The sequence below is a fragment of the Actinoplanes sp. NPDC004185 genome (genome assembly GCF_053603475.1).
Genome location: NZ_JBSGFR010000022.1, coordinates 56,571 through 111,402, shown reverse-complemented (window position 1 = coordinate 111,402; position 54,832 = coordinate 56,571). Strand labels below are relative to the sequence as shown.

Below are 54,832 nucleotides of genomic sequence, written 5' to 3'. Positions count from 1 at the left end.
GAGGAGATACGTCGCAACGGTGACGATGAGGGCAACACCGAATGTGGCGATGGCCGCGTTCAAGGGGCGCACCTGCAGTGATTCTTCCAGCTCACGGAGCTACTGGCCGGAGTTCGATGATTCAGCGAGGCACAGTAATCGCCGGGGTCCTGCGCTGGTTGATGCAACGATCGGATCCCGTGGTCGAAAGGGCTGTAGTGGTGGGTGAGTCCTGGTGGGGTGAGCTCGACGTCGCGCTGAACGAGTCCGACGTGGTGGGTGTGCAGCAGCGATCAGGAAACATCGTGCTGCTGCTCCATGTCCTCTTGGCGCCTGAGCGCGGGCCGGTTGATCCGGACACCCGCCGCATGCTCGTCCTATCCGAGCCGTCGAGGGCGCGGGTTCTGCTCCGTCGCGACCGCATCGGGACAGACGCCTATGGGCCGGCCGTGCCCCTGCCCGATCTGGAAGCGGTGGATGAGTTCCTGGCCTCGTTGTCCTGGTCCGGCGCCATGTATGGCTGGCGGTTCCTGGACGAGCCCGAGTTGACCGACGACTGGCCGGCGCTCGTGAGCCTGGACCTCGGACTGGCGTCGACGCCGGCGCGGCACAGCCTGTACTGGTTCAATGAGTGCGGCCGCGAGGAGGACGGCGACCAGGTGGCCTACTGCAGCGAGGGCGTCGTGGAGTTCGAACGGCTTCGGGTGCTGCGTGCCGATGGGACTCCGGTCGCGCTGGAGGATTTCGTCGCCGACGGCAAGCGCTGGTGGTCGGGTCTGCACAACGGCGATCCTCGGGTTGCGCCTGAGGCGCAGACGGCGCAGGCCGAACGCCCGTCGTGGCGGCCACTCCACTGAGGTGGTGCTCAGGCTCCCAGTTGCTTCTTGATGCTCTGGGCGTCGAGGAGATACCACATGCGCTCGAAGCGGCCGTCACGGAAGTGGTAGAAGGCGTACTCGGTGAACGTGATGTCGCGGCCGGTGGGCTGAAGTCCCAGCCACTCCTTCACGGGGGTGCCGGTGTCGGTCAGCCGGGCCGCCACCCGGCCGTCCTCGATGATCAGGTCCTCGAGGTGGTAGACGAGGTTCTGCACCGAATCCATCGCCTCCTGCAAAGCGGCGACGTACTCGTCGCGGGAGACGGACTCGCCGTTGAAGACGATGGTGTCGTGAGCGAACTCGGCCATGCGATGCAACTCGCGGGCGTTGACTGCCTCGAGGTAGTCGCGATAAACGTTGCGCAGGTCAGTGGCGCTCATCGGAGTTTCCTTCCCGGCAGTTGGACTCTCTCCACATCTACCACCCGGCGAGCGCGATGGGCGCGTAGGTCTGCAACCTGCCGCGCCCATCCCTAAGCCGTTCGTGGTTCCTACCAGGTCCATTTCTGCAGGGCGCTGCCGTTGCAGGTGGCGATCACAATCGCCGCCTTGCTCGCGGTCGAGGCCGCCGCCAGGCACAGCGCCGTGTTACCCAGCGGCCGGACCGTGCCGTCCGTACGGAACTGCCAGGTCTGCGCCGCGGTGTTGTTGCACCTGTAGGTCCAGATCTTCTGCCCGGTCGCGTACGTCGCCGACGGTACGTCGATGCAGTTGCCCAGCACCCGCAGTGTGTTGTCGTTCGGCAGGCGGGTCAGCGCCTGCGCCTTGGTGTTGTTGCACGTGTACGCCTGCAGATACGTCTTGATCGCCACCGCCGACGACGGTACGTCGATGCATCGGGTGTCGGTCTTCACGCCGCTCATCAGGGGGTTCGGTCCCTTGGCGACCTGGACGATCTTCGCGATCGACGGCACGCCCTCGGAGTTGATGACGAAGAGCATGTAGTAGCCCGGAGGCGTCACGCCGCCGGTCGGTGGGCCGGTGACCGTCAGGGTCGTGCCGGAGGCCGTGAACTTGAGCGGAACGTAGCGTTGCCCCTGGTCCACGCCGTGCGTCACGTCGCTGAGGCCGACCAGCGCCACCTTGCTGATGTCGGCACCCTCGCCGACCGTGACCGAGAAGTTCGTGTTGACGGCGACGCTCGCCGGTGCCGCCGAGATGGTCGGTCGGGTCGCCGGCTCGCCGGTGCCGTCGTTCTTGAACAGGTACGGCGGGCTGAAGTATTCGATGTTCTTCTCCAGGTATCCCACGGTCATGCAGATGCCGCAGATGCCGCCGCCTCCGGTCATGACCCGTCCGTCCGGCAGCAGCGCCGCCGTCGAGTGGTACTGCCGGATGCGGCTCGCGCTCGCCAGCACGGTCCACTGGCCGGTCGCCGGATCCCAGCGTTCGGCGGCCGTCGCGGCGTGGTTCAGGTCGACCAGGCCGGAGGTTGCCGCGCTGGTCATGCCGCCGGTCGCCAGCACCGAGCCGTCGGCGAGCACAGTGGCGTTGTGCTGGCGGCGTCCGCTCGCCATGGAACCGGTCGCCGCGTAGGTCGGTACCAGGCCGGTGGTGCTGTTGAGCAGGACCGCGGTCCGGCTCGGGACCTTCGCGACGCCGCCCTCGGTGATGTTGCCGCCGCCGACGACGATCGACTTGCCGATGTCGTACGTGGCGAAGCTGCCGTAGTCCCGGGTGATGGCGTCCCGGGTCGCCGTGCCCGTGATCACGCCGTTTCCCGGGGTGTTGATGGTGTATCCGGTCGGGTACGGGCCGATCAGTCCGAGCTGGGTGTCGGGACGCGAGCCCATGAACGGATACATGCGGGCGCCGTATTTCGTGAATCCGGTCAGCGCGCGAACGGCGCCGTTCGCCTGGTACACCTCCGCCGTGGTCGGACCGCCGCCGATGATGACCTCCTCGCCGTTGGCCATCTGCGTCACCGCCGGATACCAGCGGGCGGCGGCCATGTCCTTCCCGCGGGTCCACGTCTCGGTCTGCCAGTTGAACACATAGGTGCGGACCGTTCCGGCCAGCTGGGCGTTGGCGTTTCCACCGGCGATCAGAATGTTGCCGTTGGTCAGATGCGCGAAGCCGGCACAGAAGATGTTGGAGCCTTGCAGGTCGACGCGTTTGCTCGTATTGTCGGCCGGATTCCACACCATGGCCCGGGTGAAGGTGTGATCCGGATAAGACTCGGCCGCGTTGTCGCCGACGGAGTCCCAGATCAGCAGTTTGCCGTTCGGCAGCACCGCCTGGAACACCGGGACGACCGACGTGGCGGTGACCGGGCTCCACTCTCCCGACTGCCCGGGATCGGCGGCCGGCGCCCGGTTGGTGACGCGCGCCGTCCCCGGCCGTACCCCGGTTCGGCGTTCGATCTGTTTGGCCTTTTCTGCGGTCTGCTGCTCGATCTCCCGCATCGGCGTGCCCACGAGATCCTCGGCCATGTGCTCAGCGTCGTCCGCCAGGTGAGCGTGCTCCTCGGCGTGCTCGTGGGTGTGCGTGTGCGGTTCGGCCGCCGGCTCGGCGGGGGCGCCGGCGGCCGTTGCCGAGCCGGCGAAAAGTAAAACAGCCGACAGCAGGAAAGACCAGATCAACCTACGACGGGTACGCATGGCAGGGTCCTTTCGCCGGAGATCAATGATCAGCAGCTGTGGACGGCGCGCCGGAACCCACGTCGAGTTGTATCCCCGTTGGTGCGAGATCCGCGAATGTCGTCTCGCTGACCGTCTTATGTGTTCAGTGGCGTCACCTTAACCGTGATTAAATTGATCATCAATGCCTGCTGGACGTGCCTAAGGACCGATTCCCGGCTCCGTCCGGACACGTGATACAACCGAACGGGCAACGTCGGATGGCGAGTGGACAATCGGCTCCGTACGGTCCCGTGGCAAGCCGTTACACAGGCTGAAAAAGGCGGAAATTCCGAACTAGACCCAGCGGGTGCCCAGCCACATCCGGTCGTACCAGCTCTCGTAGGTCATCAACTGGCCGACAAAGATCGGAAAGAAGTAGGCGAAGCACAGGGCGACCGCGAGCACGTATCCGGCGGCGACGATCGTGCCGATCAGCCGGCGGTCCGAGCGGACGGCTTCGTCCCGCGCCGGTGTCATGATCGCGCCCAGGACGTACACCACGGCCAGGATCAGGAACGGCAGGGCGGGCAGCGCGTAGAACGAGAACATCGTCCGGCCGTCCTTGACGGCGTACCAGAACCAGGGCAGCAGGCCGGCCACCACGCCCGTACCGATGGCCACGGCCCGCCAGTCCCGCCGGGCTATGCCGAACCACACCAGCGCGCCCAGCGCGGGGAGGAACGACCACCAGAGAACGGGCGTGCCCAGCAGCAAGATCTCGCGGGCGCAGCTCGGAGCACCGCAATTGCCGGTGCCGTTCCAATAGAACGGCACCGGGCGGCCCAGCAACAGCCATTGCCAGGGCCAGGACTGCGACGGGTGCTGATCGGTCAGGCCGCTGTGGAAGGTGTACGCCACCGAGTGGTAATGCAGCAGATTGAGCAATGGGCCCAGGATCGGCGGCTCACTCAGGCCGCTTTCCTCGCGGTAGTGCCGGAAATAACCGGAGTCGGTGACGAACCAGCCCGTCCAGGAGGCCAGATAGAAGATGCCGGTCAGGGCGAAACTCAGCGCACCCCAGCCCAGATCGCCCACGATGCCGGCCATGAGCGGGCCACGGACACCGGCGGAACGGCGCGCCCCCACCCGCCAGGCAATGATCAGCGCGGCCAGGAACGGCAGGAAGAACAGCGCGCTCCACTTCACCCCGCATGCCAGCCCGAACAGCACGCCGGCGGCCAGCAGCCACCACGGCACTATTCGCGGGACTTTCGGCGTGCTGCCGGGGTCGTAGCCGTTTTCGAGCGCGCGCAGCAGGCGGCGACGGTAATGGTCGCGGTCGAGCAGCAGCGCCGCGAAGGTCGCCAGGACGAACAGCCCCAGAAAGATGTCGAGCAGAGCGGTGCGGGAAAGCACGAGCTGAAAGCCGTCGAGCGTCATCAGCAGGCCGGCCGTTCCGGCCAGCAGGACCGAACGGAACATCCGGTACGCGACCCGGATCAGAATCAGAATCATCAGCGTGCCGGCGATCGCGGCCGCGAACCGCCAGCCGAGCGGATTGTTGCCGAACGCCTTCTCGCCCAGCGCGATGAGCCATTTACCCAGGGGCGGGTGCACCACGTACGCGGGCCCGTTGGCGTCCTCGTCCCACTCCACGCCGTGCTGGAGCATGTCCCACGCGTCGGTCGGATAGTACTTCTCGTCGAAGACCAGCCGGCGCGGGCTGCTGATCCCGTTCAGGCGCAGGATCGCGGCCATCGCCACGATGACCGCGGTGACCACCCACGAGTACGGATCGAGCCAGTTCTCCAGCGTCGCCAGCCGCCGCCGCACGATGTCGGGCACACCGCGCAAACCCGCGGCATCGGCCGGCGCCGGCGGTGGCGGGGTGAGCGCAGTCCGAGCTGCCGCCGCGATCGTCACCGGGCGATCGTAGGATCCGCCGTCGAGGTCAGGTCACCTTGATCGTCGGAGTCGCTGCTAACGGGGCAGGAGGCCGCCCGGCCGCTCATAGACGAATCTGCGGTGGGTGAGCGGCCAGGCGAAGCCGACCACCTCGACAATCTCCACAATCCGTAGATCGCGCCCACCACATACTTCGTCACTGTCCACGGAGGCCACCAACGGCAACCACGGGGGGTCTTGCTGTCGCACTTGAGGTTCTGGCAATGATTGGCGAAGAAAGCGGTAGGCGCGATCACATACGTCAGGCAGGTCGTCGTAATGGCGAACGCGACTGCCAGAGCCGTGGAGTCGTCCTGCCGCCGGGAGCTTCCATCGCGTCCTTTCGTGCGGCCGGAAGGCAGAGGCCCGGGCCCCCCGGGCCTGCGAACCAACTTCCGGACAGACGAAATGCTCGTGGGTTCGCTATGGTGGCGCGGCTGATCAGTCACGGGAGTGTTTGCCATGACGTCTCGTCTGCGCGTGCTCGGCGCCATCCTGCTGACCGCCGGTGTGCTCCCGGGTCCGTCCGGTCGCGCACGCCGCCAACGCCGACACCGCGAAGCTTGCCGCGCTGACCGAGCTCGACAGTGACGGCAAGGTCACCGCCTACCCGGTCAAGCCCGGCGAGACCGTCCCCGTCGTGCTCGGGGTCGCCGACCTCGGCACCGAGCCCCTGCCGGGCGTCGTGGTCAACCGCCCGAGCTTCACCGCCTGATCGGAGCGAGCAGAGGGGGAACCACGTGACTTCGCCATTCGACGACGGGCCGGGGGAGTGGACCGGACCGCCGCTGACCGACGACATGGTCCGACAGGCCGAGGCGACTCTCGGCGTGCGGCTGCCGCCGGCGTACGTGGACCTGCTGCGACTGCGCAACGGCGGCGTGCTGCGGGACACGCGTCATCCGACAAGCTTCCGGACGTCCTGGGCCGCTGATCACTTCGCGGTGGACGTCCTGCTGGGCGTGGGATACCCCGAGGGCGCCGACGCTCAGTCCGCGTACCTGATCGCCGAGTGGGGCTATCCGGACGTCGGGGTAGTGATCGGGGTGACGCCCTCGGCCGGCCACGACACCGTCATGCTGGACTACTCCGGGTGCGGACCCGCCGGTGAGCCCGCAGTCGTGTATGTCGACGACGACCGGCTCCCGAGGCGGGTCGCCGACTCGTTCGGGCAGTTCATGAGCGGTCTCGAGCCGGACGACGAGGGATAGCGGCCGTCTCAGGCGACGCAGAACTCGTTGCCCTCGGGATCCTGCATCATCACGTGATCCAGGCGGTCCAGGTGATCGTAGGACTCCTCGCGGACGGCAGTCGCCCCGGCGGCGACGAGTTCGGCCACCTTGGCCCGGATGCGCTGCTCGCGTACCGCCGGATCCATCGGCTGCCCGGCGGCGATCCGGATGTCGAGGTGCAGCCGGTTCTTGGCGGTCTTGCCCTCGGGCACCCGCAGGAAGCTGATCGCCGGCAGCCGGCCCTCCGGGTCGATCAGCGCCGCGCCGTCGGCGTAGTCGTAGCCCGGCTCGTCGACGTAGCCCAGCGCCAGCGCCCAGAACCGGGCGAGCCGCCGCGGGTCCGCCGCGTCACCGGTCACCGTCCAGTGTGTGGTCATGCCTGACATCATGGCCCGGTGGTGACGCTCTGCTCCGCAGTGGCCGACCAACTCGCCAGCAGGCGCAGCGCGTCCTGGGCCGGTGAGCCCGGCTCGGCGCTGTAGGCCGTGAGGGTCAGGCCCGGGTCGGCCGGCATCGGCATCGCCTCGAAGCCGAGCTTGATTTCGCCGACGACCGGGTGCCGCAGGTGCTTCGTCCCGGTCTGGTGCAGGCGTACGTCATGCGCGGCCCACCTGGTGCGGAAGGTCTCGCTGCGGGTGGAGAGCTCACCGACCAGGTCCGTCAGCCCCCGGTCGTACGGGTCCCGCCCGGCCTCCGTGTGCAGCAGCGCGACCGTCGTGTTCGCCGCGCCCTCCCAGTCGGGGTAGAAGTCCGTCGCCCGCGGGTCCAGGAACGCGAAGCGGGCCAGGTTCGACGGCCGGCCCGGGTGGTCGAAGACCGGCGCGTACAGCGCGTAGCCCAGCCTGTTGGCGGCGAGCACGTCGAGCCGGGCGTTGCGGATGAACGCCGGCGCGTCGGTCATCGCGTCGAGCAGCTGCTGCACGCCCGGACGGATCCGCAACGTGACCGGGCGGCGCCGGGCCCGCGCCGGGGTGTTGCTGGCCCGGGCCAGGTCCGTCAGGTGCGCCCGTTCGGCCTCGTCGAGCTGCAGCGCCCGGCAGATCGCGTCCAGCACGCTGTCGGAGACGCCGCCGAGGTTGCCGCGTTCCAGCCGCGTGTAGTAGTCCGGGCTCACGCCGGCGAGCAGGGCGACTTCCTCGCGCCGCAGCCCGGGGACCCGCCGGTGACCGCCGTAGTTCGGCAGGCCGGCCCGCTCGGGCGTGATCCGGGCCCGCCGGGAGGCGAGGAACTCGCGGATGTCGTTGCGGTTGTCCACGCACTCCACCGTACGGGCGGCCCGGCCGGCGATGGAGGTTCTGTCATTACCTGCCTCGCCTGCGACGGCGGCAGGCCCGCGATCTAGCGTGGCGGGCACAGGCCGGTGCCGTCCGCCCGGCCCCCTGACCGAGGAGCGCGCATGGCGGCCGCCGTCACCCCCGGCGCCGGGCTGGCCCGCCTGGCGACCATCTACCGCGAGGGCACGCTCGGCCGGCGACCGGTCGTGCCGGCCGACTTCGCCGAGCTCGAGCGCCGGGCCCGCCGGGTGAGCAGCAGAAAAGCCTGGGCGTACGTCGCGGGCGGGGCCGGTGAGGGCCGGACGATGCGGCGCAACCGGGCCGCCTTCGATCAGTGGGCGATCGTGCCGCGGATGGCCGCCGGCGCCGTGGAACGGGACCTCTCGGTGCAGCTGCTCGGCGCCCGGCACACCACGCCGGTCCTGCTCGCGCCGGTCGGTGCCGCCGCGCTCATGGGCCGCGACAGTGACGTGGCCATCGCCCGGGCCGCCGCGGCGACCGGCACCGCCTACGTCTTCTCCAACCAGGGCTGCAACCCGATGGAGGAGTGCGCGGCGGCGATGGGCGACACCCCGCGCTGGGTGCAGCTCTACTGGAGCACCGACGAACGCCTGGTGGACAGCCTCATCCAGCGGGCGGAAGCGATCGGCGCGGGCGCGCTGGTGGTCACCCTGGACACCACCGTGCTGGGCTGGCGCCCGCAGGATCTCAACCTGGGGTCGCTGCCGTTCAGTCGAGGCCTCGGCATCGCGCAGTACACCTCCGACCCGCGGTTCCGGCAGATCGTCACCGAGCGGCTGGCGGCACCCCGGCCGGGCAAGGCACCGGTACGGGTGACGCCCGGTGCCGTTCGCGCGTTGCTCGCGATGACCCGCAACCATCCGGGCCCGTTCTGGCGGAACCTGCGCTCGCCGGTGCCGCGGGCCTCGGTCGAGACGTTCCTCGACATCTACTCCAATCCCGGGCTGAGCTGGGAACACCTGGCGACCCTGCGGGACCGGACACGGCTGCCGATCGTGCTCAAGGGGATCCTGCATCCCGACGACGCCCGCCGTGCGCTGGACCTGGGCGTGGACGCCATCGTGGTCTCCAATCACGGCGGCCGGCAGGTCGACAACGCCGTCGCCGCGCTGGACGCGCTGGTCGCCGTGCGTGAGCGGGTCGGGACGGAGCCGACCGTGCTGTTCGACAGCGGCATCCGTACCGGAGCCGACGTCTTCACGGCCCTGGCCCTCGGCGCCGACGCCGTGCTGCTGGGCCGCCCGCACCTGTACGGCTTCGCACTGGCCGGCCGCCGCGGCGTCGAGGACGTGATCCGCAACGTCATCGCCGAGCTGGACCTGACCATGGCCCTGACCGGCGCCCGCAGCATCGCGGCGATCACCCGGGACCTGCTGCGGCAGGAGACCGGGCAGAGTGCGCCGCACGGCTGAGGTCGGCATCCACTACCGCACCTGGCTCGAACGCGTCTGACCGGCCAGGACGCCGGCGATGGCCGCGACCACCGGCCGGTACGGCTCCTCCGGCTCCTGCGGCCACCCCGCGGCATCCCAGGTGCCGAGCCGGTAGGCCGCCGCCCGGACCAGCAGCTGGCCCCACTCCGGCAGGTGCGCCCACCGCTCGATCACCTCCGGGCCGACGCCGTGCCACACCATCGCGTCGACCGCGGCGACGGCCGACGCCCACGCCGGCGGCCGCCAGTACGCCGCCCAGTCGATCACCGCGGGCGGCCGGCCGTCGGCGAACAGCACGTTGCCGAGCAGGTCGCCGTGCACGATCTGCTCCGGCAGCGCGATCGGCCGCCGGTACGCCAGCAACTGGTCCAGCAGGGCGGAAGGTCTGCGCCGGGCCGGGGGCAGATCGTCGCCGAAGGCGAGCTTGTTGCCGTACTCCCAGGGGTTGTCACGGGTGTCGAGCAGCGAGGGTCGCGGCACGGCGGCGACCGCCTCGTGGAACGCGGCCCCGGCCCGGATCACGTCGTCGACGCGGCGCTGGTCCGGCTGCCCGGCGACGGCTCGGGCCGCCTCCCAGCCGCCGGCCAGCCAGTCACCGTCGGCGGCGCGCACCGGACGGGCGATCCGGAAATGCGGCGACTCCGGCAGGACGGCCAGCACATCACTGCGCCAGCGGACCTCCTCGTCGCCCTCGGCCGGCTTGAGGACGAGGTCGCCGATCCGCCAGGTGCCGCCCTTGCCGCCGGCCAGCCGTACCGCTTCGCCCCGCGCGCCGAACGCCGCCCGCACCTCGGGCGGCGGCCCTTGATCTGTCATGGGTGACCGTCTTCCAGATAGAGCGTGGTGCTCGTGTGCAGGGCGCGCAGAGCGGCCGCGGCCCGCCGGGCCAGCAGCGGGAGCAGTCGTTGTGCGGCCTCGCCGGGGTCGGACCAGGCCCAGCTGCGCAGCTCGGCCTCGGGCAGCCGCACCGGATCACCGCACCGGCCGCCGTCGAAGACCAGCATCAGACCGTCGGTGCGAGGGTCGCGTGGCGGCACCCAGTCGACGACGAGCAGCCGGCCCGGCACCACGCTGAGCCCGAGCTCCTCGGTGATCTCCCGCGCGGCGGCCGCCCGCGGTGACTCGCCGGCCTCGACCACCCCGCCGGGCAGCTCCCAGTGCGGCTTGTAGGTGGGCTCCACCAGCAGGATGCGGTCGTCGCTGTCCCGCAGCAGCAGCGCGGCGCCCATCCGCTTGCCCGGCAACGTGGCCGTCCAGTCGGTCGTCACGGCGGCCAGAGTACGGGCCGCGGGCGGTTCGCCGGCGCCGTTAGCCTGTGCCTGTGGATATCCGTTCCGCGATCGCCGACGAGCGGCGCCGCGTCGCCGATCTGGTGGAATCGCTCACCCCGCAACAGCTGGAAACCCCGAGCCTGTGCGGCGAATGGACGGTCCAGCAGGTGGCCGGCCACCTGGTCGCGGCGATCGGCAGACCGGTGACGCCGGTGCTGCCGCTGCTCGCCCGCAGCGGCTTCAGTATCCACAGGACGAACGCCCGGCTGGCGGTCCTCACGGCGGAGCAGTCATCGGCCGAGCTGGCCCGCAGCCTGCGCGACAACGCGGAGAACCCGTTCCGCCCGCCGATCGTGGGGTATCCGGGGCAGCTGACCGACCTACAGGTGCACGGTCAGGACATGCGCCGGCCGCTGGGCCTGCCGCACGGGCTGCGGCTGGAACGGCTGCGGGTGTCACTGGACTTTCTGGTGGGCGGCCGGGCGGTCGGCTTCGCACCGAAGCGGCGGCTGGCCGGACTGCGTTTCGAGGCGGCGGATCTGGACTGGTCGGCGGGCGCGGGCCCGCTGGTGACCGGGCCGGCGGAGGCGCTGATGCTGGCCATGACCGGGCGGGGCGCGGCGCTGAGCGAGCTGGACGGGCCCGGCGTGCCGATCATGGGCAACCGGTTGGGCTGAGCCGGAGGCCTGTCCTTTTCGGATAGTTGTCCGGGACGCGCGGACGTGCCCGGACCGCGCGCCACGCCGGGGACAGAAATGTCAGTCGCCGGTCATAGCGTCGCGGCATGGATGACAACGAGTACGTACCCGACAACGACCACCGCCCGCACCTCAGCCTCGAGCGGCACCTGACCATCGGACCGCACGTCTACCAGCTCACCGCGTCCGGCACGGGCGACGAGCGCATCGGCCTGTCCCTGGTCGGCTGGGGACCCGCGGGCGAGGTGGTGAGCGAGATCAGCGGAGGGATCTCACCCGCCGACCTCGCCCCGGTGGCGGACGCGCTGACCTCGACCCTGGCCGGCCTGGCCGCGCTGCGCCGGCAACGCCTGTCCTCGGTGACACCGACGACGGCGAGGTCCGGGGAGCGGCCGAAGCGGCACCGCAACCAGGGCACCCGCTGGTCGGCCGAGGACGACGAGCGGCTGGTGGCGCGGCACCGGGCGGGCGCGAGCCCGAGGAAGCTGATGGACGAGTTCGGTCGCAGCCGGGGAGGCATCCTCGCCCGGCTGGAGCACCTCGGCCTCATCACCGCTGACGGAGTGCCGGTCGCCGCGGCGGAGGAAGGCGGTCCGGGCGAGCGGACGGAGGTCGCCGAGGCAGCGTAAGCCGGGAGGCGTGGGCCGCCTGCGGGGATGCACCCGCGCTGCACCCGGGCGTGAGCTCAGGTGGCCCCGCACCCACCCGATTCCTTCAGGCAACGGCGGACGGCTCCGCCGGTGAGCGGGCCCGGGCGTACCCCCCTCGGCGTCCGGGCCCGCTCAGCTACCCGCAGGCGGAAAGGGTGCACCGTGGTCACACCGGGGCCCAAGGGCCTGCACATCGGCATCGACACCGAGAAGGTCGTCGTGTCGCCCAGCCCGCTCAAGATGCGTTCCGGCCGGGCCCGGCGGGTCCGCTGGGGTTCCGTGACCGAGGTGGTGCCGGCCGCGCCCAGCGGGCGCAGCCGTCAGGACCGGATCCGGTTCGCCTCTCAGCTCACGCTCGTCCTGGTGATGCTGTCGGCGGTGCTCAGTGCGCTCGGCATCGCCTGGTGGACGGCAGCGGGTGGCTCGCTGGCGCTCATCGCGTTCGTAGCGGTCGAGCAGGCGCGTGCTGCCCGCATCGCGATCATCGCCCTGCCCAAGGGCGACAGTGCCCACGTGCTCGTCGCTCCCGAGGAGCGGGCCGCGTTCGAGCGGGCTTTCGTGGTGGCCAAGCGGGTGCGGCGCACCTGGCCCGCGCTGAGGCACATGATCGACTCCGACGACGCGGATCGCAGTCTGTCCGCGGCGCTGGAGGAGCTGGCCGCCATCATGGCCCGCCGCCAGCAGATCCGGTGCCTGCGCGAGGAGCTCGCCCAGGCCACCCGGCACGACCTGCCGGCGGACAGCCCGGCGGTGCAGGCCCTGGCCGAGCAGCGGCTCCGGGTCGAGGCCCTCTGGCGCTCCACGGCCGGCGCGGCCAACCGCATCCTGGCCGGCATCAACGCCGCCGCGCTGGCGGGGGAGAACCTCATCCGGGAACAGCGCATCGGCGACACTGCCCGCGAGGCCGAACTGGCGATCTCCCGGCTGACGGCGGCCGGCCCGCCCCGCACCGAAGCCGGCCCGGAGCTCGCCGAACGCACCGCCGCGGTGATCGCCGCCTACCGCGAGCTGGCCTCCGGCCACTGAAAGACCGAGCTGGCCTCCGGCCGCTGAAAGAGCGAGCTGCCGCTCGAGTCGCCGCCTCAGGAGCGGAAGTTGTCCGCGTTGTCGCGGGCCCGTGCCCCGAGATCCGCCAGATGCAGAGCTGCCCCCTGCAGCGACTCGGGCACCAGCCGATAGAACGTGTACCGCCCCCGGGGCTCAGCCTCGACCACCCCGGCCTCCCGCAGTTGCTTCAGATGGCCGGACACGTTCGGCTGCTTGGCTCCGGTCTCCGCGACCAGGTAAGCCGTGCACGCCGGCCCGTCCGCCAGGATCTCCACCAGCTGGGCGCGCAGCGGATCGGCCAGCAGCCGTACGACATCGGAGCCGGTTGATATCAGCGAATTCTGATGTGACGGCGCCGAGGAAGCGGTCAGCAGGCCGCCCAGCAGATTCATCGCGTCCTTCTTGACCCAGTAGTAGACCCACGTCCCGCGCCGCTCGCAATCCACCAGGCCGGTCTCCCGCAGCACCCGCAGGTGGTGCGAGATGGTCGCGCCCGTCACCTCGAACGCGTCGGTCAGGTCGCAGACGCAGATCTCCGTAGTGGCCGCGATCAGCGACAACAGTCGCAACCGCACGGGATCGCTGAGCGCCTTGAACATCGGCGCCAGCTCGACCGCGGCCTGCGGAGCCAGCGCCTGCGCCGACAACGGAGGGCAGCACGCCGCCACCGGCGGGATCTCGACCACGGGGAGAACGGACATGCGAATAGCTTGACACTCGTCTAAGTCCGATGCAAGGTGAGTGAGGAGTTAGACCGCTGTCAAGCAAGAGGAGCTGGGAGCTATGAGCGAGAAGTGCTGCGGAACCGCCGAGGTGACCATGGAGCAGCGCAGCGACGCATCAGGCGTGGCTGATGAATGGACGGCGTTGCCGGTCGTGGTCATCGGTGCCGGTCCGGTCGGGCTCGCCGCCGCCGCTCAGTTGCGGGAGCGGGGCCTTGTCTTTCAGCTTCTCGAGGCCGGTGCCGGCCCGGCCGCCGCCGTCCGCAGCTGGGGGCACGTCCGCCTCTTCTCCCCGTGGCGCTTCAACATCGACGCCGCGGCGGCCCGCCTGTTGACCGACGCCGGCTGGGTGCGCCCCGCCGACGACCAGCTGCCCACCGGCGCCCAGCTGGCCGCCGATTACCTGCAGCCGCTCGCCGATCTGCCCGAGATCAAGCCGCACGTCCGCTACGGCGCCCGGGTCGTGGCGATCACCCGGCTCGGCCTCGACCGCATCCGTACCGCCGGCCGCGCCGCCGCCCCCTTCCTGGTCCGCCTGGCCGACGGCGAGGACATCCTGGCCCGCGCGGTCATCGACGCCTCCGGCACCTGGGGCACGCCCAACGTCATCGGCGCCTCCGGCATCCCGGCGCACGGTGAGGCCGAGGCGGCGGCGTTCGTGGAGTCGGCGCTGCCGGACGTCCTGGGACGGGACCGTGAGCGGTTCGCCGGTCGGCACACCCTGGTCGTCGGGGCCGGGCACTCCGCCGCCAACACGCTGCTGGCCCTGGCCGAGCTGGCCGAGCAGGCTCCCGGCACCCGGGTGACCTGGGCGATCCGGGCCACCGACCCGGCCCGCAGCTACGGCGGTCAGTCCGCCGACGCGTTGCCGGCCCGCGGCGCGCTGGGCAGCCGGCTGCGCGCCCACGTCGAGTCCGGCGCCATCACGCTGCTCGGCGGCTTCGGCGTCCAGCGGGTCACGGCCCGGCCCGACGGCACGGTCGAGGTCTCCGACGGCACCCGTACGGTCACCGCCGACCGGATCGTGTCGGCCACCGGGTTCCGTCCGGACCACTCGATCGCGGCGGAGCTGCGGCTGGACCTGGACCCGGTGCTGGGCTCGACCCGCGCGCTGGCTCCGCTGATCGACCCCAACGAGCACTCCTGCGGCACCGTCCCGCCGCACGGCGTCGACGAGCTGGCGCATCCGGAGCCCGGCTTCTTCGCCATCGGGGTGAAGTCCTACGGTCGCGCGCCGACGTTCCTGCTCGCCACCGGGTACGAGCAGGCCCGTTCCGTGGCCGCCGCGCTCGCCGGTGACTGGGCCGCGGCCCGGGACGTGCAGCTCTACCTGCCCGAAACCGGGGTCTGCAACAGCAACCCGGTCGACGGCGACGCCGGGCGCGGGCTGGCCACGGGAGTCGCGGGCGGGCTGCTGTCCGCGCCGCTCGCCCTCGTCTCCGTCTCGGCCGGGGACAGCCAGGCCGGCAGCTGCTGCGGGTGACCGGGGGACACCCCGGCCCGGTGACCGCCGATCCCGCGATCGGCGGTCACCCCGGCACCCGGGTGCGCGCCCGCCGCACGGTCGCCGCGCTGGCGATCACCCAGACCGTCGGCTACGGCACGCTCTACTACTCGTTCGCGGTTTTCCTGACCCCGCTCGCCGCCGAGCTGCACACCACGACAACCGCGATCACCGGTACGTTCACCGCCTCCGTCCTGGCCGCGGCGATCCTTGCCGTGCCGGTCGGGCGGTGGCTGGACCGGCACGGCGGCCGTGCGCTGATGACCGCCGGCTCGCTGCTGGGCGCGCTGCTGCTGGTGGCCTGGTCGCAGGTGGACAGCCTGTGGCAGCTGTACGCGGTCCAGATCGGTCTCGGCGCCGCCGGGGCCGCCAGCCTCTACGAAGCCGCCTTCGCCGTGGTCATCGCCTGGCACACCGCGGCCGAACGCCCGGGTGCTCTGCTCGTGCTCACCGTCGTGGCCGGCTTCGCCAGCACCGTCTTCCTGCCGCTGACCGGCCACCTCGTGGAGCAGTACGGCTGGCGCACCGCCCTGCTCATCCTCGCGGCCGTCCAGGCGCTGCTCACCGTCCCGCTGCACGCGATCGTCCTGCGTCCCGCCCCGCCCGTCGCCCGGGCGTCCCGCGCCCCGTTCCGGCCCGACCGGGCGTTCTGGCTGCTCGCGCTGGGCTTCACCGCCAACACCGCCGCCATCTCCCTGGTCACCGTGCACCTGGTGGCAGCCCTGCTGAGCTGGGGTCACCCGCTGTCGTTCGCGGCGACGACCGCCGGGCTGTTCGGTCTGCTGTCGGTCACCGGCCGGCTGGCCACCACCGCCCTGCAACGCCGGTTCCGCACCGCCACGATCGTCGCCGCCGTCTTCACCGTGCAGGCCGTCGCGGTGGCCACGCTGCCGTTCACCGGCCGGACCACGGTCGGCGCCGTGGCCGGGGTGGTCGGCTTCGGGCTCGGCTTCGGCGTCGCCACCATCGCCAAGCCGGGGCTGCTGGCCGACCGCTACGGCACGAGCCGCTACGCCACCATCGCGGCGACGCTGGTCGTGCCGATGACGATCGCCAAGGCCACCGCCCCGCTGGGCGCCGCGGCACTGCTGACCCGCGCCGGCAGCTACACCAGCGTCTTCCTGATGACCGCCGGCCTGTGTGCCGTTGCCGCGGCGGCCCTGCAATTCAGCCGGGAGCGGTGACCGCCGGCTTGTGTGCCGTGGCCGCAGCGGCCCTGCAGATCAGCCGGGAGCCGTGACCGCCGGCCTGCTGGCCGCCGCCCCGGCGGCGACCGCGGGTCACCTTAGAGCGGCGACCGCCCGGGCGGTGTCCTCCATGATCAGATCGGCGTTGAGCTGGGCGCCGACGTGCAGGCCGGCGGCGGCCGCGCTGACCACCTGGGCCATCTGGTCGGTGACGTTGCCGGCGACCCAGACCCCGGGCACTTCGGTACGCCCGTTCGGCTCGGCCACCACCGCGCTGCCGAAGTCGTTGTCAGTCGCGGTCAGGCCCAGTGACGGCAGCGGTTCCGCGTTGGCCAGGAAACGGGGGGCGACGACCAGGGTGTCGCGGGCCACCACGGTGCCGTCCGTCAGCCGTACCCCGGTCAGCTTGTCGCCCGCGGCCAGCACCTCGGCGACCTTCTCGGTGACCACCGTGATGCCCCGGGCGCTGAGCTGCCGGGCCTGGTCGGCGTCCGGTTCGGGCGCGGTGTGCAGGAACAGCGTGATGTCCTCGCTCCACTGTCGCCACATCAGCGCCTGGTGCAGCGACATCGGCGACGAGCCGATGATCCCGATGGCCCGGCCGCGGGCCTCGTAGCCGTGGCAGTACGGGCAGTGGATCACGTGGTGTCCCCAGTGCTCGCGCAGGCCGGGGACGTCGGGCAGCTCGTCGGTGAGGCCGGTGGTGACCAGCAGCCGCCGCGCGGAGTAGGAACGGTCGTCGGCCGTCGTCACGGTGAGCAGGTCGCCGTCGCGGCCGGCCCCGGTCACCCGGCCGTCGACGATCTCACCGCCGTAGTGCCGTACCTCGCTCTGCCCGGCCGCCCGGAAGTCGGCCGGCGCGATGTCGTCGCGGGTCAGGTAGTTGTGGATGCCGTCGGCGGGAGCGTTGCGGGGCTCGCCCGCGTCGATCACCAGCACCGACCGCAACGCGCGGCTCAGGGCCACCGCGCCACTCAGTCCGGCGGGCCCGCCGCCGATCACGATCACGTCGTATGTCATGGCACCACGGTCGCCCCATCCCGGGAAAAGTGGCAAGCTTTGTTGCCATGACGGCAAACGACGACGTCCTGGCCGCGGTCGGGCCCCGGCTGCGCGCTCTGCGCCAGGAGCACGGCACCACGCTCGCCGCGCTCTCCGAGACCACCGGGATCTCGGTGAGCACCCTGTCCCGGCTCGAGTCCGGGCAGCGGCGGGCCACGCTGGAGTTGCTGCTTCCGCTGGCCGGGGCCTACCGGGTGCCGCTGGACGAGCTGGTCGGTGCCCCGCCCACCGGCGATCCGCGGATCTACGCCCGGCCGCTGCGGCACAGCAGCGGCCAGACCATCCTGCCGCTCAGCCGGCAGGCCACCGGCCTGCAGGCTTTCAAGCACATCATCCCGGCCGGGCGGCGGACCGACCCGGACCCCAAGACCCATGAGGGGTACGAGTGGCTGTACGTCCTGCACGGCCGGTTGCGTCTGGTGCTCGGTGAGCACGACCTGGTCCTGCCGGAGGGCGAGGCGGCCGAGTTCGACACCCGGGTGCCGCACTGGTTCGGCAGCGCGAACGGCGAGGCGGTCGAGTTCCTGAGCATCTTCGGCCGCCAGGGCGAGCGCATGCACGTCCGCGCCCGCTCGACCCGCTCCTAGCGGCTACCAGCGCAGCGGCAGAGTCGCGAGGTACGCCTCCAGCCGGTCGGCGATGACCTGGTGGTCGCGCACGGACGGGTGCCAGTGGCAGCCGCCGTAGTCCAGCCCGGCGCTGTCGTAGTACCAGTAGCGGACCCGGCTGTCACCGCGGTCGTTGCTCTCCTGGACGACCTGCCGCGCGGTGTCGGCGAACGCCGTCGTGCCGGACACCGCCGTCGCGCTCACCACGATGATCGTCCGGGGTCCGTAGCGGGCCCGCAGCTTGTCGAGGAAGCCCAGGTAGGCGGTGCGGTACGCGGCGATCAGGCTCTCCGGCGTCCACTGCTCGCCCGGGTTGATCGCGGTGGAGAAGTCGTTGATGCCCAGGCCGATCACGACCAGTTGGGGCCGCCACCGGCCCGGCCGCCAGACGTCGCCGTCCACGCTGAGCAGCGCCCGGTCGTAGTAGGTGCGGTAGCTGGTCCCGGGTTCGCCGCCGTTGTAGTTGCGCACCATGCCGCGGCCGGAGAAGGCGTTGAGCTGGTAGTCGGCATTCAGGCGCCGGGCGGTGAGGGCGCCGAAGCTCAGGTCCGCGTTCGTGGTGCGGTTGACCTCGTCGCCGGTGCAGTCGCGGGAGGCGGAGAGGTTGCCGTAGCCCACGGTGGAGGAGTCACCGATGAACTCGATCTGCCGGTGCCGGTGCCGGGGCGGGGGGCCGGGCAGGATCGCGCCGCCGGCCGCGGGGACGAACCCGCCGAACTCGCTGACCGCCCATGGGCTCTCCGACCGCTTGACCAGCCGGACCCGGTGCGGGCCGGGCGCCAGGTCGCGCACCCAGTAGGTGGTCCGGCCGGGCATGACCAGGGTGGCGACCGTCGCGCCGTCGATCTGCACGTCGTAGTCGGCGGCGGCGTCGTTGAGGACGATCCCGACGCCGGTGCCGCGGAAGCGGCCCTCGAAGTAGACCCCGGGCCAGCTGTACCGCAGCGCGTCCACGGTCGCCTCGACGCGCCCGGCGGTGTGCACCCCGGACAGCGCGGCGGCGGGACCGGCCGGTGCAGGTGCCGCGCCGGCGCTCGTGGACATCAGCAGGGCCGGCAGCAGTACGGCGGCCAGCAGGGTTCCGGTCAGACGGCTCGGTCGCACGGGCTCTCCTCGGGGTCACTCCCGGCCAACTCATTCGTGACCGTCGATGCCACCACTGAACCGGTCAAGTGTCAACCGGGCAGCGATCATCCACTCGTCGGTGGTCTGAGGGCCGATAGCCGATCGGGCGAACTTTCGCGCAGAGTGATCAGGTGTTCACCCAATCGGGCGACTCGACTATCCCAAGGTAGGCAAATACGTTGTCAACTGACATGTGTGCTCCCGACCATGCCCGGACACCGTCCGCCACGTGGATCTCTGATCCGGGCGACGGGCAGTTCACGGCGTCCGGTGGACCTCGCTCAGGCCGCCCGGCGAGCGGTGGACATCTGCCGGGGCACGACCACCGTGGCCGGTGGCCGCGGCCGTCGGCCGAGGACTTCCAGCGCGTCCAGCAGCATCGTCTGAACGACTGCCGACTCGGGCAGCTGCCAGCCCGTCTGCTCCGGCGAGACGGCCCAGCGGATCGGGCCCTGCGGGGTACGGCTCGGTGCCGCCGGGATCCACGAGCCGCGGCCGTGACGCAGCACGTCCAGACAGGACCCGAGTTCCGGGCGCAGTTCCGCTCCCGGGCGTACCAGGAACATCCAGCGTCCGGACGGCGTCACCACGACCGGGCCGCGGGCGTCTCCCCCGGCCGGGCCGAGGACGCCGGTGTGCAGGCGCACCGCGCCGAGCACCCGCAGGCCGACGGCCGCGGGCACCTCCAGCACGTCGAACTTCCAGCCGGTGGCCAGCAGCACCGTGTACGGCCGGCGGTGCCACCAGCGCGCCACCCGCACAGGGTCGGTGCTGGAGTCCTCCTCCCAGGACTCGATGGCGGGGTGGCAGCCCATGATCGGGCAGCCGGCCCGGCCGCAGGCGAAGCGGTGACCGGCCAGATAGGCGCCCGGGGTCACGGCCCAGCCGTGCGCGGCGTACCGCAGGGCGGCCCGCCGCAGTCGCAGCCGATCAACGTATTCCCGGGGGCCGATCGGCCATCGGTTGCTCCACTGCATGGTCGGAATACCTCCGATCCGGCACCAGGGGCCGCTATAGCAGTCGCAACTGCCGTTACCAAGCTCGACACGCCTCGTTTGTCGGGGCAGATCACGTATTGCAACTTGCATGAGAAACTATCGAGCATCGGTGGGCAGACGATCACACAACCTGTGCGACCCGCACAGAGGAGTGAGGTCCAAACTGCAGCTGACACACCGCAATGCTCACCGGCGGGGGTCGCCGGATGAGTTGGGGAGGCACCGTGGACGAGCTGCCGATCGGCCGCCGAGTCGCCTACTGGCGCGGCCGTCGAAAGATGTCCCAGCAGGTCTTCGCGGACCGGCTGGGAAAGTCGAAGAGCTGGGTCGACAAGGTGGAGCGAGGCGTCCGCCGGCTCGACAAGTTCTCCGTCGTCTATGAGATCGCCGACGTCCTGCAGATCGACGTCCAGCTGCTGCTGGGCAAGGACGTCGAGCGCAGGCCGGAGACGCAGAACTGCATCGACCAGGTCGAGGTCGAGGAGATCCGCGCGGCGCTGGAACGCTACGACCAGATGAGCGCGTTCTTCCACCCGGTGCCGATGGCACCGCCACTGGCGGAGATGCGCAAGGCGGTGGGCCACGCCTGGCTGACCTATCAGCACGCCAAGTACGGCGTGCTCGCCCGCAAGCTGCCCCAACTGCTGCGCGACGCCCAGGCCGCCGACAGTGCCCACGCCACCGGCGAGGAGGCCCGCGACGCGGCGCACCTGCTCGGGCAGGTCTACCAGATCGCGTCGTCGGCGCTGCGCAAGGTCGGCGAGCACGAGCTCTCCTGGCTGGCCGCCGACCGGTCGATCGCCGTCTCACAACGCGCCGGCGACCAGCTGCTGGCCGGGATGGCGACGCACCGGGTCGGCATGGCGCTGCTCTCCCTAGGCCGGATCCGCTCCGCGCTCGAGGTCAACGTCAACATCGCCAACCGGCTCGCGCCGACCACCGCGGAGTCTGCCACCCCGGAGCGGCTCTCCGTCTACGGTCTGCTGCTGCTCACCGGCGCCATGGCCGCCGCACGGATCGGCGACAGCGCCACGGTCCGCGACCTGGTGTGCGGGGCCGAGCAGGCGGCCGGCGCGCTCGGCGGCGACTACAACCACTACTGGTCGTCCTTCGGGCCGACCAACGTGGAGCTGCACCGGGCCGCGGCCGCGGTCGAGCTCGGCGACGGCGGCAAGGCGATCGAGACGCACAACCGGATCAACAAGGAGAGCTTCGCCGCCATGCTGCCGGAGCGGCGGGCCCACCACTACCTGGACATCGCGCGGGGCTACACGCAGGTCGGCGACGTGGAGATGGCCAGCGAGATGCTGCTGGAGGGCGATCGGCTGGCCCCCGCGGAGATCCGCTGCCGCCCGCTCGCCCACGAGGTCATCTCCGACGTGTTACGACGCACACGCGGTACACCGCCGGCACCCATCGCGGAGCTGGCCGAGCAGATGGGAGTCGGCGTATGAGGTGGGTTCTCGGGTGATGAACATCAACACCTCGCCCGGCGTGCTGTACGTCCTCGTGTGCGGCTCGCCCATCGCCCGCGACGTCGGCGTGCTCGTCGACCTGGCGCAGCGGGACGGCTGGGAGGTCTGCGTGATCACCACGCCGGACGGGCGCAAGTTCATCGACGCCGCCGCGCTGCAGGCCCAGACCGGGCACGCGGTGCGCAGCTACTACAAGAACCCCGGCGACGATGACCTGCTGCCGCCGGCCGACGCGATGATCGTGGCCCCGGCGACGGTCAACACGATCAACAAGTGGTCCGCCGGCATCACCGACACCCTGGTGCTGGGTCTGCTGGTCGAGGGGTACGGCTTCAACATCCCGACGGTCGTGGTGCCGTACACGAACAGGGTCATGGCACTGCACCCGACGTTGCACGAGAGCATCGCCCGGCTGCGCAACTGGGGCGTTCAGGTGCTTTACGGCGACGACGTCGTACGCCTCGGCGGACCGGGACAGAACGACCGTTACCGGAGCCAGTTCCCGTGGCGGCGAGCGCTGCAGGCGCTACGCACCCGTTTCCCGGCCGACAACCGAGTCGAGCCCGGAGCCCGCTCCTGAAGCTGGGTAGAGTGGGCGGCCGTGACCGACTCTGCGCTACCCCCACCGACCGTCCGTGACGTGGTGGGCGCCCTCGACGCCCGTTATCCGCGCGCCTGGGCCGAGCAGTGGGACAGGGTGGGCCTCGTCCTCGGCGAGTTCGACACCCCGGTCAGCACGGTGCTCTGCGTGGTCGACTGCGTCCCGGAGACCGTCGAGGAGGCGGTCGAGGCGGGCGCGAGCCTGATCGTCGCCCACCATCCGCTGCTGCTCAAGGGCGTTTCGTCGGTCGCGCCGGACACGTACAAGGGCCGGATCGTGCATCGGCTGATCAAGGCCGACGTGGCGCTCTACGTCGCGCACACCAACGCCGACGTGGCCAGCCCGGGCGTCTCCGACGCGCTCGCCGCCCGGCTGGATCTGGTCGATCTGCGCCCGCTGGTCCCCGCCGCGCCGGGCAGCCCGGCCGCCGGCGAGGGGCGCGGCGTGGGCCGGGTGGGTGAGCTCGCCGCCCCGATGCCGCTGGCCGAGCTGACCACCTTCGTCGCCCGCCGGCTGCCGCCGACCGCCGCCGGGGTGCGTGCCGCGGGCGACCCGCAAAGACTGATCCGTACGCTCGCCGTCTGCGGGGGAGCGGGTGACTCGTTCCTGACCGACGCCGGCCGGGCCGGAGCCGATGCGTACCTCTGCGCCGATCTGCGGCATCATCCCGCGAGCGAGCATCTCGCCACCGGCGGCCCGGCTCTGCTCGACGCCGCCCACTGGGCCACCGAACGCCCCTGGCTCGACGAGCTGGCGGGCTGGTTGCGCGCCCAGTTCCCGGTCACGTCCCTCGTGTCCGACCTCGACACCGACCCCTGGACCGTGCACGCGGTCAGTGGAAAATAAGGAGACCTGACGTGAAGGCCGCCCCGCAAGACCAGCGCCGACTGCTCGATCTGCAAGCCGTCGACATCGCGCTCTCCCAGCTCGCCCACCGCCGCAAATCCCTGCCGGAGCTGGCGGAGATCGCCACGATCTCCCGCGAGCTGTCCGCGCTGGAGGACGAGCGGGTGCGCGCCCAGGTGGCCGTCGACGACCTCGACCGCGACATCGCCCGCTTCGAGAAGGACATCGAGCAGGTCCGCACCCGCAAGGACCGGGACCAGGCCCGGCTGAACGCCGGCGGTGCGCTGCGCGAGATCGAGGGCCTGCAGCACGAGCTGGCCACGCTGAACCGCCGCCAGTCCGAGCTGGAGGACGCCGAGCTCGAGCTGATGGAGCAGCGGGAGAGCGCGGAACAGGCCCTCAACGACGTGAAGAAGAAGCTGGCCGAGGCGAGCGAGCGCCGGGCCGCGGCCGAGGCCCGCCGGGACGAGGCGAACGCCGAGATCACCAAGGAGCAGGAGTTCAAGACGCAGGCCCGCGGGCCGCTCGTCGCCGACCTGCCGGCCGACCTGATCGCGCTCTACGACAAGATCCGCGCGGACTCGGGTCTGGGCGCCGCGCTGGTGCGCTCCGGCCGCTGCGGTGGTTGCCGCATCGAGCTGTACGGCGCCGACCTGGCCCGGGTGAAGTCCGCGCCCGCCGACGAGGTCGTCCGCTGCGAGGAATGCCGCCGGATCATGATCCGCACCGCGGAGTCCGGCCTGTGACGACCGAGCTCAGGGTCTTGGTGGAGGCCGACGGGGGGTCGCGGGGCAATCCCGGGCCGGCCGGGTACGGTGCGGTCGTCCTCGAGGAGGGCACCGGCGAGGTGCTGCTCGAGCGCTACGCCTCACTGGGCGTCACCACCAACAACGTCGCCGAGTACCAGGGGCTGATCGCCGGCCTGCGCGCCGCCGCCGAGCTGGGCGCCACCCGGGTCGACGTACGGATGGACTCCAAGCTGGTGGTCGAGCAGATGTCCGGCCGCTGGCAGATCAAGAACCCGGGACTGCGCCCGCTGGCCGCCGAGGCGGCCAAGCTGGTCGACGGCTTCGCCGCGGTGACCTTCGACTGGATCCCGCGCGAGCGCAACAAGCTGGCCGACGCGCTGGCCAACCGGGCCATGGACGAGGCCGCCGGCAAGCCCGTCGGCTCGGCCGCCCCCAGCTCCGGCGCCGGGAGCTCGGCGTTCGCGGAGCCGACCGAGCCCAAGGCGCCCCGGAACTGGGCGCCGCCGTCCCTGGACACCGCCACCCGGCTGATCCTGGTCCGGCACGGCGAGACCGCGATGACCGTCCAGGGCCGCTATTCCGGCCGCGGCGACGTCCCGCTCTCCGAGCAGGGCGAGGCCCAGGCGATGGCCGCGGCCGGGCGGGTGGCTGGCATCTCCCGCGACGTCACGGCCGTCGTCTCCTCCCCCCTGAGCAGGTGTACGCGCACCGCCGAGCTGATCGCCGCCGAGCTGGGCAACGTCACGGTCACCGTCATGCCGGAGCTGATCGAGTGCGACTTCGGCGACTGGGAGGGCCTGACGTTCGCCGAGGTCCGCGAGCGCTGGCCGGAGGAGCTGGACCGCTGGCTGGACTCGACGGCTGTCGCGCCGCCCGGTGGTGAGTCGTTCAAGACGGTGGCGAAGCGCGTACGCGGGGCCCTGGCGACGTTGCAGGCGGCGTACCCGTCCGGGACCGTCGTCGTGGTCTCGCACGTCTCGCCGATCAAGCTGATCCTGCGCGACGCGCTCGCCGCCGGCGACGCCTTCCTGCACCGGCTCTTCCTGGACGCGGCCGGCGTCTCCACCATGGACATGTGGCCCGACGGCGGGATCGCGGTCCGCTCGGTGAACGAGACGGCGCACCTGCGCTGAGGTATTGACCCCGCCGGGTGCGGGCGTTTAGCTTCCTCGATTAGGAAAGTTTCTTCACCATTCCTCTTCGACAAGCTCCGTCCGCCCCTGGAGGGCTCATGCGCGGATTCTCCCGTCGTCTGCTGGCCGTCGGCGCCGCCGTACTGGTCGGCGTCACGGCCGCACCCACCACCGCTCAGGCACACCAGAAGAAGTCGTACGTCAAGGTCGGATACTTCACCCAGTGGGGCATCTACGGCCGCGACTTCCAGCTCGCCAAGGTCCAGCAGTCCGGCGCGGCCGCCGGCCTCACCCACCTCAACTACGCCTTCGGCCCGGTCACCGCGGCCGGCGTCTGCGAGTCGGCCGACTCGTGGGCCGACTGGGGCGTGCCGTTCACCGACGCGCTCAGCGTCGACGGCGTCGCCGACGTGGCCGGCCAGCCGATCGCCGGCAACCTCAACCAGCTCGCCGAGCTCAAGAAGAAGAACCCGAAGCTGCGGGTGCTGATCTCGCTGGGCGGCTGGACCGGCTCGGCGACCTTCTCCGACGCCGCCCTGACCGACGCGTCCCGCAAGAAGCTGGTCAGCTCCTGCGTGGACCTGTGGATCAAGGGCAACCTGCCCGGCCTGTCCGCGGGCGTCGCCGCCGGCATCTTCGACGGTGTCGACCTGGACTGGGAGTGGCCCGGTTCCGAGGGCAACGCCGGGAACGTGATCCGGCCCGAGGACAAGCGCAACTTCACCCTGCTGACCGCCGAGTTCCGCCGGCAGCTCGACGCGCTGGGTCGCAAGACCCGCAAGCACTACGAGCTCACGGCGTTCCTGCCGGCCGCTCCGGCCAAGATCGACGCCGGCTTCGAGGCGAAGAAGATCTTCAAGTACCTCGACTTCGGCACGGTGCAGGGCTACGACTTCCACGGCTCCTGGGAGGCCCGGGCCAACCAGCAGTCCGCCCTGCGGGTCCCGCCCGGCGCGCCCGACAACCCGGACTTCTCCGTGGACGGCACCATCGACGCGTGGCGTAACCGCGGTGCCCCGGGCCGCCAGCTCGTGCTCGGCATCCCGTACTACGGCCAGGGCTGGACCGGCATCAGCGCCGCCGGCAACGGTCTGTTCGCCCCGGCCACCGGCGGTGCGCCCGGCAAGTTCGCGGTCGGCACCGAGGACTACAAGACCCTGAAGAACCTGCCCGCGCAGGGCTTCAAGGTGCACCGCGACTGGCGTTCCGGCCACTCGTGGCTGTTCGACGGCACGACCTTCTGGACGTACGACGACCCGGCGCAGATCCTGCAGAAGACGGCGTACATCCGTACCGAGGGGCTGGGTGGCGCGATGATGTGGTCGCTCGACGGCGACGACGAGAAGGCCTCGCTCACCCGTACCATCTCGGCGGGTCTCTGGACCCCCTGGCGGTAGCAGGTCCTCCGGCCGGGGTGGTGTGCCGTTCGGCGCACCGCCCCGGCCGTTCGGCGCAGGGTGATCACGGCCTGGCGCACCGCCGCAGAAGCCTCTCGGTAACCTGCGGCGATGGCCGTGACCACGGTCACCACCTCGTCTGAGCTCCGATGAGGAGGCCTTGATGTCCGCACCGCGCAGCGATCGCAGTCCCTGGAACTGGCTGCTGGTCATACCGATCGTGCTCCCGCTGATCACCCCGTTCTACAACTTCGACTCACCGAGGCTCTGGGGCTTTCCGGCCTTCTACTGGCTGCAGTTCTCGTTCATCTTCGTCGGCGTCATCACGACCTCGATCGTCTACCAGATGACCCGGAAACCACCGGCCGTCCCCGCCGGGGACCGCACCCCAACGCCGGAGGCCTCCGATGAGTGACCACATCACCGAGATCGTCGTCTTCACCTTCCTGTTCCTGCTGGTCAGCGCCATGGGCTTCGTCGCGGCCAAGTGGCGCCGGCCGACCGACATGGCGCACCTGGACGAGTGGGGACTCGGCGGGCGCAGCTTCGGCGGCTGGATCACCTGGTTCCTGGTCGGCGGTGACCTCTACACCGCGTACACGTTCGTCGCGGTGCCCGCGCTGATCTTCGGCGCCGGTGCGGCGGGCTTCTTCGCGGTGCCCTACACGGTGGTCATCTACCCGCTGTTCTTCCTGATCCTGATCCGGCTCTGGTCGGTGTCGCACCGGCACGGCTTCGTGACCCCGGCCGACTTCGTCCGCACCCGCTTCGACTCGCCGCTGCTGGCGCTGCTGATCGCCATCACCGGCATCGTGGCGACCATGCCGTACATCGCACTGCAGCTGGTCGGCATCGAGGCGGTGCTCAAGACGATGGGTGTGACCGGGGACAGCGCTTTGGCCCGGCACGCGCCGATCATCGTCGCGTTCGCGATCCTGGCCGCGTACACGTACCAGTCCGGGCTGCGGGCGCCGGCGCTGATCGCCTTCGTCAAGGACACGCTGATCTACATCGTGATCATCGTGGCGGTGCTGTACCTGCCGTACAAGCTGGGCGGCTGGGGCTCGATCTTCGACGACGCCAACGCCAAGTTCCAGGCGTCACCGGCGCCCGGCGACGGCATCACGCTCAACGCCAACAACCAGATCCAGTACATCACCCTGGCCCTGGGCTCGGCGCTGGCGCTGTTCCTGTACCCGCACAGCATCACCGGCGTGCTGGCCAGCAAGAACCGCAACGTGATCAAGCGGAACATGTCGGCGCTGCCGGCGTACAGCTTCCTGCTCGGCCTGATCGCCCTGCTCGGCTACATGGCCATCTCGGCCGGGGTGAAGCCGCTGCCCGGCGCCAAGGCCGGCAGTGTCGACAGCAACACGGTCGTGCCGCTGCTGTTCGACCAGCAGTTCCCGTCGTGGTTCGCCGGGGTGGCCTTCGCCGCCATCGGCATCGGCGCCCTGGTCCCGGCGGCGATCATGTCGATCGCGGCGGCGAACCTGTTCACCCGCAACATCTACAAGGAGTACCTGCGCAAGGACGCCACCCACGCGCAGGAGGCGAGCGTCGCCAAGATCGCCTCGCTGGTGGTGAAGGTCGGCGCGGTCGCGTTCATCATCTTCCTGGACCCGCAGTTCTCCATCGACCTGCAGCTCATCGGCGGCATCATCATCCTGCAGACCGCGCCGGCGGTGGCCATCGGCCTCTACACCCGGTGGCTGCACCGCAACGCCCTGATCGCGGGCTGGGCGGCCGGCATGGGCCTGGGGCTGTGGATGCTCTACCAGATCCCGAACGCGGCGACCAAACGCGCCCACTTCGGCGGCTCGGCGTTCCCGATGGAGAAGTTCGGCTTCGACACCCCGAAGACGATCTACGTCGGCTTCGTGGCGGTCGCGGTCAACCTGCTCGTCGCGGTCATCGTGACGCTGATCCTGCGGGCGATGAAGACCCCGGAAGGTGTCGACGGCACCGAACCGGACGACTACTTCGCCGACGAGGGCGACCCTCGGCTGGAGAAGGCCCGTACCACTCCGGAGACCCTCAGCTCCTCCACCTGACCCCGACCCGCTCGCGATCCGCGGCCCCGGATGTCCTATCCGGGGCCGCGGCCTTTCAGGTACGTGTCCATGTCCCGGGTCAGCCGCTCCAACATGCCGGCGAGCTCCTGTCGCTCGTCGGCTGTCCACTCCCGCAGCACCTCGTTGTAGACCTCACGACGGGCCTTGCTCACGGCGTCCACCTGCGCGAGGCCATGCGCACTGGCGGCCACGACACTGCCGCGGCCGTCCAGCGGATCAGGCGTACGCACGACGAGGCCGTCGCGGTGCAGGGCACCGACCTGCCGGGTCACCGTGGAACCGTCCAGATTGAGCCGGGTGGCGACGGCGGAGACATTCTGCGGGCCGGCCTCCTGCAGGAAGCGCAGGATCACGTACGCGGCGCGGTCGAGCGCACGATGCGGCCGCGGCGCGGAACGGCGGGTGGCCTCACCCAGCCGCATGAGCATGGCCACCTGGGTCTCGATGACCCGGAGAGCCGATTCGTCGTCCGCCATCTGTCCTTCCCTGCTTTCACCGGAACGCCCGCCACAACAGGATGAGCCCGACAACGGTCCCGAAGGTGACGATCAGCAGTTTCAACACCCGCGCGGGCAGCCGGCGTGCGATGCGCGCCCCCACATAGCCGCCGACGATCGTGGCCGGGGCGACGGCGAGCACCGCACCCCAGTGCACCGGCGCGAAGAACGCGAAAACCACCACGGTGACCAGCCCGACACCGGCGGAAAGCACGTTCTTGAGCGCGTTGATCCGATTCAACGTCTCGTCCAGCACCAAAGCAAGCGCCGCGACGTACATGACCCCCAGCGCGGCGCCGAAATACCCGCCGTAGATGGCCCCGACGAAGACGACGACCTGCAGGGTGACCTTCTTCTCGCCGGTCGACCGCCCGACCAGACCCTTCAGCCGGTCCTGAAAGAAGAGGATGGCGGCGGCGCCGAGCACCAGGAACGGCACGACAACCTCGAAGGCGCGGGCGGGCGTGCCGAGCAGGAGGAAGCAGCCGAGAGTGGCGCCGACCAGGCTGGTGGGGATGATGGCCCGCAGCCGCCGTCCCTGGCCGGCCAGGTCGGCGCGGCTGCCGACGACGCTGGAGACGTAGCCGGGGAAGACAGCGGTGGAATTGGTGACGTTGGCGTCGACCGAGGGGAGGCCGACGGCGATCAGGCTGGGAAAGGTGATCAGCGAGCCGCCACCGGCGATGGCGTTCACCACGCCGGCGGCGAGACCGGCGGCGACCAGCAGCACGATGTGGGCGAGATCCATGATGCCGAAGAATCTACGGGCCGGGGGTGGGAGGTGCTGGTTCGAGGCCCGGGTGTCGGCCCCCGGCGGGGCCTGGGTGCGGCTTTTGGTCCGTCGCCCGCGAGCGCGTCGGCGGCGTCGGTAGGATGGTCACGCGACGGACGAGTTGACCGGGCGGTCGCGTCGGTGTTCCCCCGGGAGCATCGCCGAGGAACGTCCGGACTCCACAGAGCAGGGTGGTTGCTAACGGCAACCCGGGGTGACCCGCGGGAAAGTGCCACAGAGAAAAGACCGCCGGCCTCGTGCCGGTAAGGGTGAAACGGTGGGGTAAGAGCCCACCAGCACCCCGGGCGACCGGGGTGGCTCGGTAAACCCCACCCGGAGCAAGGCCAAGCAAGGCCACCGCCGCGAGGCGGGGGCCGGCGCAGGCATTCGAGGGCTGCTCGCCCGAGTCTGCGGGTAGGCCGCAAGAGCATGCCGGCAACGGCACGCCTAGATGGATGACCGCCGCCGGCGGCCGAAAGGCCGCCGCGCACAAAATCCGGCGTACAGGTCGACTCGTCCGTCGCCCACCTGGTCGACACATTCGCCGTGACTCTGAGCTGGACATATGGTCAGTCATCGATGATCATTGGTGGTGATTGTTGGCCACGTTTGTCGGCTTGTGCACGGCATGACGGCATGAGGACGGCATGGGATTCGGTGTGAGCCTGGTGCGTGCTGGCCTCAGGGGCCAACCGCCCTTGGCAAGACACCGGACGTGGCTCGGATGTTCGCCTTCATCAAGCAGCCAAGGTGCATCGCTATGACGCTGGGTCGACGTGATCGCACCACGGTCGCCGAGATCCCCCTCAGGCGCGAGGGAGATCTCGGGATCTCCATGAGTGCGGACCTCAGAAGTCCGGTGCTTCGCCGGTCGGGTCGAGTTCTTTCAAGTCGGCAACTGACTCAGTGCATGCGTGGCTCGGTCGTGGGAAGACCTCACCGGACCCGCAGGCTGTGCAGGTGTAGATCACATGGACTCCGCACGTGCAGTTTCGCCATTCCTGCCGTGGTGCCATTTCTGTAAACGGTTCGTCGCACCATCGGCATGATGTCGGGGCGGTGTTGGTGTTGAGGGTGGCGTAGCGGTGGTAGCTGTAGGCGACGATTCGTGGATCCATGCTGCTGTGCAGCACGAGTTCGCAGAGTTCGTCGGGAGTGTTGACGGTCCGGTGTGTTTCGTAGGTGCTCAGCGAGTCTAGGCGGAGGGTCAGGATGACTTTCCACCTGAAGTTCCAGGCGTCTGCCGGGGCGGCGGCATCGCGGATGTTGCGGTGGTCTGGGGCGGCGTCCATCGCCGGCCTTTCCATGACGACCACAATGATCAGCTCCCGTGGTGTGCAGAAGTTAGGGACGCCGGCTGACGGAGAGCGGGCGGCTTGTGGCCACCGTGTTGCTGGTTCCGTCGGCCGGCGGGTGTTGATGTGTGGAACGTCAGCGGTGGTCGCGCCTGTTGCGTTCGCGACGGTCGCCGCTTTGGTCGTGTCTTTTGTCGACGAACCACAATCCGATGCCGAACACCGGGCCTCCCACGAGGAGGACGAGGAATCCCCAGAGTGAGACGGCCAGAACCGGGTCAGGTACATCGGGAATGAGAAGGCTCAGCAGGGCCACGGTTCCGAGCGCTGCTGATACCACGACCAGGAAGACGAACGCGCGTATCAGGTACGCCCTGGAGGTGATGAAGCCGACCATGACTTCTAGGCTCTCGAGCACCTTGACGCCGAACCAGAACGTGGTGTCGCCCTGGTCGTTCGCCGCGTTGTCCTCGATGCCCTGGTGGGGTCGCCGGATGATCAACGGGTTGGCGTCGATGGTGGGGATGGGGTTTGCAAATCCGTCCGCGATGTTGTCTTCGGTGACGTCGTCTTCGAAGACAAGCGGAGCGGGGTGACGCTGAGTAAAAGCTCGCCGGATGGCGAGGCGGAGCTTGATCCCCAGCGCGTGCATCCGGTTGCGAGCGACCAGTACTTCTGGGCTGCTCGCTGCCGAGGGGATCGATCGTGGATCAGAGGGGTTGGCCAGGAAGTCGTCGCTTCGGACGAGTTCCGGTTCGCTCCCCTCCTCTCCGTTGGTGGGCATGGGCATTGACCGTCCACCCTTTCGGAAGCCCGTCCAACGACTGTGTTGAGCGGGAGGGCGGCAGGCGCCGCCCTGTGGCAGTCACTTTAGCATCACGCGTCATCGGATTGCCCTACCAGATGCAGCAGACGTATGACTGAAGTATGCACTAAAGAGTCGGACCTTTCAGTCTGTCGGACCTAAACTGTAAACAAGCTCAACTGTTGTTATTGCAACTAATGGTGATAGGTTGGTCACACACAGAAGGCAGCGGGCTGGGAACATAGACGTTCGTCCACAACTTCGTGACGGAAGGGGGGACTGGCACGAGAATGATCTCTGTATGGTTGATGCACCGACACGCCGGACAGTAGGTGTGACGGTGGATCCAAAAATGCTGCTGATGTATGCGCACTCGTCTGCGATGTCGTGCGTTAGACAGCAGCAAAAGACGGAATTAGTTACAGTGAAGTGATGGCCCAGTCACCCAGGGTCAGAGATGCAGGAGGTAGAAGTCGTGTCGAACCCAGCTGGCTCTCTCGTGGAACAGGACGGCACGGCGAGGACTGGCGAGAATCCTCCGCCACCAACCGGGGAGAAGCCGACCGCCGAAGGTTCTGGAGGCAACGGATTAGTCCGGGTCACCGTCAACCTGACGAAGCGGTCCCACCGAGATCTACAGAGGCTTACTGAGGAGACGGGCCTCGGCAAGACCGACGTCCTCAACCGGGCGGTCCAGGTCTATGCGCTCGTCGAGAACCTACTCAACGACGGGGAAGGCGAGCTCATAGTTACGCGCAAGGACGGCAGTCAGCAGCGCATCTTCATCCTCTAGTCCTTCCCCGTAAAGGCCATTGCGAGCGTCCAGTGGGGTGAGCCGCCGGCCGAGTATCCTGCGGTGTGGGTACCTGTCGGCGACGACTATCCCGCGGCACCCTTCACAGTGATCTGGCAGTCTGCCTAAGCTGCCGGGCTGGTCAATGCGCGGCAGCAGCCCGTGCCTTCGAACTTACGACCCTTCGCTTGTAAGTCCTGGGCGGCTCGTCCAGCCACGTCCGTACGCGGCTGTAACCTCGGACGGTTGTCTGCTGGTGGATCACTCCGACCGGGGGAAATCCGTGCCGGTTGCTGTCACTGTTGCTGTCGTCCGCTACCCGTGACCGATCGAGTCACGGCGGTTTGGTTGGATCAAGCCGCGTACGAGGCCAGACGCTTTGCAGCGGTCTCGTCGGTGCTGACGACGTCCGATAGGTTGCTGTGCTTTGCTGCTGCACAAGTCGACCATGACTCCGTGCCTACCATGATTGCCTGCCCATGCCGTCCAGCTACCTGCGCGCCCGTCAGGTCTTCGATGACCCGTTCGACGGCCCAGACAGTCTCTGACGGCATAGCGACGGCATGGGACCTTCGTCAGAAAACATTTGCGCAGGTCAAGGGTATCGCCAACACCTGTATCTGGCGTACAGGTCGACTCGTCCGTCGCCTTCCTGCCGGGTCCTTGCTTATGGGCTCTGACCAGGTCTTACTCAGGCAGGACGGCGGGGCATCCCAGAGTCACCGGGATCTATTCGTCCGAATGCCGTTACGGTGGCCCGGTGCATGATCACAGCCTGGCCGCCTCCGGCGGTTCGTATGAGCACGAGAAGCACGAGGTGTTCCGGCACCTGCCGTTCCCCTTCGCGGACGGGCGGTTCCCGGACAGCCTCGGCTCAGTTGTCCTGCGCACTGTGCTGACGGAACCGAGCCAGTCCGTCAGGTCTTCCACACTGCTGACAACTCCTGGAGCGTCGGTGACGGAGTCAATGACCTGAACGAGCCGGGTGCGGTGGTCGTGACATGCATCGGGCAGCTGGTTGATCGTGACCCCTCCCTGGCCGAGTTGGTCGACCTTCAGCCAGGCTTCGAGGCCTACCGGGGCGGTCGAGGTGAGCCCTGGTTGCGAGAACCGTTCACCCAGCTGGACTGACCCTGCGTGCGGGCGGTCCCACGCTCGCCGTCAGCGGCTGTGCGCCGGGCTTCGATCAGCTGGACAGCACCGTCAGTGACCACTACGGCGTCGTCGCCGACCTGGTGATCCCGGCTGATGCTTGTCGGAGGGCCGAGCGGGTACGTAGCGTTCTGTGACCGCGAACCAGAAGGACAAGCGAGGCACCGCCGCAGCCATGCATGAGACCGCTGAGGCCCTCGAGCGCAGCGAGGCGATCCTGCACGAGAGCGCCGAGGATTCCCCGGATGCCGAGACGCGGCGGCGATTGCATCGGCTCGGTGATGAGGTCACCCGGCAGGCCATGGATATCGAGCGGCGGGCCGACCTGCTGCCGCCGCCGGACAGTCAGGATCGTTGACGCCGGCCCGGCGTGGTCTCACGCTGGGTGCATGGCGGTTTTCCGGGTAAGGCAGAGCGGCCGGCGGGTCTCCGCGGTCGACGCCTACGAGTTTCCCAGTGGGGTGCGGCAGCGGTTCGCCCTCCGGTACGGGGAGCTGTCCGGTGATGCCGTCCGGTCGGTTGAGGCCGCGGCGCGGCAGTGGTTCCGGCTCGCCGCCCGGCATCCGAAGGCACAGCTGGTCATGCCATCCGTGATCGTCGACGAGTTCTGCCGGGAGTTCGAGTTGCACACCCGGGAGTACGCGGAGTTCTGTGCCACGGCACTCGGGCGTCCGGTCATGCCCGCCGTCGCGAGCCGGCCCGGTGAGCTGGCGGCCACCTTCCGGTTCGCGCAGGAGGACGAGCCGCGCGAGGCCGGGTTGCTGCCGGCGCTGTTCCGGGTGGACCGGGAGGTCGCCGTCGCGGGTGGGCGGCGCTATCTGGCTGATTGCGGCGGCCGGGGCGTCTGCTACGAGCTGAAGGGCACCGTCTGCCTGCAGCATCTCGGCGGTGCCGGTAAGGCCCTCACCGGCCGCAGGTGGGATCTCAAGCGCGGCGGGTCCGGCACCGATGGCATGTCCGGGTACGGCGACGGTGGCGGTTTCGACGGCGGCGGCTGTGGCGGCTCCGGTTGTGGTAGCGGCAACTGACATCGCCGGCATGAATGAACTGTGCCAATTTCGGTGAACGGTCGGACCGCCGCGTCGGACCGGCCGGTGACAAACGCCGGGGAACGGTTCGCCGGTCGGGCTGCGGATCGACGGCCGGGTTCGTCTGCGAGGCAGGGTTTGAATGGTGGACGGGCCGGTCGGCCGTCGAAAGAGTTGACGATCAAAATCGGGCGGTAAAGGTTCGGTTATACCGGTGTCGCCATCGTAACGATTCAATGCCCTTCACCTGCGCTTATTCACCGGACCCGTTCGATGTGGGGTTGCCGGAGCCATGCTCGGCAGGTGCTTCGTCGACGTCCTTCGATTACTCAAGGGACCAGGTCAGAGGGGGTCCGCCGCTGGCCGGATGGGGAGTATTTGCAGGTAGTCACCAGTGTCCAGGGCGGACCTGCGGGTGAGTAGACTGCTCGCTCGGACCGTCGCACCGGGTGCCCGACATGTGAGTTTCTCCTCCGCCCGCTCCGGTTGACGTGCAACTTGCACACTCATAGTGTCTGCAGTGTGACGGCGAGTGCTCACTGGGTAGGATCCCGGTACGGTCGCGCCACGGTAAGTCCGTCGACCAACCGGCCGTAGGGAGTTCTTGGTGAGTATCGCGATCGGCATCAACGGTTTCGGTCGGATCGGCCGCAGTGTGATGCGTATTGTCGGTGCCTCAGCGGACACGGGAATCACCGTCGCCGCCATTAACGACATCGCTCCGGTCGACCGTTTGGCATACGGCCTCAAACGCGACAGCGTGCGCGGGCGATTCCCCGGAACAGTGTCCGCCGCCCCGGGCCAGCTCATCGTCAACAATCGCCCGATCTGGGCGTTCAACGAGTCGCAGCCGGGCCGCATCCCCTGGGCCGAGGCCGGCGTCGACGTGGTCATCGAGGCCAGCGGCCGGTTCCGCAGCGGCGCCGGGGCGCGGGACCACATCACCGGCGGCGGCGCCCGCAAGGTCGTCATCAGCGCGTCGGCCGACGACCCGGACGCGGTGCTGGTCTACGGGGCCAACCACGAGCTGTACGACCCGGCCCGCCACGACGTCGTCTCGCCCGCCTCCTGCGGCGTCAACGCGTTGTCGGTGATGGCCAAGGTCCTGCTGGAACGCTTCGGGCTGCGCTCGGTGCACACCTCGGTCGTGCTGGCGATCCAGGGCTGGCAGAAGGCGCAGGACTCACTCACCGGCTCCTCGCGCGACGACCCGCGGCTGGGCCGGGCCGTGCACGACAGCATCATCCCGCACAACCACGTCGCCGGTGATCTGCTCAGCGTCGCGCTGCCGCAGCTCGGCAAGGTGCGCTACAGCTACTACTGCGTGCCCACCCCGATCGGCTCGCTGGCCGAGCTGACCGGCTTCACCGACCGCCCGGTCAGCCGCGACGAGATCAACCGGGCGATGGCCGAGGCGGCGGCCGGCTTCCTCGGCGGCGTGCTCGACTACGAGCCCGACCCGACGGTGTCGGTGGACGTCCGGGACAACCCGGCGTCCTGCCTGTTCGACCCGTCCGGCACCCAGACCAGCGCCGACGGCGGCGTGCAGGTGCGCGGCTGGTTCGACAACGAGTGGGGCTTCTCGCACCGGCTGCTGGATCTGGCGCGCCTGATGGGGGAACGTGAGGCCGTACCGGTGGGGGCCCCGTACCGGTCCGGCGTCGTGTAGAACTGATCGGTGATCGCCACCAGTGAGGTCGAGGCCGCCGCGCGCCGCATCGCCGGGCGGATCAGGCGCACCCCGGTGTTCCGGGACGGGCCGGCGCTGCTGAAGCTGGAGTTCCTGCAGCACGCGGGGTCCTTCAAGACCCGGGGCATGTTCAACCGGATCCTCACCGCGGCCGAGCACGGGCTGCCGGCGGCGGGCGTCATCGCGGCCTCCGGCGGCAACGCCGGGCTCGCCGCGGCGTACGCGGCCCGCGAGCTGGGCGTGGCCGCCGAGATCTACGTGCCGGTCACGGCCCCGCCGGTCAAGGTGGCGAAGCTGGCCAAGCTCGGCGCCCGGGTGGTCCAGGTCGGCCAGGAGTACGCGGAGGCGTACGAGGCCGCGGTCGTGCAGGCCGAGGTGACCGGGGCCCTGTTCTGCCACGCCTACGACGATCCGGACATGGTGGCCGGCAACGGCACCCTCGGCCTGGAGCTCGCCGAGCAGCTGCCGGACGGCTTCGACACGGTGCTGGTGGCTGTCGGCGGGGGCGGCCTGATCGCCGGGGTCGCCGCCGCCCTGCACGACCGGGCCCGGGTGGTCGCGGTCGAGCCGGTCACCTCCGCGGCCCTGCACGCGGCCCTCGAGGCCGGTGGCCCGGTGGACATCCCGGTCTCCGGAGTGGCGGCCGACTCCCTGGGTGCGCGCCGGGCCGGGACGATCGCCTACCGGACGGCCGCCGCGGCGCAGCTGCCGTCGGTGCTGGTGGACGACCAGGCGATCGTGGAGGCCAGGCGGCAGTTGTGGGAGGACTACCGGATCGTCGTCGAGCACGGCACCGCCGCCGCGCAGGCCGCGCTGACCTCGGGTGCCTACGTGCCGGAGCCGGGGGAGCGGGTCGTGGTGCTGCTCTGCGGCGCGAACACGAACCCGGCCGACCTTGCTTGAGCAGGTCCGCCTCATCGAACGGGTGCGGGAGGTGTGCCGCGCCGACAGCCGGATCGAGGCCGCCCTGATGTACGGCTCGTTCGCCGACGGCACGGCCGACGAGCACAGCGACATCGAGTTCTGGATGTTCTTCACCGCCGGGCCCGCCGACCCCCGGGCCTGGATCGAGCAGGTCAGCCCGGTCACCCACCTGGTCCGCAACGAGTTCGGCGCGCACGTGGCGTTCTTCCCGGGGCTGATCCGCGGCGAGTTCCACTTCGCCGGCACCGCGGACATCGCCTCCGTCCGCGACTGGCCGGGCGGCGAGATCGTGCCGGTCGTCGATCGGCACGGGCTGCTGGAGCAGTCACGCCCGCAAGGAGTCCCGGACCGTACGGCGGATGTCTGCGGGCGCTTCGCCAACTGGCTGCTGCTCGCCCATCACGTCGGGCAGCGCGGTGAGGTGCTGCGGCAGCGGGACGCCCTCGCGCACGCCCAGCGCCATCTGCTGTGGATGGCCCGGCTGGCCGAGGGCCGCACCGAGCACTGGCTCACCCCGTCGCGGCAGGCCGAGGCCGAGCTCAGCGTGGCCACGATCGCGGCGCTCTCGCGTACCCATGAGGATGTGAGCGCGGCCTGGCAGGCCGGCCGCGCTCTCTGGATCAAGCTTGAGCCGGACCCTCCGGAGCGGCTTTTCGCCGAGCTGGACCGGGCGCTGCGGAGCTGAGCGCGGTCACGCCCAGCAGGACCAGCAGCACCCCGCTGAACCACAGCATCGCGGTGGTCGCCGGCAGGAAGTGGGTCGCGATGCCCAGGCCCAGCGCCGGGCCGATCAGGCCCAGGTAGGCGATGAGGAAGAGCCCGGCCAGGGCCTCGCCGCGGACCGCGGGCTCGGCCATCGCCGCGACGGCGCCGACCGCGGACTTGAAGAGCAGGCCCGCGCCGCCGCCGGCGACCGCGCCGCCGAGCAGGAACAGCGCCAGCGAGGACAGGTGCATCCCGGCGCCGAGCACGACCAGCCCGGCGGCCTCGGCGGCCAGGCCGGCGGTGAACCGGTGGGCCGGGCGGAGCAGCGTCGAGCCGGCCTGGGTTCCGGCCGCGGCCCCGAAGACCAGGAACACCACGACGCCCGCGAGCAGCCGGCCGGGGCGGTGCAGCGAGCCGGCGACGAAGCTGGGCGCCAGCGAGGTGAACAGGCCGAAGACCGCGAAGCCGGCGAACGCGCCGGCCGCGGCGACCGCGTAACCCAGCCGGTCGGCGGCGGCGACCCGGATCCGCTGCGGCCGGTAGCGGGGGGCGACGGCGGGCGCGACCACCGTCTCGGGCGTGGCCGCGACGGCGACCGCGCTGAGCGCGAGCAGGACCAGAAAGACCAGGTACGGGGTACGCAGGGGAGCGTCGACGAACTGCGCCAGCGCCCCTGCCACCAGGGTGCCGGTGCCCAGCCCGCCCAGGTTGGCGGCCGCGGAGATCAGCTCGAAGCGGCCCCGCCCGGCGTGCGGCCGGTGCGCGACGTGCAGCTCCAGCAGGTACGCGGTGGCGGTGGCGGTGATCAGGCCGACGCCGAGGCCGGTGACGAACCGGGCGATCAGCAGTCCCGGCAGGGCCGGCCAGACCAGGAACAGCACCGCGGCGACGGCCTCCAGGGCCAGGGCCGGGAGCAGGACGCGCTTGCGGCCGACCCAGTCGGAGACGTGGCCGCCGAGCAGCAGGCTGGTGACGACGCCGACCGCGTACACGGCGAAGACGACCGTCACGGTGAACGGGGAGAAGCCGTCCTGCTGCTGGTAGAGCGGGTAGAGCGGGGTGGGCACGGTGGAGAACGCCATCGAGATCGCGAAGACGGCGGCGATCAGCCAGAAGCCGGTGCCGTGCCGGGCGGAGCCCTGGCGGGTCCGCGGCGACTGGGATGGAGCAGTAACGGTCATGTCCTCACAGTGCGTCACGCGCAGCATCACGTCCAACGAAGGTTTCTGCTCGTACCTATCACCGAATGCGATAGTTGAGCGCATGGAGCTTCGTCACCTCACCTACTTCGTCGCCGTCGCCGAGGAGGGCAGCTTCACCCGGGCCGCCACCCGGCTGCACGTCGTGCAGTCCGGCGTCTCCGCGGCGATCAAGGCGCTGGAGCACGAGCTGGACGCCCCGTTGCTGGAACGCACGTCCAAGCGGGTCGCGCTCACCGACGCCGGTGCCGCGCTGCTGCCCCGGGCCCGGGCCGCGCTCGACGCCGCCCGGGCTGCCCGGGACGCAGTGGACGAGGTCCGCGGCGGGCTGCGCGGCACCGTACGGATCGGCACGCTGACCGCGATCGGGCTCGTCGACCTGCCGGCGCTGCTGGGTCGCTTCCACCGGACCCACCCGGCGGTGACGCTGCAACTGACCGTGTCCACCCGGGGCTCCGGCGGCCTGGTCGACGCGCTCACCGACGGCCGGCTGGACCTGGCGCTGGTCTCGGTGCCCGGGCGCCCGCCGGCCGGGGTCCACTTGCGGCAGTTGCTGTGGCGCCCGATGGAACTGGTGCTCCCGGCCGGTCACCGGCTCGCCGGACGGCCGGTGGTACGGGTCGAGGATCTGGCCGGTGAGCAGTTCGTGGACTTCCCGGTGGGCTTCGGCAACCGCACGGTGGTGGACCGGGCGTTCGCGGCGGCCGGGGTGCAGCGCCACGTGTCGCTGGAGGTCGTCGACATCAGCACCGGTGCGGGCTTCGTGCGGCACGGGCTGGGCATCGCGATTCTGCCGCGTTTCGCCGTACCGGATGAAGTGGACCTTGTGGTTGTACCGGTCGCGGACGCGGACCTGGACTGGCCGCTCGGGGTCGCCACCTCGGCGGTCCGCGCGCCGGGCGCGGCCGCCCGGGCCCTGCTCGGCATGATCGACGATCACCTGCGCCCGCCCGGGGCTCTCCGCGATGCTGGGTGAATGTCCTCCGACCAGCAGATCCAGTCGGTTCGCCAGTTCCGCCGGTTCGCCCTGGTGGTGTGCCTGGTCGGCGTGGCCGTACAGCTGGGCCTGACCGCCTACTACCTGGGCATGGGCCACAAGGCGACGCCGCACGACGTACCGGTGGGCCTGATCGCGCCGGACGCCAAGCGGGCGCCGATCGTCGAGCTGCTGGAGCGCGACGGCGTCTTCGCAGTCAGCGGCTACGCCAACGTCACGGACCTGCAAGCCGGGATCAAGAGCCGCGAGGTGTACGGCGGAGTCGACGCCAGCGCCGCACAACCGCACCTTTATCTCGCCTCCGCCGCCGGTCCCGCCGCCGCGAGCCTGATGCGCGCCACCTACACCTCGGTCGTCGGCCAGCAGAACGCCGAGCAGCTCGCGGCTCTGGCCGCGCAGGGCGACACGATCTCGGTCGCCCAGGCGCGGGCGCTCGCCGCGGCACCGGCGGTCACCGACGTGGTGGCGCTGCCCGCCGACGACGTCAACGGCGCGTCGCTCGGCTTCCTCACCCAGGCGCTCGCGCTGGGCGGCACCATCGCCTCGGTCGGGCTGGGCCGGCTCATCCCGCGCACCCGGCGCTCCTGGAAGCGCGGCCTCGGCCACCTCGGCACCCTGATCGTGTACGCGCTGGGCTCGGCGGCCGTGGTGCTCTGGTCGATGACCTGGTTCGGCGTCGGCACGGACGCGAACCACCCGGAGATGTTCGGCATCTTCGCGCTGCTGTCGCTGGCTATCACCGGCTCGACGGCCGGTGCGGTGGCCCTCTTCGGCCCCGGCGGCGCCCTGCTCGGCGGTCTCTACTTCACCGTCGGCACGGTCATCTCCGGCGCGAGCATCCTGCCCGAGTTCCTGCCGGGGTTCGGCCGCCTCCTCGGCGAGAACCTGCCGACCGGGGCCGGCGTGCAGGCGGTCCGCGACAATCTTTATTTCCCGGCCGCCCCGATCGGCGCGCACCTGCTCGTGCTGTCCCTCTACGCCGGGCTCGGATGCCTGATGGTGCTGGTCACGAACCTGCTGCCGAACCGCAAGGACCGCACCAGCGAGGTCGATCTGGAGCTGCGGGACCGCATCGAGGGCGGCGAGCTGCGCGAGCCGGTGCCGATTCCCCCCGGTATTTCTTGATCCGTTGTGACGTTCGGCTCGTGGTTCCCTTAACAAGTGCGGCGTAAGGTCAATCCCGTGCTTGAAGCGTCAAGTGCTGAGGGAGCTGTCATGTCTTTGGGTATTCGCAGCCGGGTCTCCGTGCCGCTGAAGTTCGCGGACGGATACGTCACCACGGCCGAGGTGATCACCTTCGACGGGCTCGCCGACGGCAAGGAGCACCTCGCGCTCGCCCTCGGCGACGCCTTCGGGGCCGAGGTGCCGCTCGTCCGCCCGCACTCCGAGTGCCTCACCGGCGACGTGTTCGGCTCCGAGCGCTGCGACTGCGGCCCGCAGCTGCGCGAGGCCGTCGAACGGATCGCCGGCGTCGGAGGCTTCCTGCTCTACCTGCGCCAGGAGGGCCGGGGCATCGGGCTCTACGCCAAGCTCGACGCGTACGCGCTGCAGGACCTGGGCCTGGACACGTACGAGGCGAACCGGGCACTCGGGCACGCCGACGACGAACGGGACTACACCGCCGCGGCGCAGATGCTGACCGCTCTCGGAGCCGGCCCGGTCGACCTGCTCACCAACAACCCCGACAAGCCGGCCCAGCTGCGGTCGTTCGGGGTCGACGTCCGCGAGGTGGTGCCGACCCACGTGCACGCCTCCGCCGCCAACGTGCGCTACCTGCAGGCCAAGGTCGCGCACACCGCGCACACCATCGACCTGCCCCTGGCGGTCTGACTTCCGGTTTCCGCTCAGTCATATTTCCGGAGCGCCGAACGGTAGGGCGACATGCCGTAGGAGCACGGAGGTACTTCGCTGTGGGGATCGAGGCCGTCAACAGCCGGATCGCGGACATCCAGAGCCGGATCATCGCGATGCAGACCCAGCAGGCCACGGCGGCCAAGACGTCGTCGGCCGCGTCGACCGACCCCGCGTCGGGCGGCAGCTTCGCCACCGCGCTCGCGGACGCCATGGGCACCCAGTCACCGGCGGCGTCCGCGGGCCCGGCCAAGTCGTACTCGCTGAACAGCAAGGGGATCCCGACCGAGCTGGTCGGCTACGGCAACGGCAAGATCCCCGCCACCGCGTTGGAGAAGGTCGGCAACACCAACCACAAGCTGTGGGCGCCGGCGGCCGAGTCGCTCAACAAGATGATCGGTGATGCCAAGGCGCAGGGTGTGACCATCGGGATCACCGACTCCTACCGTTCGTATTCCGAGCAGGTCGACGTCGCCCGCCGCAAGGGCCTCTACTCCCAGGGCGGGCTGGCGGCCAAGCCCGGCACCAGCGAACACGGCTGGGGCATGGCCACCGACCTCGACCTGAACAACAAGGCGCAGGCGTGGATGCGGGCCAACGGCGAGAAGTACGGCTTCGTGGAGAACACGCCGCGGGAGCCGTGGCACTGGGCGTACAAGCCGAAGTCGGTCTAAGCCGGCTTCTGCCAGAGCAGTTCGCCGTGCAGCAGTGACATCCAGCCGTCCGGGTGGGCGGCCCAGGCCCGCCACGCGTCGGAGACCCTCCGCAGGTCCGCACCCTGATCGGCGGCCTGCCGGGCCAGGTCGGACTCGAGGATGCGGTCGGCCCACATGCCGCCCCACCACTGGCGGTCCTCCGGCGTCGCGAAGCACCAGGTGCTCGAGGTCACGACCGGGTCGCTCAGCCCGGCGGCGTGGGCCCAGGACAGCAGCCGGCGTCCGGCGTCGGGCTCACCACCGTTGCTGTGGGCGATCCGGCGGTACAGGTCCAGCCAGTCGTCCAGCTCCGGCAGCTGGGGGAACCAGGCGAACGCCGCGTAGTCGCTGTCGCGTACCGCGACGACGCCGCCCGGCTTGGTCACCCGGCTCATCTCCCGCAGCGCGGTGACCGGGTCGCCGACGTGTTGCAGCACCTGGTGGGCGTGCACGACGTCGAACGTGTCGTCGGCGAAGTCCAGCGCGTGCACGTCGCCGACCGCGAAGTCGACGGTGTCCAGCCCGCGCCGGGCGATCTCGGCCCGGGCCAGGTCCAGCGCCGGCGCGGTGGGCTCCAGGGCGGTGACCCGCCCGGGTGTGACTTGCGTCGCGAGATCAGCGGTGAGGGTGCCGGGTCCGCACCCGATGTCCAGCAGGGTGTCGCCGGATTTCAGCCGTGGCAGCAGATACGCCGCCGAATTTTCTGCGGTGCGCCAGCGGTGCGAGCGCAGGACCGATTCGTGATGCCCGTGGGTATAGACAGCAGCCATGCCGCGAACGCTATGCCCGCGTCTCGTATATCGGGAGACTTTTCTTGCATATTGAGATGGAGCCGGATACCCGATTTCGTGTAGTGGCAGCCAGGCCGTAGTTTTGTGGCCATGAGGATCGGCATCGTAGGCGCGACGGGGCAGGTCGGCGGCGTCATGCGCCGCATCCTGGCCGAGCGCCAGTTTCCCGTAGACCAGCTCCGGCTCTTCGCCTCCGCCCGCTCCGCCGGGCGCACCCTGTCCTGGGGTGAGGGCGACGTGACCGTCGAGGACGCGGCCACGGCCGACTACCGCGGACTGGACATCGTCCTGTTCTCCGCGGGCAAGGGCAGCTCCAAGGAGTACGCCCCCAAGGTCGCCGAGGCGGGCGCTGTCGTGATCGACAACTCGTCGGCGTACCGGATGGACCCGGACGTCCCGCTCGTGGTGGCCGAGGTGAACCCGGACGCGATCGCCCAGCGCCCCAAAGGCATCATCGCCAACCCGAACTGCACGACGATGGCCGCGATGCCGGTGCTGCGCCCGCTGCACGACGAGGCCGAGCTGGTCGCGCTGGTCGCCACGACGTACCAGGCGGTCTCCGGCGCCGGGCTGGCCGGCGTGGCCGAGCTCGACGACCAGATCAAGAAGGTCGCCGACCGGGCCACCGAGCTCGCCTTCGACGGCAGTGCCGTCGAGTTCCCGGCGCCCCGCTCGTTCAGCCAGCCCATCGCCTTCAACGTTCTGCCGCTGGCCGGCTCGATCGTCGACGACGGCCTCGGCGAGACCGACGAGGAGCAGAAGCTCCGCAACGAGAGCCGCAAGATCCTGGGCATCCCCGGCCTCAAGGTCTCCGGCACCTGCGTGCGCGTGCCGGTCTTCACCGGTCACTCGCTGCAGGTGAACGCGCGCTTCGCGCGGCCGGTCAGCCCGCAGCGCGCGCGGGAGTTGCTCGCGTCGGCGCCCGGCGTGGAGCTGTCCGACGTCCCCACGCCGCTGCAGGCGGCCGGCCGGGACCCGACGTTCGTGGGACGCATCCGCGTCGACGAGACGGTCGACAACGGTCTCGCGCTGTTCCTCTCCAACGACAACCTGCGCAAGGGCGCGGCCCTGAACGCGGTCCAGGTCGCCGAGCTGGTGGCTGCCGCGCTCTGAGATCCCCGGCTCCGGCCCGTTCCACCCTTGGGTGGGGCGGGCTTTGTCGTTCCTTCGGGGAGTCTTTTCGACAATCCACTATGGAAAAACCGGGCTTTTTGCCTGAATCGGTAGCGCATGGTCGGTTTGAGGTGCACAGTGATTGCATGAACGACAGTGGGCCCGGCGGCGGCTACTTCTGGTGCCTCCGCCACAACCGGGTCGAGACCGGGGACGACGTGTGTCCTGCGCAGTACCGGCTCGGTCCGTATGCCTCCGCTGACGACGCCACGCGGGCGCTCGAGACCGTCGAGAAGCGCAATGCGGCGTGGGATGCCGAGGACGCCCGCTGGACCGGGGAGGTCAGCTAGGCCGGCTCGACCCCTGTGTCCAAGCCGGAATCCTGCAGTCTCCAGGCGGAGACGAGCCCGCAGTCATTCGCAAGGAGGAACTTCCCCATGGCCGTGCCCAAGAAGGCCCCGACCCGGGCCGCCACGACCGGCGCCAGAAGCGCGCGGGTCGCCGCGTCCCCGGCAGCTGCCAAGCCTGCCGCCAAGCCCGGTGCCAAGCCCGCCGCTGCCAAGCGGATTGCTGCTGCCAGTTCTGCCAATGGTCAGGCGGTTGCCGTGCGGTCCGCGGTCAAGGCTTCGTCTGCTGCCAAGCCGGTTTCTGCTGCCAAGTCGGTCAGCGCGGGCAAATCGGTTACCGCGGGCAAATCGGCTTCTGCCGCCAAGTCCGGTGCGGCCGGGAAGGCTCCGGCCAGTAAGACGACCGCCAAGAAGGCGCCGGCCACCAAGTCGGCCACGGCGCGGGCGGGCGCTGTGAAGCGGGCTTCCGGGGCGGCCAAGCCGGCTACCGCTGCGGCTGCGCGTTCTGGTGCGGCGGCTGGGAAGTCGTCGGCCGCTGCGCGGTCCGCGGGGGCCAAGTCGTCGGCTGTGAAGTCTGCGGGTGCCAAGGGCACCACGGCCGCGAAGTCCACCACGGCCGCGAAGTCTACGGCCGCGAAGTCCACGGCCGCGAAGTCGACGGCCGCGAAGTCGACGGCTGGGAAGTCTTCGGCGGCTGCGAAGTCCACGGCCTTGAAGTCCGGCACTGCCAAGTCCGGCACTGCCAAGTCCGGCACCGCCAAGTCCGGCGTCGGCACGTCCGCTGCCGCCAAGTCCACGGCGGCGAAGTCTGCGGCTGGGAAGTCTTCCGCGGCCGCGAAGTCGACCGCCAAGTCCGCTGCGGCGAGGTCGACGGCCGCGAATTCTTCCGCAGCGAAGTCTTCCGCGGGCAAGTCGGCGGCTGCCAAGCCGGCGCCGGCCAAGTCCGCCTCTGCGCGTTCGGCTTCTGTTCGTTCCGCTTCGGCCGGTGGGACGTCGGTTCGTTCTGCGGCTGCGAAGTCCACCGCGAAGTCCTCCGCCGCTAAGTCGCCGGCGGCTAAGTCGACCGCCGCTAAGTCGACTGCCGTCAAATCGACCGCAAGCAAGGCAACTGCTGCCAAGCCGACGACTGCCAAGTCGACGGGTGCGAAGGCTGGGGCTGGTAAGTCGGGCGCCGGTAAGACGACATCGGGTAAGGCCACCGGTGCCTCGTCCGCCGCGGGTAAGGCTTCCGCCGCGGTCAAGTCCGCCGTTAAGTCCGCCGCCTCGGCCAGGACCTCGGCCGGCGCGGCGAAGAAGGCCGCCGCTCGCAGCACCGGCAACGCCGCCGCCACCAAGGCCCGGACGACCATCGCCGGCAAGGCCGCCAACGCCAAGCCCGCCGGCATGACCAAGACGTCGGCCACCAACGCCGGCCGGGTCACCAAGCCCGCCACGGCTGCGGCCGCCCGTACCGCCACCGCCGGCAACAGCCGTCCCTCCGGGAACGGCCGCTCCACCGTCGCCGGCTCGGCCCGCAAGGCGACCGTCAAGCGCTGAACCCGGGCACACCAGGGCCGCGCCGATCACGGCGCGGCCCTTCTGCGTACCGGAATTGTCGGTGCGGCCTGGTAGGAATGACCCGTGCCGATCAAACGGGTGTGGGCGCCGCGCATCGACTTCTCCGTGCTGCGCCGCGAGCTCGAGTTACCTGCCGATTTCCCGGCCGACGCGATGCGGGAGGCGCAGGAGGCCGCGACCGCGGTCGCGCCGCCGGGCGTCGACCGCACCGACATCCCGTTCGTCACGGTGGATCCGGCCACCTCGCGCGACCTCGACCAGGCGATGGAGCTGACCCGCCGGTCCGGCGGCGGCTATCGGGTGCGCTACGCGATCGCCGACGTCGCCTCCTATGTGCGGCCGGGCGGGGCGCTCGAGGCCGAGACCTGGGTGCGCGGCCAGACCATCTACTTCCCGGACGGCAAGGTCCCGCTGCACCCGCCGGTGCTCAGCGAGGGCGCGGTGAGCCTGCTGCCCGACGCCGACCGCGCCGCGGTGCTGTGGACCATCGACCTGGACGCCGACGGCGAGATCACCGGCATCGCCCTGGAACGCGCGTGGGTGCGCAGCCGGGCCAAGCTCGACTACGCCGGCCTGCAAGCGGACGTCGACGCAGGCACCGCCCCCGAGCCGATCGCCCTGCTGCCCGAGCTGGGTGCGCTGCTGGCCCGCCGCGCGGCCGATCGCGGCGCGGTCAACCTGCCCCTGCCCGAGCAGGAGGTCGAGCAGAACGGCGACGGCTGGCAGCTGGTCCTGCGGGCGCCGCTGGCCGTCGAGGAGCACAACGCCCAGATCTCCCTGCTCACCGGCATGGCCGCCGCCACCCTGATGCTGCAGGGAAAGATCGGGCTCCTCCGCACCATGCCGCCGGCCCGCCCCGAGGCGGTGACCAAGCTCCGAGCGGCCGCCGCCTCCCTCGACGTCCCCTGGCCTTCCGGCGCCTCCGTCGGCGCGGTCGTGGCCTCCGTCGACCCGGCCAGCCCCCGCGGCGCCGCCTTCCTCAACCAGGCAGCCGAGCTGCTCCGCGGCGCCGGCTACACCGCCTTCGACCAGGAGACACCGGCAGAGACCGGCCACGGCGGCGTGGGCGCGCCCTACGCACACGTGACCGCACCACTGCGCCGGCTGGCCGACCGCTACGCGACGGAGGTGTGCCTGGCTCTGCACGAGGAGCGCGAGGTGCCGCCGTGGGCCCGCGAGGCCCTGCCGCGCCTCCCCAAGTGCATGGCGACGACAGACCGGGTTGCCTCAGCGGCCGACCGCGGCGCCGTGGGCCTCGCCGAAGCAGTGCTGCTCGCTCACCGGGTGGGGGAGACCTTCGAGGCCGGCGTGCTCGACGTCGACGAGGACCGCACCGGCGCGAAGGGTGGCCCGGACTCCGCCTCCGCAAAGCCCGACGGCCACCCCGCCGGCCCCGAGGCCGAGCCGGCTGCGGCCCCGAAGCCGAACGGACGCGACAAGCCGAACAACCGCCGTCCCCGAGGCGGCAAGGTCGCCATCGACGAACCGGCCGTCCAAGCCCGCTGCGTGGGCGAACTCCCTCTGGGCGACCGCATCCAGGTCCGCCTGACCCAGGCCGACCCCGAAACCAGAGAGGTCCTCTTCGAACGAATCTGACCCGCCCGCCGCGCCTTGAGCTGTGGATCGGCTGGACCAGCGCGGTGGTTGCCGCGACCCCGGGTCAGGGGAGTTGCGGGACGCCGGCCGGGTCCAGGGGCCAGGCCGGGTTGTGGGTGATCTCCCACAGGTGGCCGTCCGGGTCCGTGAAGTAGCCGAGATAGCCGCCCCACTCGGCCGCGCCGCCCGCCTTGACCAAGGTGGCTCCGGCCTGGACCGCTGAGCGCAGCGCCTCGTCCACCGCCGCCGGGCTCTCCACGTTGATCGCCAGCATCGTGCCGCGGAAGTCGGCGGCCGGGTTCGGCGGCGGCTGGCGGGGCGGCAGGCCCGCGTCCGCCGTCATGTCGTCCGTCGCGACCAGGGACAGCAGACCGCCGGCCGTGTGGAAGAAGCTGACCACGCCGGGCACCGAGGCCGTCGACAGCCGCCAGCCCAGGGACTCGTAGAACTCGGTGGCTCGGGCCACGTCGGCCACGCCGAGGGTGGCCAGGCTGACTCGGGCAGGAACGGACATGGCAGGAAGTCTGCCACTTGTCCGATCTTGCCCGGGCCGTACCCCTGGCTCAGAAGGTGTGTTCCTCCGCCGGGAACTCACCGCCGCGGACCTCGTCCGCGAACTGCCTGGTCGCCTCGGTCAGGATGCCCGACAGGTCGGCGTAGCGCTTCACGAAGCGTGGCGCCTTCCCCTCGCGCAGGCCCGCCATGTCCTGCCAGACCAGCACCTGCGCGTCCGTGTCCGGGCCCGCGCCGATGCCCACCGTCGGGATCGTCAGCTCCTTGGTGATCTGCTTGGCCACCTCGCCGGGCACCATCTCCAGCACCACCGCGAACGCGCCCGCCTCGGCCACCGCGCGGGCGTCGGCGATGACCTCCTCCGCGTCGCTGCCGCGGCCCTGCACGCGGTAGCCGCCGATGGTGTGCTCGCTCTGCGGGGTGAAGCCGATGTGCGCCATGACCGGGATGCCCGCGCCGGTGATCGCCCGGATCTGTTCCGCGGTGCGGCGGCCGCCCTCGAGCTTGACGGCGTGGGCGCCGCCTTCCTTCATGAAGCGGACCGCGGTGCGCAGCGCCTGCGTCGGGCCCTCCTCGTACGAGCCGAACGGCAGGTCGCCCACCACCAGAGCTGTCTTCGTCGCGCGGACCACTGCGCGTACCAGGGGAAGCAGCTCCTCCGTGGTGACCGGGAGGGTCGTCTCGTAGCCGAAGACGTTGTTGGCCGCGGAGTCGCCGACCAGCAGGACCGGGATGCCGGCGCGGTCGAAGATCGCGGCCGTGTACTGGTCGTACGACGTCAGCATCGGCCAGCGGTCGCCGCGTTCCTTCGCGGCGATCAGGTCGCGGGTGCGCACGCGGCGGGTGGCGGGGCCCCCGTACAGGGTGGGGATCTCGGACATCTCTGTCTCCTTCCCTCGAGGCCGCGGTGTGCGGTCCCCGGGTCTGCCCCAAATCGTCGCACCCGGCACGCCGCACCGGTCAGGGTTCAGTGGAGCCGGTCACACCCCTTCTCGGCTGAGTCAGCTGTTCCGCTCCGGCAGGCCTTCGCGGCTGAGTCAGCTGTTCCGCTCCGGCAGGCCTTCGCGGAAGCGGTTGGTGATCGGCAGGCGGCGGTCGCGGCCGAACGCCTTGATGGAGATCTTGGTGCCCGGCGCGGACTGCCGGCGCTTGTACTCGGCCAGGTCGACCATGCGCAGCACCCGGTCCACCAGGGCGGCGTCGTGGCCCGCCGCGATCAGGTCGTCGCGCCCCTGGTCGCCGTCGATGTAGCCGGCCAGGATCGCGTCCAGCAGGTCGTAGTCGGGCAGCGAGTCGCTGTCCACCTGACCCGGGCGCAGCTCCGCGCTCGGCGGCTTGGCGATCGAGTTCTCCGGGATGGGGGAGTCGGCCCGGGTGTTGCGCCAGCGGGCCAGCTTCCAGACCATCGTCTTCGGTACGTCCTTGAGCGGGTTGAAGCCGCCGACCGAGTCGCCGTACAGGGTCGAGTAGCCCACCGCCAGCTCGCTCTTGTTGCCCGTCGTCAGCACCAGGTGTCCTTCCTGGTTCGACAGGGCCATCAGGATGACGCCGCGGACCCTTGCCTGCAGGTTCTCCACCGCCAGGCCGGAGAGCGACATGTTGGCCAGGAAGGCGTCGACCATCGGCTGGATCGGCTCGCTGCGGTAGTCCAGGCCGGTGCGCTTGGCCAGGTCGGCCGCGTCGTCGCGGGAGTGGGTGGACGAGTAGCCGCTGGGCATCGAGACGCCCACCACGCGTTCCGGGCCGAGCGCGTCGACGGCGATCGCGGCGACCACCGCCGAGTCGATCCCGCCGGACAGGCCCAGCACGACCGAGCGGAAGCCGTTCTTCTCCACGTAGTCGCGCAGGCCCAGGGTGAGCGCCGACCAGATCTCCGCCTCGTCGTTGACCCGGTCCGCGATGCCGCCGACCGCCGGGCCGTCGGTGAGCGGGCGCAACGCTTCGGCGACCGTGACGCGGGTGATCTCCATGGTGTCGTTCGTGCGTTCCTCGACGCGGGGCGCCTCGGCGGCGGGGGCCGGGCCGGGCTCGTTCTCGACCGCGTCCGCCGCGGGCAGCTCCAGGTCGTGGATCAGCAGCTCAGAGGTGAACTGGCCGGCCCGGGTGAGCAGCTCGCCCGCGGCGGTGACGATCATCGAGTCGCCGTCGAAGACCAGCTCGTCCTGGCCGCCGACCATGTTCACGTACGCGATGGTCGCGCCCGCCTCGGCCGCCCGGCGCTTGACCAGCGGCAGCCGGATGTCGTCCTTGTTCAGCTCGTACGGCGAGGCGTTGATGTTGACGACCAGCCCGACGCCGGCCCGCCGGGCGGCGGCGAACGGACCGCCGGCCTGCCACAGGTCCTCACACACGGTGAGCCCGACGTCGACGCCGCCGACGCGAACCACCGTCAGCGAGTCGCCCGGCTCGAAATACCTGTCCTCGTCGAAGACGCCGTAGTTGGGCAGGTGGTGCTTGAAGTAGGTGGCGGCGATCCGGCCGCCGACGAGCAGCGCGGACGCGTCGCGCCGGCCGCTGCCGGGCACGGCGTCGGCGCTGGTCGGTGCGGGGCCGTCGGCGTCGACGTAACCCACCACCACGGCGATGTCGCCCAGGCCGTCCGCGGCCAGGTCGGCGGCCAGGGTACGCAGCGCGCTCTGCGACGCCCGCACGAACGAGTCCCGGAACACCAGGTCCTCGATCGGATAGCCGGTGAGCATCATCTCGGGGAAGGCGACCAGCTGAGCCCCGGCGTCGGCGGCCACCCGGGACCAGTGCCGGACAGCCGCGGCGTTGCCGGGGATGTCCCCGACGGTGGAGTTCACCTGGGCGAGAGCGACGCGCAACGAAGGCATGACGCTATTCTTCCCCAGCGTTGGCGACCCGTACCGCCGTCCCCTGCCGTACCGTCTGTGATCGGCGCCGGGCCTTACCCGGGGGCAGCCCGCGGGCCATGGTCAGCGTAATCTCGGCGTAACGGGACCGGGAGAGACTGAGCGCCGGCAAGTACGAGGGGTTGACGTGGACCGACAGCAGGAGTTCGTGCTTCGTACGCTCGAAGAGCGCGACATCCGTTTTGTCCGGCTTTGGTTCACCGACGTGCTCGGCACGCTCAAGAGCGTGTCGGTGGCGCCCGCGGAGCTGGAGTCCGCCTTCGAGGAGGGCATCGGCATCGACGGCTCGGCCATCGAGGGCTTCGCCCGGGTCTCCGAGTCCGACATGGTCGCCATGCCCGACCCCACCACGTTCCAGGTCTTCCCGTTCGAGGGCGGCGCCAGCGGCGAGAGCGCCCGGATGTTCTGCGACATCCTGCTGCCCGACGGCAGCGCCGCGTGGGCCGACCCGCGGCACGTGCTGCGCCGCATGCTCGCCAAGGCGGCCGAGAAGGGCTTCACCTTCTACACCCACCCCGAGGTCGAGTTCTTCCTCGTCCAGGACGGCCCGCTGGACGGCTCGGTGCCCGTGCCGGTCGACGGCGGCGGCTACTTCGACCACACCACGCACTCGGTCGCCCGCGACTTCCGGCGCCAGGCCGTGCTCGCGCTGGAGCGGATCGGCATCTCCGTCGAGTTCAGCCACCACGAGGTCGCCCCCGGCCAGCAGGAGATCGACCTGCGGTACGCGGACGCGCTGACCACCGCCGACAACATCATGACCTTCCGGCACGTCGTCAAGGAGGTCGCGCTCTCCCAGGGCGTACGCGCGACGTTCATGCCGAAGCCGTACACGGACCAGCCGGGCAGCGGCATGCACACGCACCTGTCGCTGTTCGAGGGCGAGCGCAACGCCTTCCACGACGCCGAGGACCCGTTGAAGCTGTCGAAGACGGCCCGCGCGTTCATCGCCGGCCTGCTCGTGCACGCCCGGGAATACACCGCCGTCACCAACCAGTGGGTCAACTCCTACAAGCGGCTGTTCCCGATGCAGCTGCCCGACCGGATCACCGAGTCGCCGGCCTTCGTGAGCTGGGGTGCGCTGAACCGTTCCGCGCTGGTGCGGGTGCCCGCCTTCGGCAAGCCCAACTCGGCCCGGGTCGAGGTGCGCTCGCTGGACTCGGCGACCAACCCGTACCTGGCCTTCGCGGTCATGCTCGGGGCCGGCCTCAAGGGCATCGAGGAGGGCTACGAGCTGCCCCCGGGCGCCGAGGACGACGTCTGGTCGCTGTCGCCGGCCGAGCGCAAGGCGGCCGGCTATGACGCCCTCCCGGAGAACCTGGCCGAGGCGATCGACGTGATGGCCAAGTCGGAGCTGATCCCCGAGGTGCTGGGCGAGCACGTCTTCGACTTCTTCCTGCGCAACAAGCGGCAGGAGTGGGAGCAGTACCGTCGCGAGGTGACGCCGTACGAGCGTCAGCGCTATCTCGGCGCCCTCTGATATCCACAATCGGCCCGGCGGTGGATCACCGGAGTGCCCTGGTCCGATACGGTGCCCTCTGACGTCGTGACGAGGGAGAAGCCGTGCTGGAAGATCTGCTTGAGGGTGCCGGGCGCAGCATTGTGTTCGGCCTGGTCGGTATCGGCCTGATGGCCGTCGGCTTTCTGCTGGTCGACCTGCTGACCCCGGGCAAGCTGCGGGACCTGATCTGGGTGGACCGCAACCCGAACGCCGCTCTGCTGCTCGCGGCCAATCAGGTCGGCATCGCGCTGATCGTCTTCACGGCGATCTTCACCAGCTATGACTCGTTCGGCCGGGGCCTCGCGTCCACGGTGATCTTCGGTCTGCTGGGCATCGGCGTCATGGCGGCGGCGTTCATCGTGCTCGACTGGATGACCCCCGGCAAGCTGGGCGAGGTCATCTGCACCCCGGACCGGCACCCGGGGGCCACGGTCAGCGCGGCCTCGCACTTCGGCGCGGCGCTGATCGTCTGCGCCTGCATCGCCTGACCCGGCTCGCCGGGGCAGCGCCGGCCGGCGGTACCCCGGGTTCTCAGGAGCCCGGGGTACGCCCGAAGTCGCTGATCGCCGTGCTGCCGCTGCGCCGCATGGTCGGCAGGTCCTCGATGATCGCGGCCGCGGCCATGATCAGCGGGATCGCGGCGAGCTGGGCCACCGCCACCACATGGCCGAGCGGGATCGTCGCCAGCACGACCAGCGCGGCCACGACGCGGTGCCGCCAGCCGCCGATGCCGAGCCGTAGCAGAAAGCCCGCGTGCCCGAGCTGGTAGATCGCGACCCCGCCGGCCAGGGCGATCGCCTCGCCCCAGTGCAACGGCTCGAAGGCGTGCCCGACCGTCTTCTTGACCCCGACGGCCAGCACGACCACGCCGAGCAGCATCACGTAGTGCGCGTAACCCCAGCCGTCGAGCGCGAGCCGGGCGCGCCGGCGTGGATCGGTCGTGCCGGCCAGGACGTGCTCGGAGCGGTCGTTGTCGCCGGCGAAGTAGATCCACCACAGGTAGTAGGCGATGCAGAGGCCCAGGACCGCCACCAGGATCGCGCCGCCGCCGAGGTGGACCCCGCGGAAGCCGAGCCCGATGGCGACGATCGACTCGCCGATCGCGACGATCATCACCAGGCCGTGCCGCTCGACGAAGTGCCCGGCCAGGATCGAGTGCATCTCGATGTCGTGCACGTAACCGGCGGCGATCTGCACCAGCGGCGCGGCGATCCAGCACAGGTGCCGGTACGGCTCGGGCAGCAGCCCACCGGCCAGCACCAGCAGGGCGGCCAGGATGTTGAGCGGGGCCAGCTGCCGCATCGCCCTGCGCGCCGCGGGACCGGCCTGCAGGAACAGCGCCGAGTGGACCAGGTTCACCACGAGATAGCTGACGCCGAAGAGCCAGCCGTACTCACCGAAGGCCTCGGGCACCGCCAGGGCCATCACCAGGAAGCCGGCCATGCCGGCCAGCAGCAGGGTGCGCCGGACGGAGCTGTTCGGGGCGACCGCGTTGGTGAGCCAGGCGTACCCCGAATACATCCACCAGATGACGAAGAGCATCAGCATCACGTCGCCCAGGACGGCCAGGGTGACGTGCTCGGCGAGCGTCTCGGTCAGCTGGGTGATCGTGAAGACGAAGACGAGGTCGAAGAAGAGCTCCAACGTCGACACGCGGACCCCGGACTCC

Annotated in this window: 56 protein-coding genes and 1 other RNA gene (1 of these 57 running past the window's edge); 35 read left to right on the top strand and 22 right to left on the bottom strand. The window is 70.4% G+C overall.

Annotation, left to right across the window (positions count from 1 at the left end):
* Positions 1-200: 200 nt before the first annotated feature.
* Positions 201-836 (top strand): hypothetical protein, encoded by a 636-nt coding sequence (locus tag ACWEOZ_RS23155; RefSeq protein ID WP_451912758.1) that lies wholly within the window; start codon positions 201-203, stop codon positions 834-836.
* An 8-nt stretch (positions 837-844) separates the two neighbouring features.
* On the opposite strand, the gene ACWEOZ_RS23150 is transcribed toward ACWEOZ_RS23155, so the two are convergent.
* The 3 genes from ACWEOZ_RS23150 to ACWEOZ_RS23140 all read right to left on the bottom strand — a co-directional run bounded on the left by ACWEOZ_RS23150 (position 845) and on the right by ACWEOZ_RS23140 (position 5,340).
* The gene (locus tag ACWEOZ_RS23150) at positions 845-1,237 is read right to left on the bottom strand and encodes an ester cyclase (protein ID WP_451912757.1); all 393 of its coding nucleotides are present in this window, start codon (positions 1,235-1,237) and stop codon (positions 845-847) included.
* Between the two features lie 110 nt (positions 1,238-1,347).
* Positions 1,348-3,456, bottom strand: a complete 2,109-nt coding sequence (locus ACWEOZ_RS23145; RefSeq protein ID WP_451912756.1) for a galactose oxidase-like domain-containing protein — start codon at positions 3,454-3,456, stop codon at positions 1,348-1,350.
* 315 nt (positions 3,457-3,771) lie between these two features.
* The gene (locus tag ACWEOZ_RS23140; RefSeq protein WP_451912755.1) at positions 3,772-5,340 is read right to left on the bottom strand and encodes a dolichyl-phosphate-mannose--protein mannosyltransferase; all 1,569 of its coding nucleotides are present in this window, start codon (positions 5,338-5,340) and stop codon (positions 3,772-3,774) included.
* A 529-nt stretch (positions 5,341-5,869) separates the two neighbouring features.
* Between ACWEOZ_RS23140 and ACWEOZ_RS23135 the strand changes: the two genes are divergently transcribed.
* On the top strand, positions 5,870-6,076 hold the full coding sequence (locus ACWEOZ_RS23135) for a hypothetical protein (RefSeq protein WP_451912754.1): 207 nt from the start codon (positions 5,870-5,872) through the stop codon (positions 6,074-6,076).
* A 25-nt stretch (positions 6,077-6,101) separates the two neighbouring features.
* Positions 6,102-6,572 carry an SMI1/KNR4 family protein gene (locus ACWEOZ_RS23130; protein ID WP_451912753.1) on the top strand — a complete coding sequence of 157 codons (471 nt, stop codon included), beginning with the start codon at positions 6,102-6,104 and terminating at the stop codon, positions 6,570-6,572.
* Between the two features lie 8 nt (positions 6,573-6,580).
* Here the strand turns inward: ACWEOZ_RS23130 and ACWEOZ_RS23125 are convergent, their stop codons facing one another.
* Entirely contained in the window at positions 6,581-6,970 is a 390-nt protein-coding gene (locus ACWEOZ_RS23125; protein WP_451912752.1) for a VOC family protein, read from the bottom strand.
* An 8-nt stretch (positions 6,971-6,978) separates the two neighbouring features.
* Entirely contained in the window at positions 6,979-7,848 is an 870-nt protein-coding gene (locus tag ACWEOZ_RS23120) for a helix-turn-helix transcriptional regulator (RefSeq protein ID WP_451912751.1), read from the bottom strand.
* Positions 7,849-7,989: 141 nt separating this feature from the next.
* Here ACWEOZ_RS23120 and ACWEOZ_RS23115 point away from each other — a divergent pair, with 141 nt between their 5' ends.
* Positions 7,990-9,300, top strand: coding sequence for an alpha-hydroxy-acid oxidizing protein (locus ACWEOZ_RS23115; RefSeq protein WP_451912750.1), 1,311 nt, complete (start codon positions 7,990-7,992; stop codon positions 9,298-9,300).
* A 12-nt stretch (positions 9,301-9,312) separates the two neighbouring features.
* Here the strand turns inward: ACWEOZ_RS23115 and ACWEOZ_RS23110 are convergent, their stop codons facing one another.
* Together ACWEOZ_RS23110 and ACWEOZ_RS23105 are read right to left on the bottom strand one after the other, a co-directional pair.
* The gene (locus tag ACWEOZ_RS23110; protein ID WP_451912749.1) at positions 9,313-10,137 is read right to left on the bottom strand and encodes a hypothetical protein; all 825 of its coding nucleotides are present in this window, start codon (positions 10,135-10,137) and stop codon (positions 9,313-9,315) included.
* A complete protein-coding gene (locus ACWEOZ_RS23105; protein ID WP_451912748.1) occupies positions 10,134-10,589 on the bottom strand; it encodes an NUDIX domain-containing protein in 456 nt (151 codons plus the stop codon). The genes ACWEOZ_RS23110 and ACWEOZ_RS23105 overlap by 4 nt, the downstream gene beginning before the upstream one ends.
* Before the next feature lie 53 nt (positions 10,590-10,642).
* Between ACWEOZ_RS23105 and ACWEOZ_RS23100 the strand changes: the two genes are divergently transcribed.
* The 3 genes from ACWEOZ_RS23100 (at position 10,643) to ACWEOZ_RS23090 (ending at position 12,966) form a co-directional block, all read left to right on the top strand.
* On the top strand, positions 10,643-11,269 hold the full coding sequence (locus ACWEOZ_RS23100; RefSeq protein WP_451912747.1) for a maleylpyruvate isomerase family mycothiol-dependent enzyme: 627 nt from the start codon (positions 10,643-10,645) through the stop codon (positions 11,267-11,269).
* A gap of 107 nt (positions 11,270-11,376) precedes the next feature.
* Entirely contained in the window at positions 11,377-11,919 is a 543-nt protein-coding gene (locus ACWEOZ_RS23095) for a hypothetical protein (protein WP_451912746.1), read from the top strand.
* Positions 11,920-12,102: 183 nt separating this feature from the next.
* Positions 12,103-12,966: a hypothetical protein gene (locus ACWEOZ_RS23090; RefSeq protein WP_451912745.1), complete on the top strand. Its 864-nt coding sequence runs from the start codon at positions 12,103-12,105 to the stop codon at positions 12,964-12,966.
* Between the two features lie 56 nt (positions 12,967-13,022).
* Here ACWEOZ_RS23090 and ACWEOZ_RS23085 read toward each other — a convergent pair whose 3' ends face one another.
* Complete coding sequence (locus ACWEOZ_RS23085; RefSeq protein WP_451912744.1) at positions 13,023-13,688, bottom strand: ArsR/SmtB family transcription factor; 666 nt, start codon at positions 13,686-13,688, stop codon at positions 13,023-13,025.
* Between the two features lie 118 nt (positions 13,689-13,806).
* On the opposite strand from ACWEOZ_RS23085, the gene ACWEOZ_RS23080 reads away from it, so the two are divergent.
* Positions 13,807-15,192 carry an NAD(P)-binding domain-containing protein gene (locus tag ACWEOZ_RS23080; protein WP_451912801.1) on the top strand — a complete coding sequence of 462 codons (1,386 nt, stop codon included), beginning with the start codon at positions 13,807-13,809 and terminating at the stop codon, positions 15,190-15,192.
* A gap of 20 nt (positions 15,193-15,212) precedes the next feature.
* On the top strand, positions 15,213-16,397 hold the full coding sequence (locus ACWEOZ_RS23075; RefSeq protein ID WP_451912743.1) for an MFS transporter: 1,185 nt from the start codon (positions 15,213-15,215) through the stop codon (positions 16,395-16,397).
* Positions 16,398-16,493: 96 nt separating this feature from the next.
* Here the strand turns inward: ACWEOZ_RS23075 and ACWEOZ_RS23070 are convergent, their stop codons facing one another.
* Entirely contained in the window at positions 16,494-17,420 is a 927-nt protein-coding gene (locus ACWEOZ_RS23070; protein ID WP_451912742.1) for an NAD(P)/FAD-dependent oxidoreductase, read from the bottom strand.
* Positions 17,421-17,467: 47 nt separating this feature from the next.
* Between ACWEOZ_RS23070 and ACWEOZ_RS23065 the strand changes: the two genes are divergently transcribed.
* Positions 17,468-18,049: a helix-turn-helix domain-containing protein gene (locus tag ACWEOZ_RS23065; protein ID WP_451912741.1), complete on the top strand. Its 582-nt coding sequence runs from the start codon at positions 17,468-17,470 to the stop codon at positions 18,047-18,049.
* Positions 18,050-18,052: 3 nt separating this feature from the next.
* Here the strand turns inward: ACWEOZ_RS23065 and ACWEOZ_RS23060 are convergent, their stop codons facing one another.
* The gene (locus ACWEOZ_RS23060; protein WP_451912740.1) at positions 18,053-19,174 is read right to left on the bottom strand and encodes an SGNH/GDSL hydrolase family protein; all 1,122 of its coding nucleotides are present in this window, start codon (positions 19,172-19,174) and stop codon (positions 18,053-18,055) included.
* A 302-nt stretch (positions 19,175-19,476) separates the two neighbouring features.
* On the bottom strand, positions 19,477-20,172 hold the full coding sequence (locus ACWEOZ_RS23055; RefSeq protein ID WP_451912739.1) for a bifunctional DNA primase/polymerase: 696 nt from the start codon (positions 20,170-20,172) through the stop codon (positions 19,477-19,479).
* A gap of 245 nt (positions 20,173-20,417) precedes the next feature.
* On the opposite strand from ACWEOZ_RS23055, the gene ACWEOZ_RS23050 reads away from it, so the two are divergent.
* The 8 genes from ACWEOZ_RS23050 (at position 20,418) to mctP (ending at position 28,448) form a co-directional block, all read left to right on the top strand.
* Entirely contained in the window at positions 20,418-21,647 is a 1,230-nt protein-coding gene (locus tag ACWEOZ_RS23050; protein ID WP_451912738.1) for a helix-turn-helix domain-containing protein, read from the top strand.
* A gap of 16 nt (positions 21,648-21,663) precedes the next feature.
* On the top strand, positions 21,664-22,248 hold the full coding sequence (locus tag ACWEOZ_RS23045; protein WP_451912737.1) for a flavoprotein: 585 nt from the start codon (positions 21,664-21,666) through the stop codon (positions 22,246-22,248).
* Positions 22,249-22,269: 21 nt separating this feature from the next.
* Positions 22,270-23,115: a Nif3-like dinuclear metal center hexameric protein gene (locus ACWEOZ_RS23040; protein WP_451912736.1), complete on the top strand. Its 846-nt coding sequence runs from the start codon at positions 22,270-22,272 to the stop codon at positions 23,113-23,115.
* Between the two features lie 11 nt (positions 23,116-23,126).
* Positions 23,127-23,861, top strand: coding sequence for a zinc ribbon domain-containing protein (locus ACWEOZ_RS23035; protein WP_451912735.1), 735 nt, complete (start codon positions 23,127-23,129; stop codon positions 23,859-23,861).
* Complete coding sequence (locus tag ACWEOZ_RS23030; RefSeq protein ID WP_451912734.1) at positions 23,819-24,997, top strand: bifunctional RNase H/acid phosphatase; 1,179 nt, start codon at positions 23,819-23,821, stop codon at positions 24,995-24,997. Before ACWEOZ_RS23035 ends, ACWEOZ_RS23030 begins: the two co-directional genes overlap by 43 nt.
* Positions 24,998-25,095: 98 nt before the next feature.
* Complete coding sequence (locus ACWEOZ_RS23025) at positions 25,096-26,394, top strand: glycoside hydrolase family 18 protein (RefSeq protein ID WP_451912733.1); 1,299 nt, start codon at positions 25,096-25,098, stop codon at positions 26,392-26,394.
* A 163-nt stretch (positions 26,395-26,557) separates the two neighbouring features.
* On the top strand, positions 26,558-26,809 hold the full coding sequence (locus tag ACWEOZ_RS23020) for a DUF3311 domain-containing protein (protein WP_451912732.1): 252 nt from the start codon (positions 26,558-26,560) through the stop codon (positions 26,807-26,809).
* Entirely contained in the window at positions 26,802-28,448 is a 1,647-nt protein-coding gene (mctP, locus tag ACWEOZ_RS23015; protein WP_451912731.1) for a monocarboxylate uptake permease MctP, read from the top strand. The genes ACWEOZ_RS23020 and mctP overlap by 8 nt, the downstream gene beginning before the upstream one ends.
* Before the next feature lie 35 nt (positions 28,449-28,483).
* Here mctP and ACWEOZ_RS23010 read toward each other — a convergent pair whose 3' ends face one another.
* Together ACWEOZ_RS23010 and ACWEOZ_RS23005 are read right to left on the bottom strand one after the other, a co-directional pair.
* Complete coding sequence (locus ACWEOZ_RS23010; RefSeq protein ID WP_451912730.1) at positions 28,484-28,945, bottom strand: MarR family winged helix-turn-helix transcriptional regulator; 462 nt, start codon at positions 28,943-28,945, stop codon at positions 28,484-28,486.
* Between the two features lie 16 nt (positions 28,946-28,961).
* Complete coding sequence (locus tag ACWEOZ_RS23005; protein ID WP_451912729.1) at positions 28,962-29,714, bottom strand: sulfite exporter TauE/SafE family protein; 753 nt, start codon at positions 29,712-29,714, stop codon at positions 28,962-28,964.
* A 141-nt stretch (positions 29,715-29,855) separates the two neighbouring features.
* Between ACWEOZ_RS23005 and rnpB the strand changes: the two genes are divergently transcribed.
* Positions 29,856-30,258, top strand: an RNA gene (rnpB, locus tag ACWEOZ_RS23000) — RNase P RNA component class A.
* Between the two features lie 328 nt (positions 30,259-30,586).
* On the opposite strand, the gene ACWEOZ_RS22995 is transcribed toward rnpB, so the two are convergent.
* On the bottom strand, positions 30,587-31,045 hold the full coding sequence (locus ACWEOZ_RS22995) for a hypothetical protein (protein WP_451912728.1): 459 nt from the start codon (positions 31,043-31,045) through the stop codon (positions 30,587-30,589).
* Between the two features lie 124 nt (positions 31,046-31,169).
* Positions 31,170-31,817 (bottom strand): hypothetical protein, encoded by a 648-nt coding sequence (locus ACWEOZ_RS22990; RefSeq protein ID WP_451912727.1) that lies wholly within the window; start codon positions 31,815-31,817, stop codon positions 31,170-31,172.
* A 478-nt stretch (positions 31,818-32,295) separates the two neighbouring features.
* On the opposite strand from ACWEOZ_RS22990, the gene ACWEOZ_RS22985 reads away from it, so the two are divergent.
* From ACWEOZ_RS22985 to ACWEOZ_RS22960, 6 genes are all read left to right on the top strand, one after another.
* The gene (locus ACWEOZ_RS22985) at positions 32,296-32,631 is read left to right on the top strand and encodes a hypothetical protein (RefSeq protein ID WP_451912726.1); all 336 of its coding nucleotides are present in this window, start codon (positions 32,296-32,298) and stop codon (positions 32,629-32,631) included.
* Between the two features lie 1,285 nt (positions 32,632-33,916).
* Complete coding sequence (locus ACWEOZ_RS22980; RefSeq protein WP_451912725.1) at positions 33,917-34,141, top strand: hypothetical protein; 225 nt, start codon at positions 33,917-33,919, stop codon at positions 34,139-34,141.
* Positions 34,142-34,172: 31 nt separating this feature from the next.
* The gene (locus ACWEOZ_RS22975) at positions 34,173-34,811 is read left to right on the top strand and encodes a hypothetical protein (RefSeq protein WP_451912724.1); all 639 of its coding nucleotides are present in this window, start codon (positions 34,173-34,175) and stop codon (positions 34,809-34,811) included.
* A 607-nt stretch (positions 34,812-35,418) separates the two neighbouring features.
* Complete coding sequence (locus tag ACWEOZ_RS22970; RefSeq protein ID WP_451912723.1) at positions 35,419-36,480, top strand: type I glyceraldehyde-3-phosphate dehydrogenase; 1,062 nt, start codon at positions 35,419-35,421, stop codon at positions 36,478-36,480.
* Between the two features lie 9 nt (positions 36,481-36,489).
* Positions 36,490-37,404 carry a threonine/serine dehydratase gene (locus ACWEOZ_RS22965; RefSeq protein WP_451912722.1) on the top strand — a complete coding sequence of 305 codons (915 nt, stop codon included), beginning with the start codon at positions 36,490-36,492 and terminating at the stop codon, positions 37,402-37,404.
* The gene (locus ACWEOZ_RS22960) at positions 37,397-38,110 is read left to right on the top strand and encodes a hypothetical protein (protein ID WP_451912721.1); all 714 of its coding nucleotides are present in this window, start codon (positions 37,397-37,399) and stop codon (positions 38,108-38,110) included. Before ACWEOZ_RS22965 ends, ACWEOZ_RS22960 begins: the two co-directional genes overlap by 8 nt.
* On the opposite strand, the gene ACWEOZ_RS22955 is transcribed toward ACWEOZ_RS22960, so the two are convergent.
* Positions 38,046-39,311 carry an MFS transporter gene (locus ACWEOZ_RS22955; protein ID WP_451912720.1) on the bottom strand — a complete coding sequence of 422 codons (1,266 nt, stop codon included), beginning with the start codon at positions 39,309-39,311 and terminating at the stop codon, positions 38,046-38,048. The genes ACWEOZ_RS22960 and ACWEOZ_RS22955 overlap by 65 nt on opposite strands.
* Before the next feature lie 82 nt (positions 39,312-39,393).
* Here ACWEOZ_RS22955 and ACWEOZ_RS22950 point away from each other — a divergent pair, with 82 nt between their 5' ends.
* The 4 genes from ACWEOZ_RS22950 (at position 39,394) to ACWEOZ_RS22935 (ending at position 42,851) form a co-directional block, all read left to right on the top strand.
* Positions 39,394-40,305: a LysR family transcriptional regulator gene (locus tag ACWEOZ_RS22950; protein ID WP_451912719.1), complete on the top strand. Its 912-nt coding sequence runs from the start codon at positions 39,394-39,396 to the stop codon at positions 40,303-40,305.
* Entirely contained in the window at positions 40,306-41,451 is a 1,146-nt protein-coding gene (locus ACWEOZ_RS22945; protein WP_451912718.1) for a hypothetical protein, read from the top strand.
* Positions 41,452-41,541: 90 nt separating this feature from the next.
* Positions 41,542-42,156 carry a GTP cyclohydrolase II gene (locus ACWEOZ_RS22940; RefSeq protein ID WP_451912717.1) on the top strand — a complete coding sequence of 205 codons (615 nt, stop codon included), beginning with the start codon at positions 41,542-41,544 and terminating at the stop codon, positions 42,154-42,156.
* A gap of 80 nt (positions 42,157-42,236) precedes the next feature.
* Positions 42,237-42,851 (top strand): M15 family metallopeptidase, encoded by a 615-nt coding sequence (locus ACWEOZ_RS22935; protein ID WP_451912716.1) that lies wholly within the window; start codon positions 42,237-42,239, stop codon positions 42,849-42,851.
* On the opposite strand, the gene ACWEOZ_RS22930 is transcribed toward ACWEOZ_RS22935, so the two are convergent.
* Complete coding sequence (locus tag ACWEOZ_RS22930) at positions 42,848-43,642, bottom strand: class I SAM-dependent methyltransferase (protein ID WP_451912715.1); 795 nt, start codon at positions 43,640-43,642, stop codon at positions 42,848-42,850. The two genes, ACWEOZ_RS22935 and ACWEOZ_RS22930, sit on opposite strands and share 4 nt — an antisense overlap.
* A 111-nt stretch (positions 43,643-43,753) precedes the next feature.
* Here ACWEOZ_RS22930 and ACWEOZ_RS22925 point away from each other — a divergent pair, with 111 nt between their 5' ends.
* The gene (locus ACWEOZ_RS22925; RefSeq protein WP_451912714.1) at positions 43,754-44,776 is read left to right on the top strand and encodes an aspartate-semialdehyde dehydrogenase; all 1,023 of its coding nucleotides are present in this window, start codon (positions 43,754-43,756) and stop codon (positions 44,774-44,776) included.
* Between the two features lie 146 nt (positions 44,777-44,922).
* Positions 44,923-45,126, top strand: a complete 204-nt coding sequence (locus ACWEOZ_RS22920) for a hypothetical protein (protein ID WP_203771379.1) — start codon at positions 44,923-44,925, stop codon at positions 45,124-45,126.
* 242 nt (positions 45,127-45,368) lie between these two features.
* Here the strand turns inward: ACWEOZ_RS22920 and ACWEOZ_RS22915 are convergent, their stop codons facing one another.
* A complete protein-coding gene (locus tag ACWEOZ_RS22915) occupies positions 45,369-46,508 on the bottom strand; it encodes a hypothetical protein (protein ID WP_451912713.1) in 1,140 nt (379 codons plus the stop codon).
* Here ACWEOZ_RS22915 and ACWEOZ_RS22910 point away from each other — a divergent pair.
* Both ACWEOZ_RS22910 and ACWEOZ_RS22905 read left to right on the top strand, forming a co-directional pair.
* Positions 46,507-46,659, top strand: a complete 153-nt coding sequence (locus ACWEOZ_RS22910) for a hypothetical protein (RefSeq protein WP_451912712.1) — start codon at positions 46,507-46,509, stop codon at positions 46,657-46,659. The two genes, ACWEOZ_RS22915 and ACWEOZ_RS22910, sit on opposite strands and share 2 nt — an antisense overlap.
* Before the next feature lie 84 nt (positions 46,660-46,743).
* Entirely contained in the window at positions 46,744-48,276 is a 1,533-nt protein-coding gene (locus tag ACWEOZ_RS22905; RefSeq protein ID WP_451912711.1) for an RNB domain-containing ribonuclease, read from the top strand.
* A 64-nt stretch (positions 48,277-48,340) separates the two neighbouring features.
* Here ACWEOZ_RS22905 and ACWEOZ_RS22900 read toward each other — a convergent pair whose 3' ends face one another.
* The 3 genes from ACWEOZ_RS22900 to ACWEOZ_RS22890 form a co-directional block, all read right to left on the bottom strand.
* Positions 48,341-48,790, bottom strand: coding sequence for a VOC family protein (locus ACWEOZ_RS22900; protein ID WP_451912710.1), 450 nt, complete (start codon positions 48,788-48,790; stop codon positions 48,341-48,343).
* Between the two features lie 49 nt (positions 48,791-48,839).
* Positions 48,840-49,670, bottom strand: coding sequence for a 3-methyl-2-oxobutanoate hydroxymethyltransferase (panB, locus tag ACWEOZ_RS22895; RefSeq protein WP_451912709.1), 831 nt, complete (start codon positions 49,668-49,670; stop codon positions 48,840-48,842).
* A gap of 156 nt (positions 49,671-49,826) precedes the next feature.
* Positions 49,827-51,623 carry an NAD+ synthase gene (locus tag ACWEOZ_RS22890; protein WP_451912708.1) on the bottom strand — a complete coding sequence of 599 codons (1,797 nt, stop codon included), beginning with the start codon at positions 51,621-51,623 and terminating at the stop codon, positions 49,827-49,829.
* A gap of 166 nt (positions 51,624-51,789) precedes the next feature.
* On the opposite strand from ACWEOZ_RS22890, the gene ACWEOZ_RS22885 reads away from it, so the two are divergent.
* Positions 51,790-53,142 (top strand): glutamine synthetase family protein, encoded by a 1,353-nt coding sequence (locus tag ACWEOZ_RS22885; protein ID WP_451912707.1) that lies wholly within the window; start codon positions 51,790-51,792, stop codon positions 53,140-53,142.
* An 83-nt stretch (positions 53,143-53,225) separates the two neighbouring features.
* The gene (locus ACWEOZ_RS22880; RefSeq protein ID WP_451912706.1) at positions 53,226-53,651 is read left to right on the top strand and encodes a DUF350 domain-containing protein; all 426 of its coding nucleotides are present in this window, start codon (positions 53,226-53,228) and stop codon (positions 53,649-53,651) included.
* A 43-nt stretch (positions 53,652-53,694) separates the two neighbouring features.
* Here the strand turns inward: ACWEOZ_RS22880 and ACWEOZ_RS22875 are convergent, their stop codons facing one another.
* A protein-coding gene (locus ACWEOZ_RS22875) for a low temperature requirement protein A (protein WP_451912705.1) crosses the window boundary here: on the bottom strand, positions 53,695-54,832 show its 3' portion. 26 nt of this gene lie beyond the right edge of the window; 1,138 of the gene's 1,164 nt are visible here — the last part of the coding sequence; its start codon lies beyond the right edge, outside the window; the stop codon is at positions 53,695-53,697.

What these genes read in the sequence shown, in the direction of transcription:
- ACWEOZ_RS23010 (WP_451912730.1), bottom strand. Translation starts at nt 28,945, where the DNA reads ATGGCGGACGACGAATCGGCTCTCCGGGTCATCGAGACCCAGGTGGCC.
- ACWEOZ_RS23085 (WP_451912744.1), bottom strand. Translation starts at nt 13,688, where the DNA reads ATGTCCGTTCTCCCCGTGGTCGAGATCCCGCCGGTGGCGGCGTGCTGC.
- ACWEOZ_RS22950 (WP_451912719.1), top strand. Translation starts at nt 39,394, where the DNA reads ATGGAGCTTCGTCACCTCACCTACTTCGTCGCCGTCGCCGAGGAGGGC.
- ACWEOZ_RS22975 (WP_451912724.1), top strand. Translation starts at nt 34,173, where the DNA reads ATGGCGGTTTTCCGGGTAAGGCAGAGCGGCCGGCGGGTCTCCGCGGTC.
- ACWEOZ_RS22910 (WP_451912712.1), top strand. Translation starts at nt 46,507, where the DNA reads ATGACCAAGACGTCGGCCACCAACGCCGGCCGGGTCACCAAGCCCGCC.
- ACWEOZ_RS23115 (WP_451912750.1), top strand. Translation starts at nt 7,990, where the DNA reads ATGGCGGCCGCCGTCACCCCCGGCGCCGGGCTGGCCCGCCTGGCGACC.
- ACWEOZ_RS22920 (WP_203771379.1), top strand. Translation starts at nt 44,923, where the DNA reads ATGAACGACAGTGGGCCCGGCGGCGGCTACTTCTGGTGCCTCCGCCAC.
- ACWEOZ_RS23030 (WP_451912734.1), top strand. Translation starts at nt 23,819, where the DNA reads ATGCCGCCGGATCATGATCCGCACCGCGGAGTCCGGCCTGTGACGACC.
- ACWEOZ_RS22890 (WP_451912708.1), bottom strand. Translation starts at nt 51,623, where the DNA reads ATGCCTTCGTTGCGCGTCGCTCTCGCCCAGGTGAACTCCACCGTCGGG.
- ACWEOZ_RS23070 (WP_451912742.1), bottom strand. Translation starts at nt 17,420, where the DNA reads ATGACATACGACGTGATCGTGATCGGCGGCGGGCCCGCCGGACTGAGT.
- ACWEOZ_RS22915 (WP_451912713.1), bottom strand. Translation starts at nt 46,508, where the DNA reads ATGCCGGCGGGCTTGGCGTTGGCGGCCTTGCCGGCGATGGTCGTCCGG.
- ACWEOZ_RS23005 (WP_451912729.1), bottom strand. Translation starts at nt 29,714, where the DNA reads ATGGATCTCGCCCACATCGTGCTGCTGGTCGCCGCCGGTCTCGCCGCC.
- ACWEOZ_RS23080 (WP_451912801.1), top strand. Translation starts at nt 13,807, where the DNA reads ATGGAGCAGCGCAGCGACGCATCAGGCGTGGCTGATGAATGGACGGCG.
- ACWEOZ_RS23095 (WP_451912746.1), top strand. Translation starts at nt 11,377, where the DNA reads ATGGATGACAACGAGTACGTACCCGACAACGACCACCGCCCGCACCTC.
- panB (WP_451912709.1), bottom strand. Translation starts at nt 49,670, where the DNA reads ATGTCCGAGATCCCCACCCTGTACGGGGGCCCCGCCACCCGCCGCGTG.
- ACWEOZ_RS22955 (WP_451912720.1), bottom strand. Translation starts at nt 39,311, where the DNA reads ATGACCGTTACTGCTCCATCCCAGTCGCCGCGGACCCGCCAGGGCTCC.
- ACWEOZ_RS22900 (WP_451912710.1), bottom strand. Translation starts at nt 48,790, where the DNA reads ATGTCCGTTCCTGCCCGAGTCAGCCTGGCCACCCTCGGCGTGGCCGAC.
- ACWEOZ_RS22985 (WP_451912726.1), top strand. Translation starts at nt 32,296, where the DNA reads ATGCAGGAGGTAGAAGTCGTGTCGAACCCAGCTGGCTCTCTCGTGGAA.
- ACWEOZ_RS22940 (WP_451912717.1), top strand. Translation starts at nt 41,542, where the DNA reads ATGTCTTTGGGTATTCGCAGCCGGGTCTCCGTGCCGCTGAAGTTCGCG.
- ACWEOZ_RS23025 (WP_451912733.1), top strand. Translation starts at nt 25,096, where the DNA reads ATGCGCGGATTCTCCCGTCGTCTGCTGGCCGTCGGCGCCGCCGTACTG.
- ACWEOZ_RS23150 (WP_451912757.1), bottom strand. Translation starts at nt 1,237, where the DNA reads ATGAGCGCCACTGACCTGCGCAACGTTTATCGCGACTACCTCGAGGCA.
- ACWEOZ_RS23145 (WP_451912756.1), bottom strand. Translation starts at nt 3,456, where the DNA reads ATGCGTACCCGTCGTAGGTTGATCTGGTCTTTCCTGCTGTCGGCTGTT.
- ACWEOZ_RS23110 (WP_451912749.1), bottom strand. Translation starts at nt 10,137, where the DNA reads ATGACAGATCAAGGGCCGCCGCCCGAGGTGCGGGCGGCGTTCGGCGCG.
- ACWEOZ_RS23125 (WP_451912752.1), bottom strand. Translation starts at nt 6,970, where the DNA reads ATGACCACACACTGGACGGTGACCGGTGACGCGGCGGACCCGCGGCGG.
- ACWEOZ_RS23055 (WP_451912739.1), bottom strand. Translation starts at nt 20,172, where the DNA reads ATGCAGTGGAGCAACCGATGGCCGATCGGCCCCCGGGAATACGTTGAT.
- ACWEOZ_RS22945 (WP_451912718.1), top strand. Translation starts at nt 40,306, where the DNA reads ATGTCCTCCGACCAGCAGATCCAGTCGGTTCGCCAGTTCCGCCGGTTC.
- ACWEOZ_RS22925 (WP_451912714.1), top strand. Translation starts at nt 43,754, where the DNA reads ATGAGGATCGGCATCGTAGGCGCGACGGGGCAGGTCGGCGGCGTCATG.
- ACWEOZ_RS22930 (WP_451912715.1), bottom strand. Translation starts at nt 43,642, where the DNA reads ATGGCTGCTGTCTATACCCACGGGCATCACGAATCGGTCCTGCGCTCG.
- ACWEOZ_RS22995 (WP_451912728.1), bottom strand. Translation starts at nt 31,045, where the DNA reads ATGGAAAGGCCGGCGATGGACGCCGCCCCAGACCACCGCAACATCCGC.
- ACWEOZ_RS23020 (WP_451912732.1), top strand. Translation starts at nt 26,558, where the DNA reads ATGTCCGCACCGCGCAGCGATCGCAGTCCCTGGAACTGGCTGCTGGTC.
- mctP (WP_451912731.1), top strand. Translation starts at nt 26,802, where the DNA reads ATGAGTGACCACATCACCGAGATCGTCGTCTTCACCTTCCTGTTCCTG.
- ACWEOZ_RS23065 (WP_451912741.1), top strand. Translation starts at nt 17,468, where the DNA reads ATGACGGCAAACGACGACGTCCTGGCCGCGGTCGGGCCCCGGCTGCGC.
- ACWEOZ_RS22990 (WP_451912727.1), bottom strand. Translation starts at nt 31,817, where the DNA reads ATGCCCACCAACGGAGAGGAGGGGAGCGAACCGGAACTCGTCCGAAGC.
- ACWEOZ_RS23045 (WP_451912737.1), top strand. Translation starts at nt 21,664, where the DNA reads ATGAACATCAACACCTCGCCCGGCGTGCTGTACGTCCTCGTGTGCGGC.